The organism is Photobacterium ganghwense (assembly GCF_017329545.1).
GTDB lineage: Bacteria > Pseudomonadota > Gammaproteobacteria > Enterobacterales > Vibrionaceae > Photobacterium > Photobacterium ganghwense.
In genome coordinates this window covers 692,059-749,729 of the sequence record NZ_CP071326.1, presented here as the reverse complement: position 1 = coordinate 749,729, position 57,671 = coordinate 692,059, and the positions used below count along the sequence as shown (strand labels likewise).

The following is a 57,671-nucleotide window of genomic DNA, read 5'->3' as shown; positions in this document are numbered from 1 at the left end:
TTTGTCAGCCAACGGATGTGAGTGACAAAATAGTTTATGACTAGTTTGGCTGTGTTAGCCATCGGTCTTTTCAGGCACTTCGTGGTATTCATTCAGTGCATTAGAGACTTCAATCGGCAGCTTCTGGCGAACATAGTCACCCGGAGCTTCACCACGTACCGGATAGTTTGCACTTCCGGCAACACGCGGTGCGACCGGTTCACCCTCTTCAAACCCAGCCAGCCATTCATTCCAGTGTCCCCACCAGGAACCGTCATGGCGTTTAGCGCCGTCCAGCCAAGCTTCCGGATCATTCACAACCTTACCGCTGGTCCAGTAACCGTACTTGCCTTTAGCAGGATGGTTAACAATGCCAGCAATATGGCCGGATTCACCGAGAACAAACGTCATCTTGCCGCCTAGGTTACGTGCCCCACGGTAAGTTCCCTGCCAAAGCGCAATGTGGTCTTCCTGTGTCGAAATAAAGTAAGTCGGGATCTTGATCTTCGACAGATCAATATACACACCACGTACTTTAAATCCTTTAGGGTCGACCAGTTTGTTCTCCAGATAGAACTGACGCAACAATGTGCTGTGACATGCTACGGCGATATTGGTACTGTCACCGTTCCAGTACAGCAAATCAAAATCGATTGGGCTGTTGCCTTTCAGGTAGTTATTGACGTAGTAGTTCCAGTAAAGGCTGTTTTCACGCAGCAGACTGAACGTTACGCTCAATGAACGACCATCCATGTAACCTTTCGCTTCGTTCTGTGCCTCAATGGCCGAAATGATCGGGTCATTGATGTACGCACCGATTTCTCCCGGTTGAGAGAAATCCAGCAACGTTGTGAAGAACGTCGCGGATTTGATGCGGCTACGCATGCGCTTACCAGCGTAGTACGCCAATGCAGTTGCCAGCAATGTACCACCAATGCAGTAACCTGCGGCGTTCATTTCGCTGACACCAGTAATATCTTCAACAACATCGACCGCTTTAACGACACCGTCAACGACATAATCGTCAAAGTCGACATCAAACATGCTGGCATCCGGGTTACGCCACGACATCATAAATACCGTGTGTCCCTGCTCTACCAGCCAACGCGCCATCGAGTTTTTCTCACGCAGGTCGAGAATGTAGTACTTGTTGATGAAAGGCGGTACTACCAGTAATGGCGTGGCATTCACTTTTTCTGTCAGCGGCTTGTACTGAATCAGCTCAAACAGGTGGTTTTTATAAACCACTTCACCCGGTGTATTTGCAACGTCTTTACCCAGCTCGAACGCAGAATCATCAGTCATACGGATTTTAAGCACATCCGCACTGGATTGAATATCCTGTTGCAGCAGCTCCATGCCTTTCACGAGGTTCGCACCATTTGTTTCAACGGTCAGCTTTACCAGTTCCGGGTTGGTGGTAATGAAGTTCGTTGGTGACAGGGCATTAATGGCCTGACGCGAGAAGAAACCCAGGCGCTCTTTTGCTTTTTCATCCAGCCCGTCGATCGAATCGATCGTCTCTTTCATCTTGTTGCTGAACAACAAATATGACTGCTTGATGAAATTATAAAACGCCTCATTTTCCCACGCAGGGTCAACAAAACGTTTGTCATCTTTTTCCGGCTGGACAATATCCGGCTCATTGTCACTTTTCATCGTGACGTTTTGCCAGATCTGCATCTGATTTTCCCACCACTCCATTTGAAGCTGTGCGAGCACTGCCGGTTGCGCAGCGGCCTTTTCCATAAACTTGGCCGTGTCATCGAGGCTGACTTCATTGAGGGCTTTATTTAAAGGCGTATTCATGGCTGCCTTGCCTGAATCCATCTCCTTCCACCATGCCTGGTTGAGTTCCTGGAGCTTGGCAAAGTAGTCCGTAAAGAAGTTCTGGTTCATTACAATGACCTCTATATCGGGACTAATAAAGCCGCTCCCGAACGGGAGCGGCTGAGTGGTCATTTGAATTACGCTGGGTTGACTTGCTTTACATTTTCAGCAACTAGCTCATCAACTTCTGTCTTGAAAGACTGAGCGATAGAAGCAAACTTGTTGCTGTCGTCGATCAGCTGTTGAGACAGCTTAGTCAGCGTTTCCAGCTGCTGGCTGTTGAAAGCAGCGAAAGACTGAACATCTTTCACTTCGCTCACAGCTTTAAGCTGAGACAGGCCCAGATCGCTATAAGCACGAACGGCTGCCAGTTGAAGTTCAGTCAGTTCTTCAACGTTCTTCGTGAACACTTTGTTGAACTTAACGTATGGTGCAAGAGTTTTCTCAGTCTGCTCAGAGAAAGATTTGAACATTTCCGTATACATAGCTTGTTTCCTTCATGCCAAGTAATGAATGTTGTGCCCGGGCCATGGTTCAAACCGGGCACTAGTTTGAATGCCTATCTAATTAAACGTTTTTGAGTACGATTGCCGTACCCATGCCGCCACCAACACAGAGGGTGGCAAGGCCATGCTCTGTACCACGACGGCGCATTTCATGAAGAAGGCTGACAATAATACGGTTGCCGGATGCGCCCAGAGGGTGACCCAGTGCAATCGCACCACCATTTACGTTTGAACGTTCCGCCAAATCTTCCACTTGAACGTCCAGATCATCAGCCAGCTGATGCAGGACACCCAGCGCCTGACCGGCAAACGCTTCGTTGAATTCGAACAGACCGATGTCATTAATAGACAACTCTGCTTTCACCAGGGCTTTTTGTACCGCCGGCACAGGGCCAAGACCCATGATTTCCGGGGCAATACCTGCTTGTGCGTAGCTTTCAATTTCAGCCAGCGGGGTCAGACCGTATTTAGCAACGGCAGCTTCAGAAGCGACGATAATCGCACTTGCGCCGTCATTGATGCCTGATGCGTTACCCGCTGTGACAGAACCGCCTTCAGCCTTAAATGCAGGACGTAGTTTGGCCAGCCCTTCAATGCTTGCATCCGCTTTTGGATACTCATCCGTATCGACAACAGTGGTCTGGCGACGTACTGTCACTTCAACCGGAACGATTTCCTGAACAAATTTACCTTGCTCAATGGCCGCTACGGCTTTCTGCTGGCTGGCCAGTGCGAAGTTATCCTGCTGCTCACGCGTCAGGCCAACTTTCTCCACCACGTTTTCAGCCGTTACGCCCATGTGGTAGTTGTTAAATACATCTGTCAGACCATCAGCAATCAGCAGGTCAGACAATTGCAGGTTACCCATCTTCTGACCATCACGGATGGAAGAGCCCGGCACACAGAAAGGAATCTGAGACATGTTCTCGGCACCCGCCGCAACAACCAGATCCGCATCGCCAGCTTTGATATGCGCCGCCGCATCCATGACTGCTTTCATCCCGGAGCCACAAACCATATTCAAAGTATAAGCAGGGACCTCATTTGGCACGCCTGCATACAGGGCTGCCTGACGACCAGGACCCATGCCCTGACCTGCACCAACTACGTTACCCAGAATCACTTCATCCAGGTGCTCTGGTGCAACTTTCGCTTCTTCCAGAGCGGCTTTGATTGCTGTAGCAGCCAGTTGTGCCGCTGAAACAGATTTCAGCGCGCCGTTAAAACTGCCAATAGGCGTACGTTTAGCTGCAACAATATAAACTTTTGACATAGTGCTTAGCGTCCTTACTCAATCGAATGTGTCAATTAGTGCATGTACAGACCGCCGTTTACCGACAGTGTCTCGCCGGTAATGTAGGCAGCGGCATCACTTGCCAGGAATGCAACCGCTGCGGCAACTTCTGCCGGTGCAGCCAGACGTTTCATCGGAATTTCTGCTTTGATGCTGTCCAGCACTTCAGGCTTGATGGCTTCAACCATTGGAGTGCCTGTGTACCCAGGAGCAATTGCGTTGACGGTAACACCAAAGCGCGCGCCTTCTGCTGCCAGTGCCTTAGTAAAACCAATCATGCCTGCTTTTGCCGCAGAATAGTTTGTCTGGCCAAACTGGCCTTTAAGACCGTTCACCGAAGAGATATTGATAATGCGAGCATTACCATGATCACACATTGAAGCGAACAGAGGATGGGTGACGTTGTAGAGACTGTTCAGGTTAGTGGTGATCACTTCGTCCCATTGCTCTTTGGTCATACGCTTAAATGTGGTGTCGCGAGTGATTCCGGCGTTGTTAACAAGTACATCAATCTTGCCTTCCTCTTGCAACAAAGTTGTTAAAGCTTCTTTACAATACGCCGTATCCGTCACATCCAGAGGGAATAAACGAACCTGTTCCTCTGAATAATTATTTTCCTTAAACCACTCTTTGGCTTTTGCTTCACCATTAGGGAAATAAGTTGCAATAACACGATAGCCCGCTTCGACCAATCCTTGTGTGATAGAAGAACCAATACCGCCTTTAGCGCCAGTTACTAATGCTGTTTTACTCATTACAGAAGACTCCATTTCCATCATGATGATGATAAAAAACCCTTAACTACAATTACTTGCCTATCATTGTTATTAAGGGCCACTAACCAACGTGAACCGAATGTCAGTTCAGTTTCTAATCTTTGTTGCATCCTAGCGAGCTAAAAAGACACTTGGGTGACTTTTCTATTGCATAAATATTATAAGAACACAGGCACATAGATATATCAACCAGGGGAATTAATGGTCGTACCAAATATTCCTGCATAGAATCACACTTATAAAATGCAACGACCTTAACCATCAAATGTGTCAGTATTGTTATATTTTGATAAGCATATTAAATGCCAACTTTAGAACACCCTGAATAATTATTTAAATTCAGCGTTTATAGTGGTGGGAGACTGAATAAAGATTAAATTTATCCAGCCTTTTCAACGAAACTTGCACAAAAATAATGCATTAAGCTCACTAAAAATGCGCAACCAGTAAGTGGTTTAAAAAGAAAAAAAGCAGATAGGAATAATTCGTATCTGCTTTCTGTTTATATTAATGCGCTTTATTTCATAAGAAAATTAACTAAGCATTCCCTTAGTAATAATAAAATCAATTATCTCTGGTAGACCTTCCCCTTGTTTCAAATTTGTAAAAACATAAGGTTTATTTGGCCGCATTCTCGCGGTGTCCTGATCCATCACGGTCAAAGATGCACCAACATAGGGCGCGAGGTCGATTTTATTAATCACCAACAGATCTGATCGGGTAATACCCGGCCCGCCTTTACGTGGAATTTTCTCTCCTTCCGCGACATCGATCACGTAAATCATCAAATCCGCCAGCTCAGGGCTAAAAGTCGCACTGAGGTTATCACCGCCGCTTTCGATAAAGACGATATCCAGGTTTTCATGCAGGGCACACAGTTCCTCAACAGCAGCCAGGTTCATAGATGCATCTTCACGAATTGCGGTATGCGGACACCCTCCGGTTTCCACTCCGATAATTCTGTCTGCGGCCAGCGCTTGCGCCCGGGTCAGAATTTTTGCATCTTCCTGGGTATAAATATCGTTGGTCACGACAGCAATGTTGTACCGGTCCCTGATTGCCTTGCACAACACTTCAAGCAAAGCCGTTTTTCCGGAGCCAACAGGCCCCCTACACCGATTCGTAACGGTGAATGTGATTGATTCATGATCGCTTCCTTAAGATCGATATAGTCGGGTGTACTGGGTTTCGTGACGAGCGCTGGCAATGACCTGAGCCGGAGTAAAACTCCCTATCTCATGGTCAGCCACATACTGTGATGCGGCCACAGCATCCGATAAATGCTCGGATACCGTCATCAGAATCTGCTGTCCCGCGGTCTGCCCAAGCGGGATCAGCTTCACTCCCGCCATCGTAGCATTTTCCAGCCAACTCCAGAGATAACCGGCACATAACGCTTCTGTGCTGATGCCCCACCGGGTGGCAGCCAGTGCAAATCCAGCCAGTTGAGAAGCTCTTACGAGCTGAATCTGTTCCTGAGTTAATGCGGGTTCCAGTTGCTCCAGTAAGCGGGCGGTTGCCCGCCCTCGCTGTAACTCTTCCTGCCGAAGTTCCATCGTTTCCCTGCTGGCTAATAACCATTCATTCCATCGCCTGGCTTGCTCGTCATCCTGAACAGTAACAGCCTTATATAACCGCCTGAGAATTGGCAGCTCAAGGGTCACCAGGCTGTGATGCAAAACATCCAACAGCCAACCTTCGAAAGTGACACTGTCACTTACCCATCCAGCTTCGATTGCCCACTCTAACCCTTGCGAATAAGTAAACGCACCAATAGGTAGTGACGGACTAATCAGCTGATACAAGCGAAAATTTGAAAGTGTTTGCGGGCACTCTGTCATCGCGTGATTCCGTCAATTAACCGGCCAGGACAAGTACCACGCCACTGACGGCTACCATTGCACTCTGCCATTTCGGGCTCACTTTACGGCCAAGCAGATAGCCGGTGCTGATTAGTAACGAGGCACTGCCGATCATGCCTGTGGCAAATCCTGCCAGCGCATTACCACTGGCTTCAAGGCCATGAGCCCAGCCATGAAACAGCACCAGTGATACCGCCAGTGTTGATAGCAAGGTAGATGCAGCTCCCTGGCGGCGATACAACGCCACGGCTGCAACGCCGACAGACGCAAGGATCATCGCTTCTATGCCTGTCGCAAACCCGCTCAAGGCTCCCATCGCCATGCCAGCGAGCAGCAGGACAATGGCTGACACCATCACCCGAACGGCATGTGAACGCTGTGCCATCTGAGATGCGATAAAGCCAACCCCGATCAGCATGACCAGATGATCAAATCCGGTCAGCGGGTGCAGCAATCCCGCCATCAGGCTGCTGTTTTCCAATAATTCATCATGTCCGGGATGCGCCCAGACGGATCCAGAGCTCAGTAATGCCAACCCAGTCAGAAGAGGGGTCGTGAGTGCGTGAGACAGTTGCTTGAGATGTGTCATCATTATTTCCTTATTTTTTTGTTAGTCAGGCTTCCCGCCAATAAAGGATGAAGTCATCCACTTTTGTCGTTCTTTACCAATTTAGTGATGGTGGTGGCTGTTCTGGCTGCTTTCGTGGACACTTTCGCGGTTAGTTCCGTGATTGCTATTGTCGCTATTTTCTTGATGACGCTGGTGGTTACGGCTACTACCATGGTGACCGCCATGAGTCCCGCCATACGCCCCGTCTTCCGGTTCAAAAGGGGCAGACTCAGCAGTCACCTTTGCACCAAGACCTTCCACCATGGCATCAAGCACATGATCGGTCTGATAGCGCACCCACTCCGGACTGATTTGCAGCGGAACGTGGCGGTTTCCCAGGTGATAGGCCACTCGGGCCAGCAAATGCAGATCCTGACAGTAAACCGTCGATACAGGCTCAGCAGCCGCTTCTACTCTCACCCGCTCGCCAAACTCGCTTTCAAGCACGTCACCGTGTCGCAGAATCCGGCCTCTTGGCAGAAACAAGCGCACTTCCGTTCCGTTTGCCAGCTGCGTCAGGAATCGGCTTTTAACCCGATCATCAATAGAGAGACTTAATGGGTGCAGAGACTCTACGTCCGCCACCTCTGAGGCATCAGCTGCCTGAATGTGTTTCGTTAAAACCAACATGGCATCCCCTTAAAATAAAAAATACCGCTGAGCCATTGGCAATACCGCCGCAGGCTCGCAAACCAGTAGTTCACCATTGGCGCGAACCTGGTAAGTTTGTGAGTCCACTTCAATCTGTGGCTGCCAACTGTTGTGCACCATATCGGCCTTGCGGACCGTCCGACAATTTTTCGCGGTACCAATCAGACTCTGCAGACCGAGTTCCGCGGGTATGCCGTCATCTACAGCCTGACGGGACAAAAAGAGCATGGAGGTATTCGCCGCTGCACGGCCAAAACTGCCGAACATCGGCCGATAATGTACGGGCTGTGGCGTCGGAATAGACGCGTTGGGATCCCCCATTGGTGCAGCTGCAATCATGCCACCTTTCAGAATGACACTGGGTTTAACGCCGAAAAAAGCCGGTTTCCACAGCACCAGATCGGCCAATTTTCCCACTTCCACAGAGCCAACCTCATGGCCGATCCCATGTGTAATGGCAGGGTTGATCGTGTACTTGGCAATGTAGCGTTTAAGGCGGAAGTTATCACTGTAGGCAGAATCTTCCGGCAAGCTCCCACGCTGAACTTTCATCTTATGCGCCGTCTGCCAGGTACGGGTGATCACTTCCCCCACTCGCCCCATTGCCTGAGAATCCGATGCGATCATCGAAAATGCACCAAGATCATGCAAAATATCTTCTGCGGCAATGGTTTCACGGCGTATACGGGATTCCGCAAAGGCGACATCTTCCGCAATTGACGGAGAAAGATGGTGGCATACCATTAGCATATCCAGATGCTCATCCACGGTGTTGACCGTATAAGGGCGGGTCGGATTAGTCGATGACGGCAGCACATTGGATTCGCCACAGGCGCGGATAATATCCGGCGCATGCCCACCACCGGCTCCTTCGGTATGGTAGGTATGAATGACCCGGTCGCCGATAGCCGCCAGTGTTGATTCAACAAAACCCGATTCATTCAGAGTGTCCGTATGAATGGCAACCTGAACGTCCGTTTCCTCGGCGACACTCATGCAGTTATCAATCGACGCGGGTGTGGTTCCCCAATCTTCATGCAGTTTCAGGCCAATCGCTCCGGCGGCTACCTGCTCTCTGAGCGGTTCCGGTAAACTGGCGTTGCCTTTGCCCAACAGCCCGAAATTCATCGGAAAACCGTCAAGCGCTTCAAGCATCCGGTGGATATTCCAGGGGCCAGGAGTACACGTCGTGGCATTCGTGCCTGTGGCTGGCCCCGTCCCACCGCCAATCATGGTGGTGACCCCTGAGCACAGCGCTTCTTCAATTTGCTGCGGGCATATGTAGTGGATGTGTGAGTCAATACCACCGGCGGTCAGAATAGAGCCCTCACCGGCCAGAATCTCCGTCCCCGGCCCGATCACTATGTCTACCCCTCGCTGCACATCAGGATTCCCGGCCTTTCCGATTCCCGCGATACGGCCATTTTTCACCGCAACATCGGCTTTCACGATGCCCCAATGATCAAGGATGACGGCATTGGTGATCACCAGATCCGGCACCTCTGCACACAGGGCCTGACTTTGTCCCATCCCATCACGGATCACTTTTCCGCCGCCAAACTTCACTTCATCGCCGTAGCTGGTGAAGTCTTTTTCGACTTCTAGCCAGAGCTTGGTGTCAGCAAGCCGTAATCGATCGCCGACCGTCGGGCCAAACATTTCCCCATAAGCTTGCCTTGATATTTTTGCCATTCAGCACTCCGATTGCATTGTTCTTTTCCGCTGTTCCTCAGCAGCATGGCGTGTACAAAAACACGGCGCCCATGCAGTGTTTTTCTTTAATTTTCAAATCAATAGTTGCTTTATGTTTAGTTCAGCGTTCTAACACGACCGTTTTGCAGAAACCGGTCCCATCACCTTGCCCTGAAAGCCATAAACTACCCGCTTCCCCGAATAGCTGACCAGTTCAACGGTGCGGGTCTGTCCCGGTTCAAAACGCATTGCTGTTCCGGCAGCGATGTTCAGCCTGAAGCCCAGGGTAGGTTCCCGTTCAAACCTCAATGCGTCATTAACTTCATAAAAGTGATAGTGAGAACCGATCTGAATGGGTCTGTCACCGACATTGGCAACGGCAATCGTCAGAGTGGGCAATCCAATATTCAGCTCAATGTCACCTTGAGCCACTTGCAGTTCGCCAGGGATCAAAGCACCAGATAGGATCCCAGCTTTATCTTCGGGCAGAGTAGACATAGCAGCCCCCTACACAATCGGATCGTGCACGGTCACCAGCTTGGTTCCGTCTGGAAACGTTGCTTCAACCTGAACGTCATGGATCATTGAAGGCACCCCTTCCATGACATCCTCGACAGTCAGGATCGTGCGTCCGTGATCCATCAGTTCCGCGACACTTTTTCCTTCGCGTGCACCTTCAAGGATCGCCGCACTGATCAACGCGACAGACTCCGGGTAATTGAGCTTTAAGCCTTTTTCTTTGCGCCTTTCGGCCAACAGTGCTGCTGTAAAAAGCAGCAACTTATCCTTTTCTCTTGGGGTCAGTTCCATCTATAGCCCTATGATTTATATAGTCAGTTTGTCACGTATTGTTGATAGCTCAGGTCGCCCAGATTCTGGGAATTGCCGGTGACTCCCCGAGCCAATGGGTTCTGACCTGTAGCCAGATACGGGTGAACAGTCGTGTCATTGACTCGCTACTCTGCCCCATGGCCCTAACCACCAACACGGATTGGTCATCAGATCTGGAGCTTCGGATATCACCCGACAAGGCGGTTACTGCTGCCACCATGTTGTTTTTATTCAAATAATCCGAATGTTCATTAAGCAAGGTCTGTACCACTTTGAGTAGTTTCTCATCAGCATGCACCACAAACAGGCTTCCCATCATGGCATAACCCCGTAACCCCGCATTCTGCTGGTGCATGTCGCCGCCCTGAACGTTAATTTGTTCCGCTAACACCAGACGCTGATTCACTGTTAAACGGGTACAGCCCACGACATTGCCAGAATCGAAGCCCTCTTTTAGTGCAGGCCGTCCAAAGCAGTGCAATTCCCAACCCACAAAACGTCCGCCTTCAGCGATCGTGATCTCGGTATCCAGCCGAACTTTTGCCTGAGGGAAATAAATATTCTCCTGCGGGAACCACTCGAGAATCCCACCCGTTTCAACCCTGAGTTCCTGACGCTGATACGCATACGCACCAGCCGAGCGGTAAAATTTGGTCGCCCCGGGTGTGGTAACCAGCGCGTGCGCTCTACTGTCTGACTGCGCCTGAATCCGAAGCTGATCGCCGCCGACCACACCACCCGGCGGGTGCAGCAGATAGACATGACAAGGTGATCCTTCAGGGTATAGCGGCCGTTGGATTGCCAGTGGGCCAGACTGTCGGCGATGACGCACGACCGTTTTGGGCGTCTCAGCAGCCATGGTACGAGCCGGAGAGAAGCCCAGCTGGATCTCCGCTTTCCAGCCTGACTGTTCAGCAAGATTATCCGGCGTGGGTTTAGTTGAAATAGCAGGAAAACGCTGAGTTAAACGGATATGACTCGCGTCAGGGTTCCCATCCAAAGGCGTTTCCTGGTTGACTTTATCCGCAATGATACGGGCTGTTGGAGTGAGATTGGACAGTGCCTGTTGCGTACTCATACTGTCAGATACTCCTGGATCAGTGCCTTACTTAAGTCAGGCATTCGTCCGTCAGCCACCATCCTGCCTCGATCCATCAGGCAGAAATGGTCACCGACTTTTCGGGCAAACGGCAGTTTCTGCTCCACCAGCAGTACCGTCAGCCCCAGTTCCTGATTCAGCCGTCGAATGATGTCGCCGATTTCCTGCACAATGTTGGGCTGAATCCCTTCCGTCGGTTCATCCAGTATCAGCAGTGACGGATTCACGACCAGCGCACGGCCAATCGCCAACTGCTGCTGTTGACCGCCCGAAAGGTCGCCGCCTCGACGATGGCGCATGTCTTTCAGCACCGGAAACAGCGCGTAAATGAGATCTGGAATCCGCCTGTCACCCCGCGGTCTGACGGGCAGACCGATCTGCAGGTTCTCTTCCACTGTTAAAAGCGGAAATATCTGACGCCCCTGAGGGACATAACCGATACCGTGACGGGGGCGACTTTCTGCCGACAAACGACTCATCTCTTTATCTCCGATCCGCAACGAGCCACTTTTCACAGGCTCAAGCCCCATGATGCATTGCAGTAAGGTGCTTTTTCCGACTCCGTTACGCCCCATCAAAACCGTGCATTTCCCCGCAGTCAGCGTCAGGTCAATATCCCAGAGGGTGTGGCTTTCGCCGTAAAAGTGATTCAGTCCATTGATTGCGAGCATGTTCATTCTCCGAGATACACTTCTTTGACTTTCGGGTTAGCCTGAATATCGGCCATGTTACCTTCTGCAAGGACATGCCCCTGATGAAGCACGGTCACCGTTGTTGCAATCGAACGGACAAAGTCCATATCATGCTCGACCACCACGACGGCGTGTTCACCTGCCAGCGAGCGCAGCAATTCTGCTGTTTTATCCATTTCCTGATGGGTCATTCCCGCAACTGGTTCATCAACCAACAGTAATTTCGGTTTTTGCATCAGCAACATGCCGATTTCCAGCCACTGCTTCTGGCCATGGGACAAACTGCCAGCTAACTTACCGGCTTGTTCTGCCAGCCCGATCAATTCCAGCACTTGTGCAATCCGATCCCGCTGTTCACCGCTCAGACGCGCCCGAAGAACAGCAAAGACTCCTCTGGCACCGGCCATCGCCAGTTCCAGGTTGTGAAATACGGACAGGCACTCAAACACGGTGGGTTTCTGAAACTTACGGCCAATACCGGCATTGGCAATTTGTGCTTCATCCATCTGCAGCAGATTAATATTGCTGCCCAGCCACACCGCACCGCTGTCCGGCCGGGTTTTACCGGTGATGATGTCCATCATGGTGGTTTTTCCTGCACCATTCGGTCCGATAATGCAGCGCAATTCCCCTTCACGAATGTAAAGATTGAGATCCCGGATAGCCTGAAATCCGTCAAAGGATTTCGACACCCCTTCGAGATACAGAAGCATGTTATGGCGGGTATCAATAAGCGGATGTTGATTAGGCATCAGAAATTCAAACACCTGATCACGACGCACCAGATCCCGCATTTTTCCGCTCCACCCAGTGCGGTTTTCAGTCATGCCTCCCTGACGCTCAGGGCTGCCCTCGAGAGAAGTGGTTTCATGACCGATTTCAGTTGCTGCATCAGTCAGTCCGAGGGAAGCCGAAAAGGATGCGACTTGGTGTGATACCGTTGGCGTGTTCCCGGTTACAGATAAATGTACAGTCATAGCAACGCCTCCTTTTCTTCTTGCTGGCCAGTCAGCGGCCTCTTTGCAAGCTCAGTCTGGCGGCTACTGGGAAACGTTTTTTCCATCACCCGGCAGCGAATAGACTGAAGCCAGGCGAAACATGACGTCAGCAAACCGGTCACGCCTTTGGGCAGAAACAGGGTTGCCAGAACGAACATGCCCCCCAGTACAAACAGCCAGATTTCAGGAAACTCAATGGTGAACCAGCTTTTGAGGTAATTAATCAGCACCGCCCCGATCACCGCACCGTACAGAGTCGCCCTTCCGCCCAGAGCAACCCACACCACCACTTCAATAGAGTTCAGGGGGGCAAATTCGCCAGGATTGATGATACCGACCTGAGGGACATACAAAGCGCCCGCCACACCGGCGATGACCGCCGACAGCACAAACAGACATAACTTATAGTGGTCAACCTGATAGCCGATGAAACGGGCCCGCGATTCAGCATCCCTGACAGCAATGGCCACCTTCCCGACACGGCTGGCAATGACGGCTCTGCATACCAAATAACCTGAAATCAAGGCTAAAATCGTCGCAATAAATAGTGCCAAGCGAGTTTCTGTCGCCTGCAGGCTGAAACCAAGAATGTCTTTGAAATCTGTCAGACCATTGTTACCGCCAAACCCCATTTCGTTACGGAAAAACGCCAGCATCAGGGCGAAAGTCAGTGCCTGTGTCATGATCGACAGATAGACACCTGAAACCCGGGACCGAAATGCCAGATAACCAAATCCCCACGCCAGAAGACCGGGCACCAGCACGACCATCAGACAGGCAAACCAGAACATATCAACCCCCAGCCAGAACCACGGCAGCGCGTCCCAGTTAAGAAACACCATGAAATCAGGTAATTCCGGATTTCCATACACGCCTCGGTCGCCAATCTGACGCATCAGGTACATCCCCATGACATAACCGCCAAGAGCAAAAAATGCGCCATGCCCCAGACTCAGAATACCGAGATACCCCCATACCAGATCCACCGCCAGCGCCAGTAAGGCGTAACTCAGGTATTTGCCCATCAGGGTGATCGTGTACGTATCAACATGCAGCGGATGATCCGGTGCCAGTAGCAGGTTGAGTGCTGGAACCACAATAGCCAGCGCCACCAGCACGCCAAGCAGTACCTGCCCGCCTCGATCAGATTTAAGTATTGAAACCAGCATACGGTTAGCCCTCCACCGCACGACCACGTTGCGGGAACAACCCGCGAGGCCGCTTCTGGATAAACAGAATAATAAAAATCAGCACCAGAATTTTCGCCAGAACAGCGCCAGCCCAAGGCTCCAGTACTTTATTGAAAATCCCCAGGCTTATCCCGGCAACCAGTGTTCCCCACAAGTTCCCGACACCGCCAAACACCACCACCATAAAAGAGTCAATGATGTAGCTCTGCCCCATATTCGGGCCAACATTACTGAGCTGAGAAAGTGCAACCCCTGCTATCCCGGCGACGCCTGACCCTAAGCCAAAGGTCATGGCATCGACCCATTCCGAACGCACCCCCATCGCTCTTGCCATGGCACGGTTTTGCGAAACAGCACGGACCTGCAAACCCAGCGGGGTCTTTTTCAAAAGAACAACCAGTGCCCCAAACACCATCAGGCAGAACAGGATGATGTACAGTCGGTTGTACGTCAGGGCAAGTAACGGGTTAATTTCCAACATTCCGCTCATCCAGTCCGGTGTACTGACAGAGCGGTTCAGAGGAGAAAACACACTGCGGACAGCCTGTTGCAACACGAGGCTGATACCAAAGGTGGCCAGCAGGGTTTCAAGCGGGCGTCCATATAAAAAACGGATCACACCACGCTCAATTGCAATCCCCACTGCACCAGAGACCACAAACGCAGCCGGGATCGCCAGCCATATTGACAACCCGATATGATCAGGCAGCAATTGCTGGATCACGTACGTGGTATAGGCACCAATCATGATCAGTTCGCCATGCGCCATATTGATCACCCCCATCACCCCGAAAGTGATAGCAAGGCCAATACCGGCCAACACCAGCACAGATCCCAGGCTGAGGCCAAAAAAAAGGGTTTCAGCCATTTCATACACACGCTGGCTTTGCTGATAGGCATCAATTGCCCGATTCAAGGTCGGCAACGCGGTCTGATCCTCAACGGCTTTTTGCAGTTCCGTCTCTCTGGCCTTCAGCAAGGCCTGATATGCCGCCGGTTCAAGTGAGTCCGACAACACGGTTATGGCTGATTGCCGGAGATTCGCCTCCCCGGATTGGATATTCGCGATTGCCAGAACCAACGCAAGGATATCTTTGACCGGCTCTGAGGTTTCTGTCTGATAGGCCTGCTCCACCAGCATCAGCACCGTCGGTGATGTTTCTCCCAGCAAGCTCTTTGCCGCCGCCAGCCGACGCGTTTCCGATGTCGATGTAAGATCCAACTGGGCTATACCCTGGCGGATCGTTACCCGAAGCGCATTGTTGACCCGAACTTTTCGAAAATCGCGGGTCTGAACAATCTCCGTCGGAGTCAGGTAAGGGAATTCCATTGCCGTCGCACCGCGACTGAGTGACTCAATCAGATAGAGCTGCCGCGTTGATGGCTGATAATACAGGCGCCCATCCATCAGACCGGACAGAATGTCCCTTGCGAATGGGTGCTGATTTGAAACCAGCCAGTTTACCGCTTCCTGCTTAGGCGCAAACTGACGTTGGCTGAACCGCTCAGCGGCGTCTTCAAACGTATTCACTTGTGCATTCGCGACGGCACTGCCGATAAACAAGGCGAACATCATCAACAAAAAGGTCACAGAAGTGGCCAGAAAGCGTTTCGGAGCATGGCTGGATGGCCATCCCCACCAATATATTTTCATAATCTTCTTCCATGAAGGTGGTACAAGACCTGAGCGAAGCACTGAAGAATGTCACCGTTCGGTCTGAAACGGTGCCTGCCTCTGGGCAGACTGACACCGCTCCTTTTATCCAAGCGCTAGTCCATGCGCAGCCAAGCGCTACTCAGAACCTCAGCATGACTCGGTAACTCAGGCATAAGGTGACACTGCCACCTTATGCCATCACTTAGCACCATCACTTAACACCGGCACATTTCCCGGTCACCACATTGAAACTGCCGCACGAGAAAGGCTTTTGCCAACTGGCGTAGAGGTCTTTAGAGCCCGGCAGGTAGTTAGACCACGCATCCCCCGCCACCACGCCGGTTGTTTCCCACACCACTTCAAATTGGCCATCCTCCTGGATTTCTCCAAGTAACACTGGCTTAGTGATATGGTGGTTCGGCATCATAGTCGCGTATCCCCCCGTCAGGTTCGGAACGGTAATCCCGATAATGGCGTCCTGAATGGCATCCGGCTCCGTTGTTCCGGCTTTTTGTACCGCCTGAGCCCACATATTGAAGCCAATGTAACTGGCTTCCATCGGGTCATTCGCCACCCGCTTATCGTCTTTGATAAACTTCTGCCATTTTTCAATGAAATCAGCGTTGGCATCAGTATCCACACTCATGAAGTAATTCCATGCCGCCAGGTGACCAACCAACGGTGAGGTATCCATGCCGGACAGCTCTTCTTCGCCGACCGAAAACGCAACGACAGGAATCTCTTCAGCGGAAACCCCTTGCGCTCCCAATTCCTTATAGAACGGTACATTGGCATCCCCATTCACCGTAGAGATCACCGCGGTTTTCTTGCCGGTGCTGCCGAATTTTTTGATATCTGACACAATAGATTGCCAGTCAGAATGGCCAAACGGGGTATAGCTGACCATGATGTCGGCTTTATCTACCCCTTTGGCACTCAGATAGGCTTCAAGAATCTTGTTCGTTGTGCGTGGATAGACATAGTCAGTCCCCGCCAATACCCAGCGTTTGACTCCCAACTCGTTCATCATGTAGTCCACGGCAGGAATCGCCTGTTGGTTTGGCGCGGCGCCGGTGTAAAAGACGTTCTTTGAGGATTCTTCGCCTTCATACTGCACCGGATAAAACAATAAACCGTTCAGTTCTTCAAAAACCGGCAACATGGATTTTCGGGATACCGACGTCCAGCCACCGAACACCACATCCACTTTTTCTTTTTCCAAAAGTTCCCGGGCTTTTTCTGCGAACAGCGGCCAGTTTGATGCCGGATCCACCACCACGGCTTCCAGCTTTTTCCCCAGCAAACCGCCTTTGGCGTTCTGCTCGTTCACCAGCATTAAAATCGTATCTTTGAGGGTCGTTTCACTGATGGCCATCGTGCCGGACAGGGAATGCAGAACGCCGACTTTGATAGTCTCTTCAGCGGCCAATAGTTGGCTGGAGAAAAACAGGGATGCCACTGCGCCAATCAGTGCGGGATGGGTAGTCTTCGCTGACATATTTATACTCCTTGTGAATAACTTATCTTCACAAGCAGCCATCATGCCAATGTTGTTATCTTTATCAGCGAAATTTTATTTTCAATAAAGATCATTAACTTATTAACAATGCCACTTTAACCACGCCAGAAACCATTCAAATACATTCGATAAATCCGGGCATTTCTGACTTGCCAGCACTTTTTTAGTGCATAAAAGCAGGTACATATGCACTAATTTATATCAGATTATTCATACTCTGCACCTTGGCGTTGCACCAGCCTATAATGACATGCCATAAAAAAGATCGGATGCTATTGCGCCAGTGGCCCGCAGCTGAAAAGATGATTTCCGTCAGATGAGTGGTGTCACCCATTTCCCTCAATATTTTGCTGTTCACTATAGTTAGTAGTAAGTGGTGTGCCACAGCAAACTTATCTCATCCAGATTGTCCCTGTTCAGCAACATAATTTTGATGAACTTTCCTCTTTAAATTGAGTCTGAAAGTCCATATGTCTTTGTCGACTGAAGTATTAATAGGACACAAACCCACTATGTTGACTTCTACTTTCCAGCGCCTTCAAACTTACCTGAACAGCCAGGTGATTGGTCAGCCTGACCTCGTTAAACAACTGATGATTGCCCTGCTGGCAGATGGTCATATACTGGTTGAAGGCCCTCCGGGACTGGCCAAAACCCGCGCCGTCAAAGTGCTTTCAGACTGCATTGAAGGCAGTTTCCACCGCATTCAGTTTACCCCCGATTTGCTGCCGGCTGATTTGACGGGAACCGATATTTACCGCCCTGAAACCGGGGAGTTTACGTTCCAGCCCGGCCCTATTTTCAATGCCTTACTGCTGGCAGATGAGATTAACCGTGCACCTGCGAAAGTACAGGCGGCGATGCTTGAAGCCATGGCTGAAAAACAAATCACTGCCGGACGTAAAACCTATCCGCTGCCGGAACTGTTTCTGGTTATGGCAACACAAAACCCGATTGAGCAGGAAGGTACCTACCCGCTGCCTGAAGCGCAGCTTGACCGTTTTCTGCTGCAGCTAAATGTGAACTACCCGGATGACAGCAGCGAGCTGGCGATTCTGAGACTGAACCGCGGTGAGGCACTTGGCATTGAAGCGTCAGAACCGGTACATCTGACCCAGGAAGAAATCTTTGCGGCACGCAAAGCTGTGCTCAATATCCATATGGCCGAAGATGTCGAGCAGTACATCATTCGCCTGGTAATGGCAACACGTCAGCCGCACCGTTACAGCGACCAGCTTGCCGCTTGGCTGCAAATGGGCGTCAGCCCGCGTGCCACCTTGGCGTTAGATCGCTGCGCCCGTGCTCATGCCTGGCTGAGCGGGCGTGACTTTGTTACGCCAGAAGACGTTCAGCAAATGGCCTATCCGGTTCTGCGCCACCGCCTGTTACTGAGCTATGAAGCGCAAGCCGAAGCGATTTCACCAGACACCATCGTGGAACAGTTGATCACTCAGGTAGCTTGCGCATGACAGATTCCGTGACCCCAGCACTGCCCCCACACAGTGACGGCGTCAATTTGTGTCTGGCTGAGTTGCTGCATTACAAAAATAAAACTGTGCGCTGGCTGCCACCAGCGCAAAGCGTCTGGTCACAACTCAACGGTCACCATCAAAGTCGCCGTAAAGGCCGGGGGATGAATTTTTCTGAAGTCCGTCCGTATCAGCCCGGTGATGACATCCGGGCAATTGACTGGCGGGTAACCGCTCGTACCGGCAAAACGCACACTAAGCTGTTTACTGAAGAACGTGAGCAACCGGTCATGCTGTTAGTGGATATGAGCGCCAGTATGCAGTTTGGCTCGCAGCTGATGCTCAAATCCGTGCAGGCTGCCCATTTTGCCAGCCTGCTCAGCTGGTTGGCCGTCAGTGAACAAGATCGCATCGGTGCCATGATTTACACCGGTTCGACTCTAATTGAGTGCAAACCTACTGCCCGTCAACAGGGGCCATTGCGTGTCATCAACGCCTTGATCGATGCACATCGGCAACACCTGATGCTCAGCCATTCAGCAACTCAGCCGCAAACGCGCCTGCCCTTTGCTGATGCACTCAAACATTTACATCATCTTTGCCCTAAAGGCAGTGAAATCGTCATTCTCAGCGATTTTTATCAGCTTGCAATGACAGACAAGCGCCGCCTGAGCCAACTAAGGCAACACAATCGGATTCAGTTCGTGCAACTGTTTGATCCGCTGGAATCCGGACAAACGGCCTTCTCCGGTACCGCCTATGTCGCCGATCAGGAAAAAACCGCGTGGCTGGATTTTTCTTCCCAGAAGACCCGGCAAGGACTGAATGAGCAGTATCAGCAACTCCAGGCATTTTTACACAGCTTATGTAAAAGTCTGGCGATTCCTCTTCATCCGTTGTCAGCCGCCATCCCACTGATGATGCAGCTTGGCATGGCACAAAACGGACGCAACGCTGAATCTGGAAATAACGGGAGTGCATCATGAGACTCAGAGGCAATTCCCTGTTCAATACGTTTCTGACAAACATGCAACGGCTTCATAAATCCCCAAGCCAACATACACTTCGTGCTATTTCCAGTGCGAAAGTCTGGCGAAGTGCGATGCCAATGACAGTATTGGCAACGACATTTTTGACAAACACGGCTTTAGCACAGGTGCCATTAACTGCAGCCCCTGCCGCAACATTACCGGATGTATCGGCACCTGCCACATCTGGGAGTACACCAGCGATTTCTCTGGCAGGTCTCCATCTTCCTGCTGAGCCAGGTTACTGGCCGCTGGCATGGGGATGGTGGATGCTATTAGCACTGTTTGGCCTTGTGGGTGCCTGGCTGCTGATTACCCTGCGACGATATAAAAGGGCCAATCAGGCGCGTCAGGAAGCCTTACATCAGCTCAGGTCACTCCGATCTGCTGAGCACTTCAACCAACTGAATCTCTTGTTGCGCCAGATGGCCATGAGCTACCTGCCCCGCGCAGACGTCGCGGGCTTGACCGGAAGCGCATGGCTGACATTTCTTGATAGCTGCCTGCCGGAGAAACACCGCGGGTTTACTGAACTTGCATCGGTCTGGCAGCAGGGTTTGTTCTCACCAGAGCCACTCGATAACCAAACATTCAAAAAATGTTATCAGCAGGCCAAGCGGTGGATTCAGAAAGCGGAGTTCACTTCAGGCACGATGACGCAACACACCGTCCCGTCTGCATATACATCTGCAGACAGCGCGCACATAGACAACGCGTTGCCAACTCCTCTGCCGTCAAAAACTGTCCCGTCAGAGAAACTGCAGGCAGCGAGCAAGGAGTCCGGCCATGTTTGAGTTTCTCTGGCTATGGGCGCTGATCCTGCTGCCTCTGCCTTATCTGGTTTATCGGCTGATGCCATCCACTCCGCCTCCTTCAGCGATCCCGCTGCCAAAGTTGCCAGACGGATTAGGCCAGAAGCAACAACGCAGCCGCTGGCTGGCGGTGCTGATGTCGATTGGCTGGATTTTCCTGCTTCTCGCCATGGCAAGGCCAGTCTGGTATGGCGATCCGATTGAAATCAATCCTGATCACCGGGATATGCTGCTGGCTGTCGACCTTTCTGGTTCCATGTCAATGGAAGACATGATCACACCGCAAGGTGAGGCAATTGATCGACTGACCGCAGTAAAATCGGTACTGCATGATTTCATTGGTAAACGTAAAGGCGATCGCCTTGGTCTGGTGCTGTTTGCCAATCATGCTTACCTGCAAACACCGCTCACCTTTGACCGCCATACCGTTCAGCAACAGCTCGATCGTACCGTTCTGGGTTTGATTGGCCAGAGCACCGCGATCGGCGAAGGGCTGGGCGTTGCAACCCGTACCTTCATTGACGGTGATGCGCCGCAGCGGGTCATTATTCTATTAAGTGATGGTGCCAACACTGCCGGTGTGATAGATCCGATCGAAGCCGCAGAGCTGGCAGCCCGGAGTAATGTCACGATTTACACCGTCGGCGTAGGTGCTGAGGAGATGGAACAGCGTTCATTCTTCATCAGCCGTACGGTCAATCCTTCACAGGATCTGGACGAAAAAACCTTAACACAAATCGCTGAAATGACAGGCGGACAATACTTCCGCGCGCGTAATCCGCAGGAGCTGGAAAACATTTATCAGATGATCGACCAGCTTGAGCCGGTCAATCAGGCACAGCAAACCTGGCGTCCACGTCAGGAACTGTTTCGTTTCCCGCTGGCCGCTGCGCTGTTGTTGTCTGTTGTGATTGTGGTTATGAGAAAACGAAATGGCTAGTCTGACTTTTCTTTATCCGATGTGGTTTCTGGCATTGATTCCACTGGGCGTTATCTTGCCCTGGCTAATCCGCCAAAAAACTCAGCAGGGGCTGATTGCCCCTCACCTTGCTGCCCGACTAGGGCTGAATGAGCGTCAGCCTGTACAAGGGCTGCTTACCTGGTTGCCGTTCGTCTGGCTGTTGAGTGTGACAGCACTGGCAGGCCCAAGCTGGCAAAAAACCACCCTACCCGCTTACAGCCTGTCGGGAGCCCGCGTGCTGGTGATGGACATGTCCCGATCTATGTACGCCACAGACATTACCCCGAATCGTCTGACTCAGGCACGCTTTAAAGCGTTAGATCTGCTACCCGGCTGGAAAGAAGGCAGTACAGGACTGGTGACTTACGCTGCCGACGGCTACACCGTCAGCCCGTTAACCAAAGACAGTCAGACCCTGACTACCCTGATTCCTCATCTGTCGCCTGAGATCCTGCCTATACAGGGCAGTAATGCGGCCGCCGGGATCCAGGAAGCTATCACTTTGCTCAAACAGGCAGGCCATATTCAGGGGGACATTATCCTGATCACTGACGGCCTGAGTGACAAAGAGTCTGACGACAGCCTGGCATTACTTGCCAACACTGAATATCGGGTTTCGGTTCTGGCTATGGGTACCACACAAGGAGCCCCGATTGCCTTACCGGATGGTCGTCTGCAAACTGATAATTCAGGTCGTACAGTCATATCACGCGTTGATCTCAGTACCCTACTCCCACTGACAAAAGAAACTGGGGGCGTACTGCAGTTAGCAAAGCCAACGAATAGTGATGTCAACGCGTTAATCGCAGCGACAGCTAAGCCACCTCAAAGTACGGTTCAGGACAAAGACAAACAGGAACTGGAAGAACGCTTGAATAATGGCTTCTGGCTGCTGATTCCGGTCATTGTCATTGCTTTGCTGGGTTTTCGCCGGGGTGTATTACTGGCAGCCTGTCTGATTTTCATTCCTGTGGATCAAAGTTATGCCGCAGATACAGGTTTCGCTTTCAAAAACCGTGACCAACGTGCTTATCAGCTGTTTGAGGACGAACAGTACGCTGAATCGGCCAAAGTATTCTCGTCTGCAGCGTGGAAAGGTGCAGCCTATTACAAAGCCGGCGAATACGACAAAGCGATTGAAACACTGAAGCCACTTGAGAATGACGCCTCGCAATACAATCTCGGCAATGCTTATGTGCAAATCGGCCAGTATGACGACGCCATTTCAATCTATGAGCGACTGCTTGAACGTAATCCGGATAATCAGGACGCCAGACACAACCTCGAGATTGCCAGACAACTGAAAGCAAATCAGCCTGAATCACCACAAAATCAGGCAAACAGCGCGAATAAACAACCTTCCGATCAGCAACAAGATAAAAGTGGAAATCAGCGCAAGCAGCAAGACAACCCAGCTAATTCCAATGACCCGCAGTCTGAACAGCAAAACGCAGACTCCTCACAAGAGCAGTCGTCGCAACAATCATCAGAACAAGATCCGGGGCAAAATGCGGGACAGGATGGACAGTCGGGGCAACACCCAGATCAACAGTCAGGGGAACAATCCGGACAGCAACCAGGCCAGCTAAATCAGGATCAGCCGCAACAAAGTGATAATCGGCAATCAGAATCACAGAGTGATGCTGAAAATCAACAAAGTGATGCTGGCAATGCGGGTCAGAATACAAACGCTACTTCCGGAAGTACGGCTGATGCTAAACCGGATGACTCTCGCTCGGCTTCGCATGCGGGCTCTGAACAAGAGGCAGATCAACAGAGTGATTTGCAAACTGCCCAACAAACCGTCCAGCAATCAGAGCAGCAACCAACGGAGACACAGCCTGACAGCCAACAAGCCGTTTCAGCCGATGAGCAATCCGCTGACAATGGCAAGGAACAAGATTCAGATGCACCACCATCCGTTGCCACCTCCGCTGCGGAAACAGGCAGTAACAGCTCTATTTCAGCCAGCGATCCCGTACTGAAAAAACTTGAACAGGTTCAGGATGACACCAGTGGTTTGATCCGTGCCCAGTTAATTCTGCAAGCCAGACAAAAGCAAGCACCTAATGCGTCAGAAAATTCATGGTAACCCAAAGATGAACAGGTTTAATATGCTGCGACCAGGACTAAACAGCAACGCTTCGCGCACCCCCTTCAAGGTGATGCTCGGACTCGCTTTCAGTCTGTTGGCGATGTTTTCTTCTTTTTCCTATGCCGCCCTAGCGACTGCAACCGTGTCGAAAAATGTTGTCGGGGTCAATGAGGTATTTCAGCTGCAGATCAGCATTGATGACAACGTGAACACCAATGCACTCGATCTGTCGGTGCTGGACGATGATTTCAATTACGGCACGCCGTCCATCAGTAGCGGAACCAGCTACGTCAATGGCGTAGTAACCCGCCAGACAGAATGGAAAGTGGCCATTGCAACCAAAGCAGTCGGAACGTTTACCATTCCGAGCTTCAAAATCGGTTCCAGCCGAACGGAGCCAATAACAATCACCTCGATGAAGTCGGCCAGTGACGGCAACGCGGCTTCTGCACAACCAGATATTCACATCAGTGCGAATGTCGATAAAGAGGCCCTCTATCTTGGCGAAACCATTCGCTACACCGTACGGATTCGTATCGGGGAGCAAATGAGTCAGGCTAGCTTGATTGCGCCCTCGGGGGATGGCTTGGATGTACGCCAAATCGGTGATGACCACCAGGTAGAAACCGTGCTGAATGGGCGCCGCTACTTGATTATCACCCGTAATTACCAAATCACGGCGAATAAGCCCGGCGATATCCTGCTGCGCGGTGCCGCATTCAAAGGCAGCATTATTAAAGGCAGTCGTGGATTTGGCTCTACCTTGCGTGTGCCGGTCGAGAAACAAGGGGAAGATTTTTCTATTGCGGTAAAAGATAAGCCTTCAGATTATCAGGGGCTATGGCTACCGACGGAAGACCTGCAACTTGAGCAAAACTGGCAGCCGGAGTCAGCGACCGTAAAAGTCGGCGAGCCTCTGACTCGCACGATTACCCTTCGGATCAAAAATGCCGAACAAAGTCGACTGCCGAACCTGAACCTTCAGTACCCTGGCTCAGTTCGGGTGTATGACGAAAAACCGGTTTATGGCACCGATGCAAACTACACCACCATGACGCTGAAGCAAGTCATCATTCCTCGGGAGTCTGGTGAGCTCACACTGCCATCACTCGCCATTAACTGGTGGAACACTGTTGAAGGTAAGCAGCAAACCAGCCGTATCGATGGTCTGACACTACACGTAGTGCCAGGTGAAGGTTCCAGCCCGGTTAACCTGTCCGGCGCAATGAGCCAGACGGCTACGCAAACAGGCACTCAAACAAGCGGCCAACCAACTAACCCAGCAGACACCTCGATGGTTACTTCTCCGTCTGACGCATCTGCACATACCACCGCGGAATTCGGTTCCACAACCCAATCGGATTGGTGGCCTTGGGTAGCTCTGGGGTTCGCCACATTGTGGCTGTTCACGGTTAAATTGTGGCTAAATGCCCGACGTCAACTGCGTACACTGATGAAGCAACCGGAGATGCCCGCAGGTTTAACCACTTATGCGGACTCCGTGGATGGGATGATGGCGGCAGTCAAACGTAATGATGCCATTCAGTTGCAAACCTTTTTCCAGCAATGGAAAAAATACAACCCGCCGCACCCGCAACGAGAGGAACTTTCTGCCTTGGTTGCGAACATCATGGCACAACGTTTTGCCCGTGAATCTCCTGAAAGCTCACAGGTGAACACAGAAAAATTACTAACAATACTGAATAATTTACGGGCAACCCCGAGTGAAGAAGAGGCAAAAAGTCGCTCTCACCTTGCACCAATTGTACCGTAATCGTCGGATGTGTTAATGACAATCGTATCGAAAAGCCCACGTAATGTGGGCTTTTTTAACATTATCGCCCCTTAAAACCCCAAATTGTTAAGAAAACCACCATCGCCGCCCCTGATACGGCAGCACTTTGCCAATAAAGGGGAAACAAATGTTAATATTGAGTAAAGTAAAAGTTTCTTTGATTGGCTATAGAAATATGCCACAATTCCTGTTACAAAATGCGGCGGAAGCAATATTAAATGCTTCCACATATAAGTAAAAAATAAGCAGGATGTAATATGAATCAATCACAACCCTTTCTGGCACGGGTCGCCAATGGCAGCCTCGTGGTACAAATACTCTTCGGTATTATCGCCGGTATTGTTATTGCTCTATTCTCTCCGGAATCTGCTCTCAAGGTTGGTTTCCTTGGCGGTCTGTTTGTCAGCGCGCTAAAAGCAGTTGCTCCGATTCTGGTCTTTATTCTGGTCGCATCATCCATTGCCAACCAGAAGAAAGGCGCTCACACCAACATGAAACCAATTGTTGTGCTGTATCTGTTCGGTACATTCATGGCAGCGGTGACAGCAGTAGCCATGAGTTTCCTTTTCCCAACCACTCTGACTCTGGTTACCAGTGCAACAGGTGCTAACCCGCCTGAAGGGATCACTGAGGTGATTAATACCCTGCTATTCAAGATCGTTGATAATCCAGTTAACGCTCTGATGACAGGTAACTTTATCGGCATCCTTGCATGGGCGATTGCACTAGGCTTTGCACTGCATCAGGCAAGCGATGCGACTAAGCAGGTTTTCCACGATGTCTCCAACGGTATTACGCTAATCGTTCGTTTCGTGATCCGTCTGGCACCAATCGGTATCTTCGGCCTGGTTGCGAGTACCTTTGCTGAAACCGGTTTTGACGCACTATTTGGTTACGCACACCTGTTGGGTGTACTACTGGGTTCTATGGCTGTGATTGCCTTTATTGTTAACCCTGCCATCGTGTACTTCAAAACGAAAGAAAACCCATACCCGCTGGTACTGCGTTGTATCCGCGAAAGTGGTATTACCGCATTCTTCACACGTAGTTCAGCAGCTAACATCCCTGTGAACATGCAGCTGTGTAAAGACTTGGATCTGCACGAAGATACTTACTCAGTCTCTATCCCACTGGGTGCAACCATCAACATGGGTGGTGCCGCAATCACTATCACAGTGCTGACACTGGCGGCGGTACACACAATGGGTATCAATGTTGATATTGCGACAGCGATTCTACTGAGTATTGTTGCGGCGGTTTCTGCATGTGGTGCATCTGGTGTTGCGGGCGGCTCTCTGCTGCTTATTCCTCTGGCATGTAGCCTGTTTGGCATTCCAAACGAAGTGGCAATGCAGGTTGTAGCGGTTGGCTTCATTATCGGTGTGATTCAGGATTCAGCAGAGACAGCGCTGAACAGCTCAACCGACGTGATCTTTACCGCTGCAGCATGTAAGGCTGCCGAGGCAAAGTCACAAGCGGCTGAAGCTGAAGCCGCATAAATTTTTACAGGCTTTATTGGATACGCTGTGTTTCTGAGTTGTTTCTACAACGTAGTTGTTACCGGACAACAGACTAAGACAGACAGTCATCGAGACACAGCAACCAACAAGCAGAACCAAGCCCAAAATAAAAATCCAGCCCATGTGGGCTGGATTTTTTATTTGCTCTGCGTGTATCGAAAAAATCAATTACAGCAGAATCGTACCTAAACAAACAGTTGCGGTAGATATAGCTGACTTCAGATCTCGCTTACTTCGTCATTTCGAAGCCAGGAACATAGACTTCGACACGACGGTTTTGTGCACGGCCTTCATCAGTATCGTTTGATGCAACTGGCTCAAGTTCACCGCTGCCTTTCACAACAACACGGCTAGGAGAGATACCAAAGTGCTGGCCAACATAACCGGCTACTTCTTTCGCACGCTCTTCAGACAGTTTCTGGTTGTATTCCAGTGAACCACGGCTGTCTGTGTGGCCTACGACGTAAAGTTTGGTATCAGGGTAATCGACCAGTTGCTGAGCCACTGGCTGAAGTTTCTGAATGTCGTCAGGAGACAATGCTTTACTGTCAAACGCAAACGGCAGAGTTGCGCTCACTGCATCAACACGCACAACTTGCGGGACAGGTTCTGGCATTGGCTCTGGTTCAACGACAGGCGCAGGTGCTGGAGCACCCCAGTGATAAACCAGGCTCACACCGTAGAAATGCACATCACTTTCACCAGGAGATGGCTTATCGCCGATCTGGTTGTAGTACTGGTACTCAAGACGCGCAGACAGGTCATTGTTAAAGAAGTATTCCGCACCAACACCCGCTGTTCCGCTGACACCGGTATCACTTTCGTTCACAACACCATTGTCAGCATCAAACCAGTAACCACCCGCTTTCAGGTAGAGATCAAACGACTTAGAAACTTCGTAAGTGAATTTACCCACGAAATCCATACCCTGAACTTCAAAGCCGTCATTCAGATAATCAGCCTGACCCAGGTAGGTATAACCTACTTCAACGCCAAACCATTTGTTGAAGTTGTAACCAAGGAATGCACCGCCACCCCAGTCATTCTTATCAAGATCCTGACCACTGAGGACACCATCCTGATTATCGAAGGTTGTCCCACCAACTCGAGCACCGACATACCAAGGGTTATCTGTCGCTGCACTCACCGTACCTGAAATCAAAATAGCCAACGGTAGCAATTTTAAGATTTTTGCCATACGTTTTGTTCCTTTTTTTGTTTATGCCACTGCCTAAAGTTATGTGTAGAACACTCTGGATGTTTGTACAAATTTCCTTACCAAAAAAATCACCAGTTTTAGAGGTCGCTGTTTTTTGGTGAGTTTACGGCTTAGTTTACAGCCATCCTATGTGCACCCTATCACCCAAAAGCAAATACATGCTAACTGCGAACGTAAACCTCATCAATAACATAGGATAAATTTGACACAATATTGAACTTTTTTAATCAATAACACTCATTGTCTTTAATTTCTGACAGTGTCATGAGCGAGAATTCGAATGTCCCTAAAGTTTTTCGGTTTTCAATAACTCCCCTGCACAGTAGAATCGACCCAGTTTCAACAGATTATTTTTGAAAACGGCTTACTCATTTATGAAAGATCAAGGCTTCGCTGCAGATCCTCAACACAGCCCGCTGTCGGTAGGTATCATCGGTGGTGGTATTGCAGGTTCAACCATCGCACTACGTCTGGCCGAATTAGGTATTGAGGTAGAACTGTTTGAAGAAGGGAGCAGCCTGGTCAATGGGCCGCCAATCTGCCACTTGCACGCAGGGGGGAACCTCTATCGGGAGATTTCTGACGAGCAGTGTCTTACCCTGCTAAAACAGTCCATCGAGACACTCAAAGTATTTCCGCACACCACCAATATTCGCCCGACAGTGGTCGCTATACCGCAACATGATGCCGGTCAGCCAGACGCCCTGCAGCCACGTCTGACTCAGCTTCAGGCTGCTTACCGCCAGTTGGTTAATGAAGATGTCGGAAATCGTGTCCTGGGTAATCCCGAACATTACTTCAAGCTGTACGATCGTGCGGCTATGGAGCTACTACGCTGCCAGCCTAACCCTGTTACGCCAACACGGCTTGATGACTGGATGATTCCTGTTGCCAAACATCTGGAACTGGATAAGTTTAAATACCCGATGGTACTGGTACAGGAATATGGATGGAGTGTGTTCCGTCTGGCCGCCACAGCCAACCTAGCTTTGGATCGGTTACCAAGCTGCCAGGTACACACGCGTAGCCGCGTGGTAAAAGTGAATCAGGAAGCCAATTTACGTTGGAGCATCGAGTTTGAACAGTACGATTCTGCTTCGCAGCAGTCTCAACGTCTCAGCACGCAAGTGGATTATCTGGTCAATGCCTGCGGTTTCCAGACCGGTGTTATTGATGATTTGGCCAAACTGAAACGTCAGCGATTGGTGGAATTCAAAGCCGCCTATGTTACCCGTTGGCTGGAATGTGAAGGCGTTTGGCCGGAGGTCATTTTCCATGGTGAACGCGGCACTCCGGATGGCATGGCGCAGCTCACTCCTTATCCTGATGGATTTTTCCAGTTACATGGAATGACAGAAGACATCACCTTGTTCCGTGAAGGGCTGGTTGCCAGCACACCGGACAGTGCCCAACCAAAGCTGGCTGAACGCTTCATCCGTAAGCTGACTACCGGGTGGCAAACTGAAGATATTCACCTGCGCTCGCAGCGAGCTATCAGTCATATCGCCCGTTTTGTTCCGGCGTACGAGTCCGCGACGATTGGCGGTAAACCACTGTTCGGTGCTCAGCAAATTCCCGGTGATGATGCCACTCTGCGGGCTGCCGATATTTCTTTTGACGGGCACCGTTACGCTAGAACAGAAATTGTAAAAGCGTCTTCTGCACTATCCGCCGCTGACAGTATTTTGGAAAAGTTACAACGTGATGGTTTAATCACGCTGAAGTCCGGTTCAGAGAGTCAGAAAAACGCCTTCCCGGTGACATCGTCACTTTCTCATCATGAAGTGGAATCGAAGGCGATTGAGCTGGCTATAGAACGCGAATACCCGGAAGCACTGGCAAAAACATTGTCTTATCCGTTAGCTTGAGATTGTCTTCGCTCCTGAAAGATCTCAACTGTTGGCTTAAGTACAACAGTTAAAACACGCAGTGTCACTTCTCAGTGTGTGCATTAATCATGGTAAAAAATGGCAAGCCAGATGGTCTCTTCATCTGGCTTGGTCCATGAAACCTGATGGCGGACATGAGCGGGAATATTAACGTAATCCCCTTCATTCAGACTGATTTCCTTCATCCCTTCTTGAAACAGCAATCGGGCCTGTCCTTTAACCACCATAACCCATTCATGCTCATCCTGATCGTACCATTGATCTGTCGGTGTCGTATGGCCACGCGAAACAATCCGCTCAATCCTAACTTGGGACGTCGAAACCAAATCCTCCATCAATTCTTCGGGTAATGCGCCGGGAATGGCATGAAATACGTTCGGCATTTTTCGGGTTCCTTTGTTTAAAACCGATGAGTAATTTTTTCATTTCTGGTTTCTGGTTTCGGTATTGGCTTTTGAATTGGGGTTCAGGATTCCATTTCCGTGCTGCCTTTCATCAGTGCTTCTGGCTCTGGTACAAATAGACTTCAGGACCAGATCGACATACATGTCACTTGTTACTCGTAAAAACTATTCTGCTGCCACCTTAGGTTTAACAAAAAAAGACGAGGGATTTCCTCGTCTTTTTGGCGTTCTTCGTTAACTGGCTCGCAGCCTGCTCGTTGTGAGCAGAGGTTAAAGGCAATTAAGGTTTTGGGATCTCAATATCAATCTTCTGATTAAGCTCTGCCAATTCCTGCTCTAACGCAGTTTGCTGCGCCTGCGCATCATCGACAGCTTTTAGACGGGCTTCATATTTGTCACAATCGGCCTGAGATACCCAGTTCCAACTGGTGCCGGACTTAAATTCATCACAAGCCTTCTTGAACTCTTTCGCTTTACGCTTTGCCGTACTGACATCCACTTCCGCCTGAGCAACCTGCTTTTGCAATAAAAGCTGTTGCTGATAAAGCGCTTTAGAGTTATCCAAAACCTTTTTCTGTTTTTCAGCCGTTGATGCCAGTTCAACAACCTGATTTTCCAGTTTCTTCTTGGTTACCACCACCGTTTTTTTGATGGTTTGCTGTTGCTGCTTCAGCTGGGCGATTTCCTGCTCATATTTGCTTTTCTGCGCATCAAGCGCTTCTTCTTTTTGTCGCAGCAAGGTATTAATCGCTTCAAGCTCGAGTGCTTTATCCGTTTCAAACTGCTCAAATCGCGCCGTCATCGACTCTTGTTCACTTACCAACTGGGCATTTTTTTGCAACAGTTCATCATAAGCTTCCTGACTCGGACCCGGTTCACGCTGTAAAGCGGCAGTGGCTAAGATTCCGCCTAACACTAAACCAGCCACTAAAGATACTTTCCAAGATGTCATACTTTTATCCATGCTCTGTCGGTAACCAAGACCACCAGACAATAATTTTTTCTATGTTACCAGTATAGGTGAGCACGAATGTCAAAGTAATATCAAACATCCTGAAAAAACAGGGGAATAGTTCAATTGCTTACTTAGTGCCCGAAACATCCAGCGCTAGATCCCCCGGTTTAATCCACCCTTTCTTGCGCATCAGTTCTGAGAAACACAACGTCAGCACGGCAGGTAACACCAAATGCAGTAAGATAATGCTCAGGTAAATATCACTGCTTTGCCAGCCAGCGGCCTCAAGAGCAATATATGACTGAATCTGTCCGACCAAACCGGATGTCCCCATCCCCGCCCCGAGCGGTGTGTTTTCCATTGAGAACACCAGGGTCGAAATGGGCCCAAGGATAGCGGAGGTCAGAATAGTCGGATACCAGATTTTAGGGTTACGGATGATATTGGGCATTTGCAGCATCGAAGTCCCCAGTCCCTGGGCGACCAAACCCGACCAACGGTTTTCGCGAAAACTCATCACCGCAAAACCAATCATCTGCGCACAGCAACCAACGGTTGCCGCCCCTGCAGCCAGTCCGTTAAGGCTTAACATAATCGCAATCGCCGCACTGCTGATTGGCAGTGTTAATGCCATCCCCATCAATACCGCAACCACCATGCCCATCAATAGCGGCTGCAACTGAGTGGCTGACATAACCAAATCGCCTAACGAAGTCATGAGCGCACCGATGTAAGGGCCTATCCAGGCACCAACGGCCACACCACAAATCACTGTCACGGCCGGTGTGACCAGGATATCCACTTTGGTTTCACCTGCCACCAGCTTACCGGTTTCCGTCGCAACCAAAGCGGCAACAAACGCACCGACCGGCCCGCCAACTGCAGCACCTGCGGCTCCAACTGTCGTGACAGAGAACAGAACCAACGGCGGTGCTTTCAGGGCATAAGCCACAGCAACGGCAATGGCCGGCCCTGTCATTTGTTTTGCCAGCGGCCATAGGGTGTCCGTAAACAACGGAATACCGAACTTAATGCCAATAGTATTAAGAATCGAGCCAATCAGCAGAGACGAAAACAAACCCAACGCCATAAAGCTCATGGCATGAATCAAATAAGTATGCGCTGATAGTGAGATGTTTTTTCGTGCCAGAAAAGCACTTAAACGGGATGAGAATAGCTGCTGTTGTTGCATATTTTTATAATGTTGTATGAAAAATGTGGTGATTGAACAGAAAGATGGCGGATTTTATCTCACTCAAGGCTGGGTGCCAATGACGTCTGCCATCTTTATGTTGCTGCTTTTCTTATAAAATATGCACTCAATGTCATTCCTGGGTCATTATCAGGCATTTGGCATTCGCAAAGCACCTGCAAATAGCTCATTCCACCTGTCGTCTAGCACCTGGCATCTGGCATCTGGCATCTGGCATCTTCATATTTCGTACGTCCCTGGATCACAACACACGCTCCACTTTCACAGAACACTCAGGTTGCAGAGTTTATGGGAGTGCTGTAGCCAATCGGGTAAGACCTGGCGATACCAGTCGAGATATTTTCCGATAGCAGGATGCTTCCTTTGCTTTAGGATGTTGACGACTTCAACAATGAGCCAGGATTTTGCCAGTGCAATATGACGAATCAGTTCAGACCGTGATGGGACGGTGCCCGAGGAACAATGACGATGGGCTAAGTACATGTCTGCCATTGCTTCGTAGTTATCACGGCTTCCCATGCCGGGAATCATTGGTGCCAAATCTATGGCTGGATGCCCCACAGTAAATCGCTCCCAGTCGAACTGGCAGAGTTGCCCTGCCATGTTTCTGCCCCAATTTCCTTCATTGCTGTCACCGGACAAAAAGTGCAGCGGTTCAAACAAATAATCCGACTGACTTTGTAATTCCGCCATAATCCGTGCCGAGGGATGATCAAGTCTGAGAGCATCAAGTGCCTGTTCAGTGGCGGATAACGTCCAGGTGCAGGTATACATGGGTGGACGACTCATAATCCCTTTCACCTCATGTAACGCTGCAAGGTGAGCCAATGCCTGTATGAGTGATGCTTCCGTTAATTGCACTTTAGTGGGTAGATATTCAATTACTAACCGGCGGGTACTGACATCACATGCCAGTAAGTTCGGTGTTTGCACGCCGAGAGGCTGCAACTCAGGTGCAACATCGCGGTAAAAGATCATTTCCAGCAGTGAGGCGTCTGTCTTTTGAATCGCCCAATTCCCCTGCCAATGAATTTTCTTAACACTTGATGCCCCCATTTGTGCCAATTCTTCAGCCATTGACTCAACTCTCCCTGTTGCCGGACTTCAGTCGCCTGTAAATTGATTTAAGTAATCAGTTTATTAACTTAAGCGGCTCTGCACAGGCAACTTTCTCACCGCTTTTGAGCCGTCAGTCTACCCGCAATTTCAGTGTAAATGCTCCATCCATTGCATAACTGGTGATAGGTCTCCCGAAATTACGTGTATCAGGCGGCCAGAACCTGTCTTCATCACATACCACAGGTATTAGGGTAAAGATCCCGTTTCCATGAACGCAGGTAACATTATGAGCCAACCCGTGATTCAGCCTTCTCGCCTTTCCATGCTGGCCGCACTGATCGGCCTAAGTATCAGCCCTTTCGGGGTTTGTGTTTCATCCCAATCTTTGCAACTCAATCCAGATTCAGTTGCTCCAGAGCCTTTACAATCCCCACTTACTGTCATGCGATCAAGCCCTGTCAGCCTTGAAACACTGCATGCAATTATCACTGCCCAAAATGCAGTACCTCATCCTATCGCTAGTGATAGCTCTGGCACCGTTACCGAGGGATCCTTGTCACTCAATGATTATTTTGTAAGTGAAAAGCTGGATGGCATTCGTGCGATTTGGGATGGCGTTCAGCTGAAAACGCGGCAGGGAAACCCTATTTATGCCCCTGACTGGTTCACCCGTTCGTTACCCCGACAGACCATCATTGAAGGTGAATTATGGATTGGTCGTGGCCAATTTCAGACACTGGCAACCATTATCAGGGATAAAGTTCCTAATGCTCAGCAATGGCAGGCTGTCAACTTTATGCTGTTTGATGCACCTTCTGTCGCAGGCCCCTTCAAAACCCGTTTAGCGGCGCTTTCTAGTTTATCGCAGCACATTGATGAACCCTTTATTCGTGTCATTGAGCAACGCAGGCTTGAACGCTATGTGCAACTTGAAACGCTGTTAAAGCGTATTGATACCAACGGCGGTGAAGGGGTCATGCTTCATCACAAAAACAACGCCTATCAGAATGGTATCAGTAACGGACTTATCAAGCTAAAGACGCACCAAGACAGCGAAGCCATTATTGTGGGATACGAGCCGGGTAAAGGAAAATACGCGGGAAAGATGGGAGCAATCTGGGTACAAACCTCAGACAATATCCGATTCAAAATTGGAAGTGGATTCTCTGACCTTGAACGTGCTAACCCACCGCCCATAGGCAGTACTGTTCAATTCAGATTTAACGGCTATACCGACCGAGGCATCCCACGCTTTGCCCGTTTTATTCGTCTTCGTGAAAGTCCGGACATTTAACTCAGCCTGGTCGTTAATGCGCAGATTTTTAAACCACAATTTTTTAACCATAGTTTTTTAACCACCGTTTTTTAACCACACCTAAAACCCTGTATTAATAGTCTCTCATCTATAGCGCAGGAGATACGCGGGGTTCAAGGTAATAAACACCGATCAAACTGAAAAATAAACGCGCCAAAAATAAAAACGCCCTGCATGAATGACTCCATACAGGGCGTTTTCTGATGTATTAAACAGATACTCGAATTACAGCTTGACTCGAACTACAGTTTGTAGCGTCTTACCTCAAGCTCAAGCTGGTCTGCCAGGGCTTTCAGGTTCTCAGCCTGTTTCGCGGCTTCCAGCGCTTCCTGAGCCATTTGGTTAGCCACTTCCTGCACGCCTTCTGTATTTCGGCTGATTTCAGCCGTCACACTTGACTGCTCTTCGGCAGCAGACGCAATTTGTGTCGCCATATCACTTATCAGGTTTATTTCACGCGTGATGCTGCTGATGCTGACACCTGCGGCATCCACATCCTGTACGCTGGTTTCTGCCAACTGATGGCTGTCACTCATAACAGTAACCGCCTGACGAGTGGTTGACTGCAAGGTCTCAATCATCGACTGGATTTCTTCCGTTGAGGTATGAGTACGCTGGGATAATACGCGCACTTCGTCAGCCACAACCGCAAAACCACGACCTTGCTCACCGGCACGAGCAGCTTCAATGGCCGCATTCAAAGCCAGTAGATTTGTTTGCTCAGCAATAGCACGGATAGTCGACAGAATCGTGCTGATCTTCTGGGCATGCTCATTCAGCACTTCAATAATGCCAACGGCGCTGTTTACTTCGCTAGCCAGATTACCAATAGAGGACTGACTTTGGCTGACCTGCTGATGGCCTTCCCCCGCCAGGGTCACTGCCTGTTCAGCCGTCTTTGCGGTGTGCTCAGCATTGCCGGCAATTTCCTGCGTTGCACTGGCCATTTCCGTCACTGCCGTCGCCACCATGGTGATTTCATCCTGCTGCTGACGGATATTTTCGCTGCGTTGTGTCGCCGCTGCGGCCGCTTCTGCCGCATTTCGGTTCAGCTCACTGGTAATATCGCGCAGCTGACAAGCCATCACATGCTGACGTGCCACAAACTGATTAAAGTTTGATGCCAGCTTGCCCACTTCATCCTCGCTGTTGACATCAATGCGTACCGTCAGATCCCCTTCACCGTTGGCAATATCTGCCAGTGCCATCGACACATTGTTCAGCTCGCGTAACTGACGGGTCAGCATCCAGCTGACAACACCACCTACACCCAGCATCACAATCAAACCAATGATAATTTCATCAATCAGCATTTGCTGCAGCGGCGCTTCCAGTACTGCTTTATCCATGACCAAAACCAGAGCCCAGCCAGAGGCCTCAACCGTGTTCACCGCAACGGCTCGCTCTCGGCCATCAAAGTTACTGAAGAAGAAACCACCTTCTCGCATCGCATTTTGAAGTATGCCTGCAGACAAACCCAGCTCAGACAACGGCTTTAGCTGCAACTGACCGTTCGGGTGTGCCACTACAATCTGATTATTCAGATCTAACAGCATGGCATAACCGTCGCCCGGTACCGGAATATTCAGGACATCCTGTGTCAGCTTACCCAATGCCAGGTTTGCCCCGACAACCCCTTGCATCTGACCAAGCTTATTGACTGGCTCAGCCAGCGTCACGACCAGTGTCTGCATTGTGTGGCTGATATAAGGTGCAGTGATGATGGCTTTGCCCGCAGACTGCGCCTGCTTATACCAACCGCGCGTACGAGGGTCATAACCCGCCGTGTTCAGGCTCGGATCATGACGGAACATTTGCCCCTCACGACTGCCGTAGTAGCTTAGCCCGAATTCACCGGAGTCCAGCGACTGCTTCAAGTGGGCAACAACATCCGGATTGTCCTGTCGTTCCAGAACTTTAACCACAGCTGAAACTGCAGCTTGCTTCCCATAAAGCCAATCATCAATCCCCTTGGTCACCGCTATAGCCGTATGTTTACTTTCACTTTTGATCGACTGCCAGACCTGATCTTTTGCCGACAGGTACGAAAAGCTTCCAAGGGCGACAGCCGTAATAGAAATGGCGGCAAAGCTCGACAGCAAAAGCTTTGCTTTTAATGATAACTGCATCGCATCCCTTAATTGTTTGTAAATTGTTAATAAAAAAGAGGTTTTAAGTGTGACCACTATATTATATGCGACTTGTGAATAGTACTTTTTTAATCAAAACCCACTAAATTTCATGATGATATTCATTCCAGATTCATCAAGGTTTCGTTACACTCAAACTCATGAATAGTAAACGCCTTTTATTACACTCACTGATTCTGGCTGCATCACTTTCTGTCATCAGTCCGGCCGCGTTCAGTGTCGATGATGTCCCGCTGGAAGTTGATGAACGCCAAACGGATGTCATGCTTGCCGTTGAGCAGGGCTTAATTCGTCCTTATTCCGAGCTTCAGGCCAAAGTAAAACATCAGCTCAATGGCAGAATCATCAAAGTAGAGCTGGAAGAAGACGACGGTGTCTGGGTTTATGAGCTCAAGCTACTCGATCCGAAAAATAATGTCGTTAAAGTCGAGTACGAAGCCAAAACCCTCACCCTAACCGAAATAAAAGGCCGTGGTTTAGAACACATTATCAAGGATTCCGAATGAAAGTACTGGTGGTAGAAGACGAACTAGCCCTTGGGGATCAAATTGTCGCCGGACTTGAACAAAGTGGCTGGGTTGCGGAATTATCCAGTGACGGGATTGACGCGTTATACCGTGCCACATCAGAGCCATGGGATGCCATAGTGCTCGATTTGGGGTTGCCAAAACTGGACGGTCTGACCGTGTTAAAAGGCATTCGTGAAGAACACGTCTCCTGTCCAGTGATTATTCTGAGTGCCCGTAACGAGTTGACCCAGCGAGTGGAAGGGCTAAATGCCGGGGCCGATGATTATCTGACCAAGCCCTTTCAAATGGTTGAACTTATCGCCCGTTTACGTGCTCAGCTCCGACGTTCAACCGGCAATGCCTCACCGGTGATTCAGGTGGGTGGTTTAAGCCTCGATACACGTAGTTCCAAAGTCACTCACAATGGTGAAGATATTTCACTGACTGCCCTCGAATTTAAAGTGCTGTCGTATATGATGCACAACGCTGACAAAGTGATTTCCCGTACCGAGCTGGTTGAACATATCTACAAACAGGATTTCGACCGAGACTCCAATACCATTGAAGTTTTTATCGGGCGTATCCGACGTAAGATTGGCGGCGATGTGATCAAAACCGTTCGGGGCCTCGGATACCGAATCAATGCAGATTAATCCTGCATCCAGCCCTCTGCCGAGTCTACGCAGCCGACTGCTGCTGGCAGCGGCGGTATGGCTGTTGGGTATTACTGCTGCGGCAAGTTATGTGGTGCCGACTTTCATCAAAAGCTATCTCGTCGACCAAGAGAAAGAGCAACTCTATCTCTACATGGATGAACTGACAGCGATGGTGGATGTCGACAGCACCCGTAATGTCATTGCGCCCAAACGGCTTTCTAATCCTCGTTTTCAGCAGCCTTACAGTGGCCTTTACTGGAGCCTGAGCATCAACGGGCTCGAATTACGATCACGCTCGCTATGGGATACCCGTATTCAAGGTGACGAAGAAAATGGCTACACCGGCCCTAATCAGCAGTCTTTGCTGGTCGTAAAACGTCAGTTCTTCTTGCCTGAAAAAGAGGAGCCGGTAGATGTAGTCATTGCCGCGAACCAGGAACCGTTACTTCACACCCTGAAACAGCTGACTAACGGGCTGTGGATGATTCTGACGGTGATGGTCATCGGGATTCTGATCTTGATCTGGTTTCAGGTCAGCTGGTCGCTGCTGCCACTGCGTCGTCTGCAGCAGAAGCTCAAACAAGTTCGTGATGGTGAAGCTTCAGAGCTCAGCGGTCGATACCCGGCGGAAATCCACCCGGTTGTTGATGATTTGAATGCCCTGCTCTTCCACTATCAGGAAGTGCTGGAACGCGCCAGAAACCATGCCGGCAATTTGTCTCATGCCCTGAAAACCCCTATAGCCGTGCTTCACAATGAAGTCGGAAAGCTGCCGCCAGAAGAAAAAGATCGTTTGCAGCCAACACTGGCCCAACTTCAGCAACACATTGATTACCATCTGGGCCGTGCCCGTATGGCAGGTGCAGCCAATATTCTCGCAGCCAAAACCGCTCCGTCTGTGCGAGTGGATGCCATTTCAATGGCGATGGATAAAGTGTATGTAGAAAGAGATCTTATCCTGGTTAATGAGCTGGACAGTGATTTAATGGTAGCGGTCGAGAAACGGGATTTGGATGAAATTCTGGGTAACCTGATCGAAAACAGCTACAAATGGGCAACCAGCCTGATTCGCGTTCACCAGTTGCCTCCGACCCCAGGCACAAAAACGACTGAGAGCGACAGAGACACGGTGACCATCGTTATTGACGATGATGGGCCCGGTATTGATGCGCAAGCCTGTCAGGACGCCATGAAGCGCGGAGTGAGGCTGGATGAAACCACACCGGGTACCGGACTGGGGCTCAGTATTGTTGCAGAACTGACCCATACTTATCGGGGTCGCCTCGGGCTGGAGAAAAGCCCGCTAGGCGGATTACGGGCAACGGTTCAGTTGCCGAAACCACGTAACTAGTTGCACATAAGTGGCGACAAGTAACTCGCAACTCATCTAATGACCTGATAAAACTTACCTGATGTAACCAGGCGCAACAGTTCCGGTGGTTATCACCCTGAACGATGATCACCGGAAGCTAATGCGACAAGAACGGCAACAAGCCTGTTTCATCTCACTTGTACCGATGAAGCAGGCTTACATCGGCCACAGGGTCAAATTCAGAATCCGAATCACGATACCCAACATCAGTACGCCGATACCCAGGCGATACCATTTGTACTCACTGACCGTCATCCCAATGCGCTTATAAAACATTTTCACAATCCCGCCCCAGTCACTGGTACGGCGGCCATATTGCACAATGCCGGTCATTAACATGCCAATACCTGTCAGAACAAACAGGTATTCAGCTACACTCATCGCTACAGGTAACATGACCATACTCCTTTGATAATGTCTGTTTCATTAAATGACACCATCAAAAGGGCTTCAATTAGACGATGGTAGGACACCTGAGTGCCAGTTTTAAAGAATAAGCACTGAAAACCTAAAGATTATATGCGTCTCAAAAAGGTTTGGTGTAGAATCCTGCCCCCGGAATTTAAAACGAAGGTATCGAGTCGACATGCAATTACTCGAAGCAAAACTACATAAAATTGACCGTCACAATTACCGCAGCTACTCCAGCCTACGCGGAGAATACCATTTCGTTGACTTCGATTTCTTCATCGATATTACTCAGGCAGATCCCTATGCCCCGGCTTCACGAGTTCGCGCTCGCCGCAAATGGTCGCTGACCGATCTGGAATGGCTCAAAGAACAGTCTCCTGATTACCAACGGGCTGCCCGTGATTTCATTGCCCGTCAGTTTGCAGAACTGGCCCAACAGATCAACGAAATTCAGATTGATCGCCCGGGACAGTGCATTATTGACCGCACAGCCGTTGTCTTTGACGATGATGCACTTGAACTGCGTTTTCGCGTTGATCTGCCATCTGACGGTCGCACCATTATTGCAAAGAAAACCCTCAATCTGCTGACGTTTACACTACCGAAAATTATCCGTCGCGCCACCATTGCCCGAGAACTGCCAATGGAAGCGCTGAAACGTCATTGTGAAACCGTTGAAGATCAGGTTGCGCTGCGTAAACAGCTTTCTGATAAAGGGCTGATGGCTTTCGTTGCTGATGACAGCATTCTGCCGCGTCTGGCCGGTAACAGTGAACTGCCGATGCCTGATGCTATTCCGTTTGTCAGCCCGGAAAGTCTGGCGGTAGAGCTGGTTGCCCCTCACCGTGGTAAAATTCGGGGCATGGGTGTGCCAAAAGGCATTACCATGATTGTTGGTGGCGGTTTTCACGGTAAATCAACGCTGCTGAACGCGATTGAGAGCTCAGTGTACGACCATATTCCTGGTGATGGCCGCGAATATATTGTCACGGATGAATCGGCTACGAAGATCCGCGCAGAAGACGGCCGTTGTGTGCATCAGGTTGACCTAACCCCATACATCAGTAATCTGCCTATGGGTAAAGATACCAGCATGTTCTCGACCCAGAATGCTTCCGGCTCAACGTCTCAGGCGGCCTGGCTGCAGGAATCCATTGAATCGGGTGCCAATGCCCTGCTGATCGATGAAGATACTTCTGCGTCGAACTTCATGATTCGTGACGAGCGCATGCAAGCCCTGATTGCGAAAAATGATGAACCGATTACTCCACTGGTCGATCGCATTTCTCTGCTGCGTGATCAGCTAGGTATTTCTGTTCTGCTGGTTATGGGCGGTTCGGGCGACTACCTGGACGTTGCCGATACCGTGATTCAGATGCACAACTATCAAGCTCTGGATGTCACAGAAAAAGCCAAAGCCGTGATTGCCGAGCATCCTACCCGTCGTCAACTTGAAGGCAGCAGCGAGATCACACGCCCGCGTACCCGTCAGCTGAATCGTGTGGCGATGAAAGCCCTGCTTGAAGATGGTAAGTTCCGTATTCAGGTGAAAGACAAATCGTCCCTGCGCTTTGGCCGCGAGTACGTTGATTTGCAGGCACTTGAGCAAGTCGCAGATTCCAGCCAGTTGCATGCGGTTGGCTGGCTGTGGTTCCAGATTGCACAAAACAAAGGCTGGGAGAAAAACCCGAGCAAAGCGTTTGAAACCATGCTGGCAGACGACAACTGGTTCCGTACAATGCCTAACTACGGTGATATTGCTAAACCTCGCGTAATTGAGGTTATGGCAGTGCTTAACCGGATGCGTAAAGCGGAATTTAAGTAAGCCACATCTCCTGGTTAGGGAATTGATGATTCCTCAGCCAAAAAAAAAGCCCGCAAATGCGGGCTTTTTGTTGTCTTATCGATAGCGCTTTGCAAAAAATGCTCAATGTATTGGCTGAGCTCTGTCTCTATACCACTACATTTACATCACTGCTGTGTGTCCTGTTCCGCTTGAGCTTACTTCTCGGTTTTAAGGATTTGAGCGGTTTCCAGCTGTGTCATCTGACGAATTTGACGCCACATGTAGTAGAAAATACCCATCATCATCACCATCGAAGGAATCGCAATCATTGGGTAGCTGACCAACGTCAAACGCCCCAATTCTTCATTGAACGCCTGAGATCCTGACGGGCTGGTTACAATCACTTTCGCCAACACATAGTTCATCACTGATGAAAATACGAACGTGCCGGCAAACAGATAATTGGCAAAAACCAGGCTACGGTCAAAATCAGCTTTCTTATTGAATTCTTGTAACTTTTCGTTAATCAACGCCATATTCAGTACAGTGTCATTGATCAGCATTTTGCTAACCACCGGATACTTAGTGAACGTTGAGATAAAGACCCCAAGACCAATCAGACCAGGAATCAGTGCTTCTTTGACTGCCAGCCATTTAGCATCCAACTCCAGCAAGCCAATTCCGCCGGTCATTAGCACACTCACAAAACCAAGCAGAGAAATGAAATTGAATTTCTTGTATTTAATCAATTCGTAGCCACCGAACAACACCGGGAAGGCAAGCGCAACCAGCAGCGCACCAACTGACCCCAGGTATTCATCACCACTCAGTTTCATCAGTACCACTGAAGGCACAATAACATTGAAAATCAAATCATTAAGAGGACTTGCTTTTTTCTCAGCCATAATCTTTTACAGTATTTTTCCAAAAATAAACGGTCGCATTGTTTCGTGAAATGATGTTCCTGTAAAGCCTCAGGGCGTTACAAAGCATTAAAAGGCGGCGGTAAAACATGCAATCTCAGTGAAAAATATAGCAAAGCAGCCCTGCTCTGCCTGCGAATGCGACAGCAAACCTCGTTTTCCTCTTCCATACTTTACAGCTGTATAAATCTGAAATTGACGTGCTTTTCTGATTGCGTACCGGGAAGGAGATCCTTATGTCTAAGCCTGTGATTGCCAATAACCGTCCAGTGAAAGTACAGCTGGAAAAAGGGAAAGAATATCACTTCTGTGTTTGCGGACGTTCGGCAAACCAACCGTTTTGCGATGGTTCCCATAAGGGCACAGGTCTGACACCACTGGCTTTTAAGGCAGAGAAAGACGGCGAAGAGTACCTTTGTGCCTGTAAGCACACCGGTCACGCCCCATTCTGCGACGGCACCCATCAACGTTTTAATGCCGAAGACGTGGGTAAAGAGGGTCCGGGCAGAGAAAACCTCAGCACCTCGGCATCAGCAGGCGAAGACATGCCCGTTGCCCAGCCAACCAAAGAAGAACCCACCGTCGCCTTTATTCATCAACTGGCGAGAGAGGGACTGAGTAAAATGGGACACCACGGACCGATTACCGCGATGGGAGTCCCCCGTTATGACTTACCCGATTGGAATGATATTCAGATCATGACAGCACAACTTGCGACCAAACCTTTGCAGGAAGAAGCCAAGGTGGGGACTGAGCTTGTGATCGGCCCTAAAGCCAAAAAGCCGCTGGTACTGGATATTCCCATACTGGTGTCAGACATGAGCTTCGGCGCGTTGTCAGAAGAAGCCAAAATTTCCCTGGCAATGGGGGCTGAGCTGGCCGGTACCGGTATCTGCTCGGGGGAAGGCGGTATGCTGGCAGAAGAACAACAAGCCAACTCCCGTTATTTTTACGAATTAGCCAGCGCGAAATTCGGCTACCACGAAGGTTTACTGAAAAAGGTACAAGCATTTCATTTTAAAGGAGGCCAAGGGGCCAAAACCGGCACGGGTGGCCATCTGCCGGCAGCGAAGAATGTCGGCAAAATTGCGAAAACCCGTTGCCTCGAAGAAGGAACAGACGCCATTTCCCCACCGACATTCAGAGACTTGAGAACACCGCGGGACTTTGCAGCCTTTGCGGACAATGTCAGGGTAATTACCGGGGGTATCCCAATTGGCTTCAAACTCAGTGCGAACCATATTGAGCGTGACATCGGTTTTGCATTGGAGGCTGGTGCTGACTATATCATTCTGGATGGGCGCGGTGGCGGTACCGGTGCCGCGCCTCAGCTGTTCAGAGACCACATCAGCGTACCGACCATTCCGGCACTTGCCAGAGCACGTTATTTCCTCGACAAACAAGGTGCAAGTGACAGCGTCACCCTGATTATCACCGGCGGATTGAGAACCCCGGCTGATTTCATCAAAGCCCTGGCGCTGGGAGCTGATGGTATCGCCATCGCCAACAGTGCGATGCAATCCATCGGGTGCGTGGCTGCACGCATCTGCAACACTAACAATTGCCCGGCCGGTATTGCGACTCAGAAAGCGGATCTGCGGCAAAAGCTCAATCCAGACAAAGCCTCCCGCCAGCTTGCCAATTTTCTGACAGCCTCAGTGGAGCTGATGCAAGTCATGGCACGCGCCTGCGGCCACCATCACCTGAATCAATTCAATAAAGAAGACCTGGCGACCTGGCATCACGACATGGCAAGGCTGGCTGGCATTGAATATGCCGGTTTCAAATTAAGGGATTAACACACTGATATAAAACATATTAAGTGCGCCTGATATCTCGAAGTATCGATTTTTGTATTATGATTATCAGTGACCAATAACGAAAACAGATGTTACTGAGACTCTTACCCTAATACTGAAAGGATACAACCATGCTTACTGTAAACGATACAGCTCTGGTCATTGTCGATGTCCAGGGGAAGCTCGCGCAAATCATGGACAACAAGGATGCGTTATTTCATAGCCTGGAAACCATGGTGAAAGGCGCCAAAATTCTGGAATTACCGATCATCTGGGTTGAACAGCTGCCGGATAAACTAGGGCCAACCATTCCTCAGATTTCGGATCATCTGCACGAGCTGCAACCTATCGCGAAAAACAGCTTCAGTTGCTATCGTGACGAACAGTTTGTTAAAGCCCTTAAAGACACAGGCTGTAAAAATGTTCTGGTGATGGGTATTGAAGCGCACATTTGCGTTTATCAGACAGTGCGCCAGTTACTTGATGCCGGTTACCACGTTGAAATCGTGCGCGACGCAGTTTCGTCCCGAAACGGTGAAAACCGCAAGCTTGCCCTGACCAAATTACAGCAGGCTGGTGCTGTTCTCACCTGTACCGAAATGGTTCTCTTCGAGCTGCAAGAAGTCGCCCAAGGAGAGCGATTCAAACAGATTCTGAACATCATCAAGTAGTCCCTGAAAATATTGAGAATCTTAGAACGACAAAGCCGCGACTATCGCGGCTTTATTCTCTCTGAGATTTGTTATCTGTAAGCCAGGCTATTTGATGTGGCTTATAGAATGAGCATTGTCTAGATACCAGTCCCAACTAAATACGCCGCTACCGCATTGAGCCCCAACGCAAATGTCATGACTCCGGCAACCGGTTTACTGCGTGTCAGGGCAGGCATAAACCAGACGCCCAGAGCGCCAAGAAGTAATCCCACACTCATTAGTTGGGTGACAAATGGCATCACCTCACCCATCAACTCCAATTCCTCAGCAAGAATAGTGAGTTGCGGAAGTGCGGCGAGCAAACCAACCACCGCGATAGCCAGCCCGACATAAGGCAATATCCGGTTCAGAGGCTCGACTTTGTGCTCTGCTCTTATCAACATGGTGTGAGCCAGTAGCGTGCCACCACACAAGACCACGGCCAGAAAGTAACCCACCGCCAGTCGCGAATCATTCTGCATCACAAATCCGTGTCCCTGGAAGGCCAGAAGAAAAATCCCCGCCCCCACCAGCATGACCAGAACCAACAGGCTACGGCGCAATCTATCACTGCCCCAAAGTGCCTTTTCGGCAAACCAATAAATCAGAGCCAGCGCAAAAAACGTAAACACCAGAATAGCGGCAAGACTTGGCTGGTAAGCCGTTTCTGCCGCGGCAAGAATCAGTGTGGTTTCTCTGAAAAACATCGACAGAAAAATCATCAGCCACAATACCGGCATCGTACGGTGTAAGCGATCAGACTGACCAAAACACAGTTTGCCGGATAAGATAACAGCTCCATTTATCAAAAATGCGCCAATAGCCACACCGGCTAACACACTGGACAGAATCAATGGCCATTCAAACCAAGCCATGATGCACCTCTTTCACCTAATTCTCCTGCTGTATTCGTGAATCACGGGGCGTTATTCTGCCCCACTCCTAGCCGTAATGCTAATGAAATCCGGGCCTCTGCGGCTATCTGCTGGCCGTGAACCCAATACGTTTTTTTACCAGTAAAATGCTCTAAAACTTCATGCCATAGTTTCGGGTGTCATAATTCGGAATCATTGTTTCAAGGCGCTGTTTCAGAGCCTATCTTTCATCTTCCGAACGTCTAGTCCCGAGACGAACCCTGAGAAGTTACCCAACACAACTATTTCGTGCCATCGTTGCCTTTCCCTGTATCACCAGCCGCTCCTGTTGCTTCAGTTTCTGCGATGTCTTTTCTATCGGGTTTGTGATTTCCGGCTGGCAGGTTTCCTTGCTCATGTCCGGACTCAAGCGTTTGATCATGAGTGACGTGTTCTGCCAGCGATTGCGCTTTCAGGCAAGCGATAGTGGCTAGCAGCGCAATGACGGAAACTACGGCCATTCCCGCATAAGTCAGGGTAAATCCTTCGCCCAGAACCTGAGGATCAAAATGTGACAACCCATGTCCGGCGCCTTCACCGACAAGCACCGGTACTTTCATGTGGAACAACGCGCCGCAGAGCGCCACGCCAATCGCACCACCCAATTCTCGGCTGTAACCGAACATGGACAATCCAATACCACGATCTGATGCCGGCAGTACGTTCTGTACCACAACGCCCAATGCCGGTAAGGTCAACCCCAGTCCCAGGCCACCCAGCGCCAGGGCAACCTTCGTCAGCATGCCGAAATACAGCAAGCCCAGCGCCACACTGGCCATGGCAAAACCAAGGACAACCAGTGATTTATACACCCCGGTTTTAGCAATACGTTTACCGCCAAAATACGCCCCGGCCGTGATGCTCATCATAAACACCACCATAATCAAACCGGCTGTTGAGGCCGTCATCCCTTGCTGCCACTGCATTTGCAGCGGTAAATACACCAGCACCGCAAACATCAGCAGCTGCGAACACATAATAAGAGAGACACTGATCATATAACCCGGCAGACGGGTCAGCCTCGCAGGCAGAATTGGATCAGAAACCTTGCGTTCCACCAGCACCAAAGCAATCAGATTGATTGTCAGCGCAAATGCCAGGAATACCTTACTGATAGCCGCTTCCGGAGACAGTAACAGCAATAGCAGAGTTGTTGCGATCATCAGCAGACCGGCGCCCAACCAATCGAACTGACTTTCTCGCCCCTGATTCAGATGCTTCAGGTTGGTATTAATCATCCATAGCGCCAGTCCACCGAGTGGAATATTGATCCAGAACACCCAACGCCAGCTCAGGTGTTCAGCAAAGTAGCCGCCGAGCAATGGTCCAGCAATGCTGGACACCGCGTAAACCGCAGAGATATACCCCTGATATTTACCCACTTCGCGTGCAGGGATAGAGTCGGCAATCACCGTAAACGCCAGAGCGATCAGTCCACCGCCGCCAATTCCTTGCAGGACACGGGCGGCTATCAGGGTCGGCAAATCCTGTGCCAACGCACACGCAATCGAACCCAGCACAAACAAGACAATGCTGGCATTGAGCATTTTCACCCGCCCAAAAATATCACTCAGCTTACCGTATACCGGTAAGACTGCCGTGGCAGCAAGCAGGTAAGCGGTGACAACCCAGGTCAAAGCCTGACCGGCTCCCAGCTCGTCACCAATAATGGGTAACGGAGTGGTCACGATACTTTTTTCTAAAGATCCTAACGCAATAACCAGCGCGACACTGGCAAAGATGGTTTTTGGCGACATACATTCTCCTTCAATGGCATGGCAAGGATAATTCATGAAGTGAATTTCGAAAACAGGATATAATGAAGGTCAAAATTCCATTTTTGGGATCACTGTATGAAACTTGATGATCTTGCTTTATTTCTCCGGGTAGTCAAAGCAGGAAGCTTTGCTGCCGCAGCCCGTCAAATCAACATTCCGACCAGTACGCTCAGTCGCCGTATTCAACAACTTGAAAGTGACAGTGGCCGCAAGCTGCTGGTTCGCCATGCCAAAGACATGCAGCTGACCAAAGACGGACTGCTGTTCGTGAAAGAGTTTGCCGCTCTCTTTGACGACCTGCAGGCACGCGTGGCAGAAATCGATGATGAAAAAGATCAGCTGTCTGGGCTGATTGTGATCAATGCACCAATTATTCCAACCCAACACCCTCTGGGTTTAATTGCACTGGAATTTGCCAAACACCACCCAAACATTCAGTTGCGTTTTCAATTGGGTAACCAAGCCGACTACTTTATGCGAGGAGATATCGACATTGCCCTACGTTTTGGCCGGCAACCTCCGTCAGACTGGGTGTCCCGGAAAATTGCCCACAACCCGGCAATTCTCTGCGCCAGCATGGAATACCTGACGACTCATCCGGCGATCTCGCACCCAAATGAGTTGGCACGCCATCTCCTGCTAACCTCAAACCCTGATCAACGCTGGCATTTTCTTCACCCGAACGGAAATAGCGTCAGTCTTAAGCATAACGGACGGATTCAGTCTGACGAACTAGACTGTATTCATCATGCGGCTATCTCAGGGTTTGGCGTGGCAAAACTCCCCGAATGGTACGTCCGAGCATCGCTGGAGAATGGTGAATTAATACAGGTGTTACCCGAATGGCAGATTGAAGGGGCTGATGTCATGATGCTGTATCCCAGCCGCAAACACCTTCCGGAGCGAACACAGGCACTGATTGACTTCTTCCATGAAAACTGGACCGGCCTGAATTCACAGTAACCATAGAGTCCTCTTTCTCAGGCAATCATTAGCAGTAAGCCCTTTACCAAGAACCTTACCAGAAAAGCTTTTGAGAGAGCTTTTGCAAAATATACCTTGGTATTCTGCTGGGAGAAGGACACAGTTTTGGGCACAGCAGTTGACAAATAAGGATGATTGCAATAACTTATTTTTTATCAAAAAATAACAATCACTACGCAGACACACCACTGGACATAGCACTGGTCGGCTCATCAGCCCAAACAATCGCTCCATAAAAACGGTTAGGCCAGCGTAGGTGATAAACCGGTATTAATTGCTGTCGCATTGATAAATCAGTAGGAACGCCCATGTACGCTATCACAAATGTTAACGTCTTTAATGGCTCCACCATCTTGCCCAATCAGGCCATCATTGTAGATGGCGACATCATTCTCGATATTGTGCCTATGAATGAATCGGTTGTCCTGCCGAGCCAACAATACAACGGTGACGGGCTGACTGCGACAGCAGGATTTATCGACCTGCAACTCAACGGCTGCGGTGGCGTACTGTTTAATACACAAACCAGCGAAAAAACACTGGAAGTGATGAACAGGACCAATCTGCTGTCCGGCACTACACAATTTTTACCGACTTTCATCACCAGCCAGCATGACAGCATGTGTCGCGCCATTGATGTCGTCGCCGGCCTCAAGAATAAATCGGCACTGGGTGTGCTGGGATTGCATCTTGAGGGCCCCTTTATTAGCAAAGAAAAGAAAGGGGCGCACAACGAAAACCACATTCGCACTTTAGATGAACTGACGGCGCTCTATCTCGCCGATCACAAAGACCAGATATCTGTTGTGACCCTGGCTCCTGAACATACACCGCAATCTGTTATCGATATCCTGCATCAGGCCGGAATCCGGGTTTCTCTCGGCCATACCAATGCCAGCTACCATGAGCTTAATACGAAAGATCACCTCGAATTAGCAACGCACTTATACAACGCCATGAGCCCGTTGGGCTCCCGCGAACCGGGTGCTGTGGGCTATATTTTCGATCGCAAACCTTACACGGGTATCATTGTCGATGGCATACATTCTGATTTTGCTTCCGTTCGAATCGCACATGAGATCCTCAAGGATAAGCTTTTTATGGTAACCGATGCGGTAACACCCGCCGGAACCGATATGACGGAATACGATATGGCTGGCACCAAAGCGTACGTGACCGATGGGAAATGCCATTATGCAGATGGCACTATCGCAGGCGCTGCCATCACTATGATTGAAGGTGTAAAAAACCTGAATCAGCATGTAGGAATATCCCGCGAGGAAGCCTTACGGATGGCCAGTTTGTATCCAGCGCGCGCCATTGGTATCGATCACGAGTACGGCAAACTGGAGCCCGGCTACAAAGCCAATATCACGTTGTTGAACGCCAGTAATGACGTATGCAGCGTATATCAAATGGGAAATAAGCGCTTCTGACAGGCTTTCGACTCGCAGAGGGTAGAAAGAGAAAATAGAGAAGAGACTAACTATCTAAACCTCCCCATTTCATCATAACTATCCAATTTGTCAGCTGGACAGAGTCGCAGCTAAAAAAGCCCTGTACTGATGCACAGGGCTTTAAAGGTACGGCTATCAGATACAAAAATTGGGGTTGGAATGAGCGATTAGAGATCCCTCATCAAGATCTCGAATTCTTCTTCAGCCAACTCAATTAGCTTAGCCAGCTCTCTAGCGTCATCACTGGTTAAGCATAAGTGCCAGCGAATATTCTCTGGCTTTAGCTGATCTTTGCACACTAATTCTGTTTTTTTACCAGCAGAATAGAAGTACAGCTCATCAAATTCACCTTTATAGTGATTATCTTCTTCTAATATATTGACTTCCAGCTCTCCGGTGGGGATTACGGTTACTTTCGCATGTAAACCACATCCCTCTGGCAATAGATATTGCCTATGCTCAGCCAACATACACCAGCCTCCTATCTGAACTCAGCCATAAGAATGATCCCGGTAAGTGTTCAAAGTTACCCAACAGGATCAATGGTAAGTTTAGTCAACCTGGTAGGGGTTAAATAAAGATTCATCAAATCAACACAAATATTCCGGAAGTTTTTTGCCCTTCGTCAAGCACGGAACAAATAACGTTTCATCACCTTGACAGCCTGAAGGTTTCTCAACCTTAACAATTTATAGCGCATGGAATTCGGTTACATTTTCAGTCGCTATGATATATTGGCAAAAAACACTGCAAGGATGACGCAATGATTGACTTCCGTTCCGACACCGTGACACAACCTACCCCAGCCATGCGCCAGGCAATGTCTACAGCCGCTGCTGGCGACGATGTTTACCAGGACGACCCAACCGTCAATGAGCTGGAACAATGGGCAGCCGAACGCCACGGATTCGAGAGTGCTTTGTTTTGCAGCTCTGGTACTCAGGCAAACCTTTTATCACTAATGGCTCATTGTGAACGTGGTGACGAATACCTATGCGGCCAGCAGGCGCACAACTACAAGTTCGAAGGGGGCGGCGCGGCCGTTCTTGGCTCAATTCAACCTCAGCCGATTGAGAATGAGAAAGACGGGACATTGTGTTTCACCAAGCTGGCAGCAGCCATTAAGCCGAATGATCCGCACTTTGCCCGCACCCGGTTATTAAGTCTGGAAAATACCATCAATGGTAAAATTCTGCCGTTGAGCTATCTCGCTCAGGCACGGGCATTTGCTGATGAGCACCAACTCAAACTTCATCTGGATGGTGCGAGGGTGTACAACGCCGCTGTTGCATTGAACATCGATATTACTGACATCAGCCAGTACTTCGACTCCATGACCATCTGCCTGTCTAAAGGGCTGGGCGCACCGATTGGCTCACTGGTGCTGGGTGACAGCGCATTTATTCAGCGTACCCGCCGCTGGCGTAAAGTACTGGGTGGCGGGATGCGCCAGGCGGGTATTCTCGCCGCTGCCGCAAAGATCGCGTTAACAGATCATATTGAGCGTCTGGCTGATGATCATGCTAATGCCCGATATCTGGCAGAGCAACTAAATCAGGTGGCAGGATTTTCCGTCAATACCCAACATATACAGACCAATATGCTTTTTGCCAAAGTGGCCCCCTCGCTGGATCAACATCAGCTTGTGGCAACACTCAAAGAACAAGGCATTCTGATCAGTGCGGGTCAACCAATGCGTCTGGTCACACATCTGGATATTTCGCGCGCAGATATTGATACGTTTATTTCGGCACTGAAAACGACAGTCAGCAATCTTGCACCGCATCTGCAAACCGACTAACACTGGTTTCACCTGCAAAGTCCGTTTACAAAGTTTTGCTCACAAAGATACGCCAGCGACAAATAAACCAAGTAACAAACTGAGCGAAGATTAACGACAAAAGGCACCTGAGGTGCCTTTTCGTTTTTGATCTTCGATGTCTTTGATCAAAGCGCCCTATGGACCCCTCTATGGTTTTGTATGACCGGAAAAATGTTTTCTTGTCAAAGCGGCAAGACTCAGAACAAACGACTATTGAGCAACAGGTGACACAAAATACTGGCCGCGTAGCCCAAGGCGATCGCCGGTGTCCATTTCAGGTGGCCAAAAAAGGTATACTTGCCGTGCGCCGCACCCATTAGTGCTACACCCGCCGCAGAACCGATGGACAACAGGCTTCCCCCCACCCCGGCAGTCAGCGTAACAAGCAACCAGTTCCCCAGTGATAAATCGGGCTGCATTGACAATACAGCGAACATCACCGGTATGTTATCGACGATCGCTGACAACAAGCCAACCATAATGTTTGCCCAGACCGGATTCCACTCGGTGTACATCACTTCAGAAACCAGTCCCAGATATCCGAGCAGGCTCAACCCACCCACACACATCACCACACCGTAGAAAAACAGCAGGGTATCCCATTCAGCATGAGAGATTCGTTTGAACACATCAAACGGCACTACAGAACCTAATCGTCTCAGGGCTTCTTCATCATGGTTGGCTATCGCAATGGCTTTTTTCCTTTCCAGAGAGCGGTGCAAGGTTTTACGCAGGTAGAAACCAAAGAACTGAAGGTATGCAAGCCCCATCATCATCCCCATTACTGGCGGGAAATGCACCCAGCCATGGAAGCCAACCGCTGTGGCAATGGTCAGAATGAAAAGCAATACGATACGACGTGCGCCGCGTTTCATCTCCACATATTCACTTGCAGTATTCGGCTGAGTTTGAGGGACGAAAAACGACATGAGTGTCGCGGGCACCAGATAATTAACCAACGCCGGCAGAAACAAATCCAGGAATCCCATGAAGTCGACCAACCCCGCCTGCCACACCATCAGCGTTGTAATATCACCGAATGGGCTAAACGCCCCTCCGGCGTTAGCCGCAACCACAATGTTGATACACGCTAGGTTAATGAAGCGGATGTTACTGCCACCTACCTTCATCACCACAGCACACATCAGCAACGCAGTAGTTAGGTTGTCAGCAATGGGAGAAATCACAAAAGCCAACATCCCAGTTAGCCAGAACAGGCTACGGAAATTGAATCCTTTGCTAACCATCCATCCCTGCAGGGCATCAAATAAACGCCGCTCTTCCATGGCATTGATGTATGTCATGGCCACCAGCAGGAAGAGAAGAAGTTCTGCATATTCCAGCAGGTTGTGTTCAAGCGCTTCTTTGGCGACCTCCCCCATACCATGTTCCTGATAGACGTACCCAATCATCAGCCACATCACCCCCGCAGCCAGTAGCACGGGTTTAGACTTACGGAGCTTGAGATATTCCTCCCCCATCACCAGCAAGTATGCCAGCGCAAAAATCAGTAATGATGCATACCCCACCGTTGAATGGGTGAGATTCATTGCGCCTTCCACCGCCAATGCCGGAGCCGCTGCACAGACAGCCAGTACAGACATAAAGACATGACTCACTCTCATCGTTCACTCACTCCCTGAGAAATAAATGGATATTAATCAGTGTACCTCTTTCATAATGGCATTTACGTGAAGCATTCCAATAACATAACAACCTACGCAACATTAAGTTAACAGTGTGAGCGTAATTACACTCCCTGATATTAGTTTGAGAAAATCTGAAACTGTTGTGAAAAAAGTGCTATTTGGCTCGATAATTTTCAGCCCCGCAGACCCTCTTCACTTTACACCTCACCAGAATGATAATAGTTTTCATTTGCATTATTGATTTGGTTTTATGATTACTCAGAAGGGAACGACATGGAACAGGCTTATCACACTGATCCTCTAATTACAGTCCGGGAGCTGGAGGTGACGTATATCACCAATGACGGCGACTTCCAGGCCGTCAAACGGGTTAGCTTTGATATTGGCAAAGGCGAGATTTTCGGGCTGGCCGGCGAGTCGGGTTGCGGTAAAAGTACCATCGCTTTTGCCATCAACCGCTTACATAAACCACCCGCGATGATCACTCATGGCCAGATAACATTTGACGGTCGTGATTTGCTCACACTGAGCGAGCCTCAAATGGCGGCAGTTCGCTGGAAAGACATTGCCATGGTGTTCCAGAGTGCCATGAATTCGCTCAACCCTGTGCTCCCCCTTCACGAGCAATTCGCCGATGTCATGCGTCACCATCTCGGTTACAGCAACGTGCAAGCCCGGGCGCGCGCTGAAAAGCTGATGGATCTCGTCAACATTCCCCGTGAGCGCCTGAATGAATATCCACACCAATTCAGTGGGGGCATGCGCCAGCGACTGGTGATCGCGATTGCACTCAGCCTGAACCCGAAACTCATCATTATGGACGAGCCCACAACCGCACTGGATGTGGTTGTGCAGCGTGAAATTCTGCAGCAAATTTTTCAGTTGCAAAAAGAGTTTGGATTTTCAGTGCTCTTTATCACGCACGATCTTGCTCTGATGAGCCAGCTTTGTGATCGCATTGCCGTCATGCGTCACGGCGAGATAGTGGAAGTGAACATAGCCCGGCAGATCCGAAATGCCCCGCAGCATCCATACACCCGTCAACTGTGGGACTCGTTCCCTAATATTCACCAGAGCACACGCCAGATTACAATCAGTGAGGAAATCCCGGCATGACTTTACTAACCCACCATGTTGAAAACACAACGCGCACCGACATCAGCGCCGAACCTGTTATTGAGATGAAGAATGTCATTAAAGACTTTGCTGCCGGTGGTGGATTCGGTGCCACAGACACCTTTCGCGCACTCAATAATATCAGTCTGAAACTGTACCCGGGTCGGACACTGGCATTGGTGGGTGAATCAGGTTGCGGTAAGAGCACTTGCGCCCGTCTTATCACTAAAGTCCACAAGGTAACATCGGGCCAGATCCTCTTCCATGGCAAAAACATTAATGAGATTACCCGGCGGAATGACCTGCTGCACTATCGCAGCAAAGTACAAATGGTTTTTCAGGACCCATTCGGCTCCCTCAATCCTACCCATACCATCCGACATCACCTCACCAGGCCCCTGAAAATTCATCAGCAGGTTACCGATACCAGCGAACTGCATGAGCGCTTAGAAACACTGATGACACAGGTCGAGTTGCCAACCAGTGATCTGGCCAAGTATCCGCATCAACTAAGCGGCGGCCAGCGCCAACGAGTCAACTTAGCGCGAGCGCTTGCCGTCGGTGCCGAAATCATTCTTGCCGATGAGCCAACCTCTATGCTGGATGTGTCAATCCGTCTCGGGGTATTGAACCTGATGAAAGAGATGAAGGAAAAACTGAACATTGGATTTCTGTATATCACACATGATCTGGCAACCGCTCACTACATCGCGGAAGAAACAGCCGTTATGTATCGCGGCCAAATTGTCGAATGGGGGGACACTCAGTCTATTTTACGCCAGCCCACCCACCCTTACACCCGTTTGCTGATTTCAGCCGTGCCGGATCCGGATCTGCCTTTTGCCAATCTGGTGGAATCTGAACCAAACTATGCGTTAAGCGCTGACAAGATCCGTGAAATCAGCCGGGTAACCGCTAACGGTGTGTTAAAGGTCGGTGACAACCATTTTGTAAGTAACTGGAAAGGGGCAACAGCAGCATGACAGAGCTGATAAGCTGGTTGGAACAACTCAAAGCGTTCGATGAAGCAAACATCACCGACGCGGCTCCCTGTCTGGAGAAACTGATAAATCAGCCACCAGCCGAAATTTATGGACCGGTTCTGACACCGGTCCATAGTGAAGCACTGGCTTACTGGTTTCACGTTTGCCAGCGTTTAAGTGGCATGTATCTGCATGCTGACAAGCCAGACAAAGCGTACAGCTACCTGCAATTCAGTTACAGCAAACTCCAGCAGTTAGCCTGTTTACCGCAGCAAGACCCGGCAATGAAACGCTGGTGCCTGATAAAAATGGACCGAATGATTGTCAGTATGCTGGAGTTCTGTCAGCACCAGCCGTTACCAGCCTGGCAGCAGGAAAGCAATCAGCTGGTTGATTTACATGTCCGCTTCATGCAGGCCAATCGGCCGATCACCCTCACGTCTAATCCGGGGTAACCCTAAAAGACGATACCGATGCTTCGTTGGATGTTATCTTCAGGCCTTTCCATGCCGTGTAACTTCAACCTGTGCAGCGCAAAATTTTTTCATCCGGAACAGAAACGGCAATTTTTTACTAAGCTATTTTTACTAAGCTATTTTTATCGGGTCAAAACGACTTTGATCGGGTAAATCAGGTAATAGCTGCCTGAGTGTATTGCCACATGAGGTTGACCAGTGATGATGTTCAATACGTTCCGGAAACCGTTGCTGCTACTTTTATCGGCGTTTGCTGCTTCACTTCCCGTCTTATCACAGGCGGAACCCCTACCTACTCCTCCGGAAATTGCAGCCAAAGCCTGGGTGCTGATGAGCTATGAATCCGGTCAGGTGATTGCCGGTGAAAACATCCACAAGCAACATGCCCCTGCCAGCCTGGTAAAAATCATGACCTCTTATGTGGTGGGACAGGAACTGAAAGCGGGTCACATTGCCACCGATGATCTGGTGGTTATCAGTGAAAATGCCTGGGGGCAAAAATTTCCGGGTTCGTCAAAAATGTTTCTGAATGTCGGGGATCAGGTCAGTGTGGATGATCTCAACCACGGCGTCATCATTTCTTCCGGTAACGATGCCACTGTAGCACTGGCAGAACATGTCGCTGGGCATCAGTCTGCCTTTATTGAAATGATGAATCGGCATGCGGAAAAACTCGGCATGAAAGACAGTTACTTTACTAACCCCCACGGCCTGGATTCTGACGATCAATTTATCACCGCTTACGACATGGCGGTGTTAACACGTGCCTTCATCCGTGATTTACCGAATGTCTACCCTATCTTCAAACAGAAATCTTTTACCTTCGGCAAAATCAAACAGGGGAACCGAAATGGACTGTTATGGGACACCACACTGAATGTGGACGGCGTGAAAACCGGTTACACCAAAGAAGCCGGTTACAGCCTGGTTTCATCGGCTGAGCAGAACGGACAACGCCTGATTGCTGTGGTGCTCGGCACTCAAAGTTCATCTTCGCGTCAGTCTGAAAGCAAGAAATTGCTGACCTGGGGATTTCGGTTCTATCAGGATATCCAACCCCAATTCAGCGGCAAAGAACTGGCTCCATTGCGGGTCTGGTATGGCTCTCCTTCCTCCATTAATCTTGAGGTTGAAGAAGGTGGCACCATTACCGTTCCTCGCCGTGAAAGAAAAAACATCACCTATACGATTACTTACGATCACAATCTGGAAGCACCGGTCGAAGTCGGCCAGACCGTGGGCAAAGTGGAGTGGTATCTCAATGATGAGGTGAT

Annotated in this window: 47 protein-coding genes and 4 pseudogenes (1 of these 51 running past the window's edge); 22 read left to right on the top strand and 29 right to left on the bottom strand. The window is 49.8% G+C overall.

The window, feature by feature from the left end; genetic code table 11:
* Window positions 1–54 precede the first annotated feature (54 nt).
* From phaC to urtA, 17 genes and pseudogenes are all read right to left on the bottom strand, one after another.
* Entirely contained in the window at window positions 55–1,878 is a 1,824-nt protein-coding gene (phaC, locus tag FH974_RS19305) for a class I poly(R)-hydroxyalkanoic acid synthase (protein ID WP_047884437.1), read from the bottom strand.
* A 68-nt stretch (window positions 1,879–1,946) separates the two neighbouring features.
* Complete coding sequence (locus FH974_RS19300) at window positions 1,947–2,294, bottom strand: phasin family protein (protein WP_047884438.1); 348 nt, start codon at window positions 2,292–2,294, stop codon at window positions 1,947–1,949.
* An 82-nt stretch (window positions 2,295–2,376) separates the two neighbouring features.
* Entirely contained in the window at window positions 2,377–3,588 is a 1,212-nt protein-coding gene (locus FH974_RS19295; RefSeq protein ID WP_047884439.1) for an acetyl-CoA C-acetyltransferase, read from the bottom strand.
* Window positions 3,589–3,623: 35 nt separating this feature from the next.
* Complete coding sequence (locus FH974_RS19290; protein WP_047884440.1) at window positions 3,624–4,364, bottom strand: SDR family oxidoreductase; 741 nt, start codon at window positions 4,362–4,364, stop codon at window positions 3,624–3,626.
* Window positions 4,365–4,918: 554 nt separating this feature from the next.
* Window positions 4,919–5,532: pseudogene (gene ureG, locus FH974_RS19285) on the bottom strand (urease accessory protein UreG).
* A 10-nt stretch (window positions 5,533–5,542) separates the two neighbouring features.
* Window positions 5,543–6,226, bottom strand: coding sequence for an urease accessory protein UreF (locus FH974_RS19280; protein ID WP_047884442.1), 684 nt, complete (start codon window positions 6,224–6,226; stop codon window positions 5,543–5,545).
* A gap of 16 nt (window positions 6,227–6,242) precedes the next feature.
* Window positions 6,243–6,836 carry a HupE/UreJ family protein gene (locus FH974_RS19275; RefSeq protein WP_053061762.1) on the bottom strand — a complete coding sequence of 198 codons (594 nt, stop codon included), beginning with the start codon at window positions 6,834–6,836 and terminating at the stop codon, window positions 6,243–6,245.
* A 165-nt stretch (window positions 6,837–7,001) separates the two neighbouring features.
* Window positions 7,002–7,487, bottom strand: a pseudogene (gene ureE, locus FH974_RS19270) (urease accessory protein UreE); the annotation flags it as partial.
* Between the two features lie 9 nt (window positions 7,488–7,496).
* Entirely contained in the window at window positions 7,497–9,200 is a 1,704-nt protein-coding gene (gene ureC / locus FH974_RS19265; protein ID WP_207104082.1) for an urease subunit alpha, read from the bottom strand.
* 129 nt (window positions 9,201–9,329) lie between these two features.
* Window positions 9,330–9,698 (bottom strand): urease subunit beta, encoded by a 369-nt coding sequence (locus FH974_RS19260; RefSeq protein WP_207104081.1) that lies wholly within the window; start codon window positions 9,696–9,698, stop codon window positions 9,330–9,332.
* 9 nt (window positions 9,699–9,707) lie between these two features.
* Window positions 9,708–10,010 (bottom strand): urease subunit gamma, encoded by a 303-nt coding sequence (gene ureA, locus FH974_RS19255; RefSeq protein WP_047884446.1) that lies wholly within the window; start codon window positions 10,008–10,010, stop codon window positions 9,708–9,710.
* Window positions 10,011–10,059: 49 nt separating this feature from the next.
* On the bottom strand, window positions 10,060–11,109 hold the full coding sequence (locus FH974_RS19250; RefSeq protein ID WP_084712504.1) for an urease accessory protein UreD: 1,050 nt from the start codon (window positions 11,107–11,109) through the stop codon (window positions 10,060–10,062).
* The gene (gene urtE, locus FH974_RS19245; protein WP_047884447.1) at window positions 11,106–11,801 is read right to left on the bottom strand and encodes an urea ABC transporter ATP-binding subunit UrtE; all 696 of its coding nucleotides are present in this window, start codon (window positions 11,799–11,801) and stop codon (window positions 11,106–11,108) included. Before urtE ends, FH974_RS19250 begins: the two co-directional genes overlap by 4 nt.
* Window positions 11,802–11,803: 2 nt before the next feature.
* Window positions 11,804–12,649: an urea ABC transporter ATP-binding protein UrtD gene (gene urtD / locus FH974_RS19240; protein WP_047884825.1), complete on the bottom strand. Its 846-nt coding sequence runs from the start codon at window positions 12,647–12,649 to the stop codon at window positions 11,804–11,806.
* A gap of 146 nt (window positions 12,650–12,795) precedes the next feature.
* A complete protein-coding gene (urtC, locus tag FH974_RS19235; protein ID WP_107193837.1) occupies window positions 12,796–13,989 on the bottom strand; it encodes an urea ABC transporter permease subunit UrtC in 1,194 nt (397 codons plus the stop codon).
* A 4-nt stretch (window positions 13,990–13,993) separates the two neighbouring features.
* A pseudogene (urtB, locus tag FH974_RS26465) lies at window positions 13,994–14,920 on the bottom strand (urea ABC transporter permease subunit UrtB); the annotation flags it as partial.
* A gap of 958 nt (window positions 14,921–15,878) precedes the next feature.
* Window positions 15,879–17,165, bottom strand: coding sequence for an urea ABC transporter substrate-binding protein (gene urtA, locus FH974_RS19225; RefSeq protein ID WP_047884448.1), 1,287 nt, complete (start codon window positions 17,163–17,165; stop codon window positions 15,879–15,881).
* A gap of 533 nt (window positions 17,166–17,698) precedes the next feature.
* Between urtA and FH974_RS19220 the strand changes: the two genes are divergently transcribed.
* The 7 genes from FH974_RS19220 to sstT all read left to right on the top strand — a co-directional run bounded on the left by FH974_RS19220 (window position 17,699) and on the right by sstT (window position 26,845).
* Window positions 17,699–18,655, top strand: coding sequence for an AAA family ATPase (locus FH974_RS19220; protein ID WP_047884449.1), 957 nt, complete (start codon window positions 17,699–17,701; stop codon window positions 18,653–18,655).
* Window positions 18,652–19,641 carry a DUF58 domain-containing protein gene (locus FH974_RS19215; protein ID WP_047884450.1) on the top strand — a complete coding sequence of 330 codons (990 nt, stop codon included), beginning with the start codon at window positions 18,652–18,654 and terminating at the stop codon, window positions 19,639–19,641. The genes FH974_RS19220 and FH974_RS19215 overlap by 4 nt, the downstream gene beginning before the upstream one ends.
* Entirely contained in the window at window positions 19,638–20,477 is an 840-nt protein-coding gene (locus FH974_RS19210) for a DUF4381 domain-containing protein (protein ID WP_084712506.1), read from the top strand. Before FH974_RS19215 ends, FH974_RS19210 begins: the two co-directional genes overlap by 4 nt.
* Window positions 20,470–21,435 carry a vWA domain-containing protein gene (locus tag FH974_RS19205; RefSeq protein ID WP_047884451.1) on the top strand — a complete coding sequence of 322 codons (966 nt, stop codon included), beginning with the start codon at window positions 20,470–20,472 and terminating at the stop codon, window positions 21,433–21,435. Before FH974_RS19210 ends, FH974_RS19205 begins: the two co-directional genes overlap by 8 nt.
* On the top strand, window positions 21,428–23,548 hold the full coding sequence (locus FH974_RS19200) for a VWA domain-containing protein (protein ID WP_207104080.1): 2,121 nt from the start codon (window positions 21,428–21,430) through the stop codon (window positions 23,546–23,548). The genes FH974_RS19205 and FH974_RS19200 overlap by 8 nt, the downstream gene beginning before the upstream one ends.
* Window positions 23,549–23,555: 7 nt before the next feature.
* Entirely contained in the window at window positions 23,556–25,325 is a 1,770-nt protein-coding gene (locus FH974_RS19195) for a BatD family protein (RefSeq protein WP_242551965.1), read from the top strand.
* A 278-nt stretch (window positions 25,326–25,603) separates the two neighbouring features.
* Window positions 25,604–26,845, top strand: a complete 1,242-nt coding sequence (gene sstT / locus FH974_RS19190) for a serine/threonine transporter SstT (RefSeq protein ID WP_047884453.1) — start codon at window positions 25,604–25,606, stop codon at window positions 26,843–26,845.
* A gap of 250 nt (window positions 26,846–27,095) precedes the next feature.
* On the opposite strand, the gene FH974_RS19185 is transcribed toward sstT, so the two are convergent.
* Window positions 27,096–28,064, bottom strand: a complete 969-nt coding sequence (locus FH974_RS19185) for an outer membrane beta-barrel protein (RefSeq protein WP_047884454.1) — start codon at window positions 28,062–28,064, stop codon at window positions 27,096–27,098.
* Between the two features lie 395 nt (window positions 28,065–28,459).
* Here FH974_RS19185 and FH974_RS19180 point away from each other — a divergent pair, with 395 nt between their 5' ends.
* Window positions 28,460–29,953 (top strand): FAD-dependent oxidoreductase, encoded by a 1,494-nt coding sequence (locus FH974_RS19180; RefSeq protein ID WP_047884455.1) that lies wholly within the window; start codon window positions 28,460–28,462, stop codon window positions 29,951–29,953.
* Window positions 29,954–30,036: 83 nt separating this feature from the next.
* Here the strand turns inward: FH974_RS19180 and FH974_RS19175 are convergent, their stop codons facing one another.
* The 4 genes from FH974_RS19175 to FH974_RS19160 all read right to left on the bottom strand — a co-directional run bounded on the left by FH974_RS19175 (window position 30,037) and on the right by FH974_RS19160 (window position 33,623).
* Window positions 30,037–30,357 (bottom strand): cupin domain-containing protein, encoded by a 321-nt coding sequence (locus FH974_RS19175; protein ID WP_047884456.1) that lies wholly within the window; start codon window positions 30,355–30,357, stop codon window positions 30,037–30,039.
* Between the two features lie 301 nt (window positions 30,358–30,658).
* Window positions 30,659–31,330 (bottom strand): chromosome segregation ATPase, encoded by a 672-nt coding sequence (locus FH974_RS19170; RefSeq protein WP_242551964.1) that lies wholly within the window; start codon window positions 31,328–31,330, stop codon window positions 30,659–30,661.
* A gap of 130 nt (window positions 31,331–31,460) precedes the next feature.
* On the bottom strand, window positions 31,461–32,432 hold the full coding sequence (locus FH974_RS19165; protein WP_242551963.1) for a PTS sugar transporter subunit IIC: 972 nt from the start codon (window positions 32,430–32,432) through the stop codon (window positions 31,461–31,463).
* Between the two features lie 375 nt (window positions 32,433–32,807).
* Window positions 32,808–33,623, bottom strand: coding sequence for a phosphotransferase family protein (locus tag FH974_RS19160; protein ID WP_053061766.1), 816 nt, complete (start codon window positions 33,621–33,623; stop codon window positions 32,808–32,810).
* A 268-nt stretch (window positions 33,624–33,891) separates the two neighbouring features.
* Between FH974_RS19160 and FH974_RS19155 the strand changes: the two genes are divergently transcribed.
* On the top strand, window positions 33,892–34,899 hold the full coding sequence (locus FH974_RS19155) for a DNA ligase (RefSeq protein ID WP_169776016.1): 1,008 nt from the start codon (window positions 33,892–33,894) through the stop codon (window positions 34,897–34,899).
* A 263-nt stretch (window positions 34,900–35,162) separates the two neighbouring features.
* Here the strand turns inward: FH974_RS19155 and FH974_RS19150 are convergent, their stop codons facing one another.
* Window positions 35,163–37,049, bottom strand: a complete 1,887-nt coding sequence (locus FH974_RS19150; RefSeq protein WP_047884459.1) for a methyl-accepting chemotaxis protein — start codon at window positions 37,047–37,049, stop codon at window positions 35,163–35,165.
* Window positions 37,050–37,210: 161 nt separating this feature from the next.
* On the opposite strand from FH974_RS19150, the gene FH974_RS19145 reads away from it, so the two are divergent.
* Genes FH974_RS19145 through FH974_RS19135 form a run of 3 tightly spaced genes read left to right on the top strand, consistent with a single transcriptional unit; the run spans window position 37,211 to window position 39,586 of the window.
* On the top strand, window positions 37,211–37,576 hold the full coding sequence (locus FH974_RS19145) for a PepSY domain-containing protein (protein WP_047884460.1): 366 nt from the start codon (window positions 37,211–37,213) through the stop codon (window positions 37,574–37,576).
* Entirely contained in the window at window positions 37,573–38,232 is a 660-nt protein-coding gene (locus FH974_RS19140) for a response regulator transcription factor (RefSeq protein ID WP_047884461.1), read from the top strand. The genes FH974_RS19145 and FH974_RS19140 overlap by 4 nt, the downstream gene beginning before the upstream one ends.
* Window positions 38,222–39,586: an ATP-binding protein gene (locus FH974_RS19135; RefSeq protein WP_047884462.1), complete on the top strand. Its 1,365-nt coding sequence runs from the start codon at window positions 38,222–38,224 to the stop codon at window positions 39,584–39,586. Before FH974_RS19140 ends, FH974_RS19135 begins: the two co-directional genes overlap by 11 nt.
* 177 nt (window positions 39,587–39,763) lie before the next feature.
* Here FH974_RS19135 and FH974_RS19130 read toward each other — a convergent pair whose 3' ends face one another.
* The gene (locus FH974_RS19130; RefSeq protein ID WP_242551962.1) at window positions 39,764–40,003 is read right to left on the bottom strand and encodes a hypothetical protein; all 240 of its coding nucleotides are present in this window, start codon (window positions 40,001–40,003) and stop codon (window positions 39,764–39,766) included.
* A gap of 190 nt (window positions 40,004–40,193) precedes the next feature.
* Between FH974_RS19130 and FH974_RS19125 the strand changes: the two genes are divergently transcribed.
* Complete coding sequence (locus tag FH974_RS19125; RefSeq protein ID WP_047884464.1) at window positions 40,194–41,843, top strand: ABC-ATPase domain-containing protein; 1,650 nt, start codon at window positions 40,194–40,196, stop codon at window positions 41,841–41,843.
* 176 nt (window positions 41,844–42,019) lie between these two features.
* On the opposite strand, the gene FH974_RS19120 is transcribed toward FH974_RS19125, so the two are convergent.
* Window positions 42,020–42,709, bottom strand: coding sequence for a VC0807 family protein (locus tag FH974_RS19120; RefSeq protein WP_047884465.1), 690 nt, complete (start codon window positions 42,707–42,709; stop codon window positions 42,020–42,022).
* 254 nt (window positions 42,710–42,963) lie between these two features.
* Between FH974_RS19120 and FH974_RS19115 the strand changes: the two genes are divergently transcribed.
* Window positions 42,964–44,526, top strand: a complete 1,563-nt coding sequence (locus tag FH974_RS19115) for a glutamate synthase-related protein (protein WP_207104079.1) — start codon at window positions 42,964–42,966, stop codon at window positions 44,524–44,526.
* 131 nt (window positions 44,527–44,657) lie between these two features.
* Window positions 44,658–45,197 carry a hydrolase gene (locus tag FH974_RS19110; RefSeq protein ID WP_047884467.1) on the top strand — a complete coding sequence of 180 codons (540 nt, stop codon included), beginning with the start codon at window positions 44,658–44,660 and terminating at the stop codon, window positions 45,195–45,197.
* A gap of 119 nt (window positions 45,198–45,316) precedes the next feature.
* Here the strand turns inward: FH974_RS19110 and FH974_RS19105 are convergent, their stop codons facing one another.
* Both FH974_RS19105 and FH974_RS19100 read right to left on the bottom strand, forming a co-directional pair.
* Window positions 45,317–46,093 carry a DmsC/YnfH family molybdoenzyme membrane anchor subunit gene (locus FH974_RS19105; protein WP_047884468.1) on the bottom strand — a complete coding sequence of 259 codons (777 nt, stop codon included), beginning with the start codon at window positions 46,091–46,093 and terminating at the stop codon, window positions 45,317–45,319.
* Between the two features lie 428 nt (window positions 46,094–46,521).
* Window positions 46,522–47,934: pseudogene (locus FH974_RS19100) on the bottom strand (MDR family MFS transporter); the annotation flags it as partial.
* A 51-nt stretch (window positions 47,935–47,985) separates the two neighbouring features.
* On the opposite strand from FH974_RS19100, the gene FH974_RS19095 reads away from it, so the two are divergent.
* Both FH974_RS19095 and nagA read left to right on the top strand, forming a co-directional pair.
* Window positions 47,986–48,873 (top strand): LysR family transcriptional regulator, encoded by an 888-nt coding sequence (locus FH974_RS19095; RefSeq protein WP_047884469.1) that lies wholly within the window; start codon window positions 47,986–47,988, stop codon window positions 48,871–48,873.
* Between the two features lie 329 nt (window positions 48,874–49,202).
* Entirely contained in the window at window positions 49,203–50,330 is a 1,128-nt protein-coding gene (gene nagA, locus FH974_RS19090; protein ID WP_047884470.1) for an N-acetylglucosamine-6-phosphate deacetylase, read from the top strand.
* 188 nt (window positions 50,331–50,518) lie between these two features.
* On the opposite strand, the gene FH974_RS19085 is transcribed toward nagA, so the two are convergent.
* Complete coding sequence (locus FH974_RS19085) at window positions 50,519–50,821, bottom strand: hypothetical protein (RefSeq protein WP_047884471.1); 303 nt, start codon at window positions 50,819–50,821, stop codon at window positions 50,519–50,521.
* 293 nt (window positions 50,822–51,114) lie between these two features.
* Here FH974_RS19085 and ltaE point away from each other — a divergent pair, with 293 nt between their 5' ends.
* Complete coding sequence (ltaE, locus tag FH974_RS19080) at window positions 51,115–52,152, top strand: low-specificity L-threonine aldolase (RefSeq protein WP_207104078.1); 1,038 nt, start codon at window positions 51,115–51,117, stop codon at window positions 52,150–52,152.
* A gap of 218 nt (window positions 52,153–52,370) precedes the next feature.
* Here ltaE and nhaD read toward each other — a convergent pair whose 3' ends face one another.
* Window positions 52,371–53,777, bottom strand: coding sequence for a sodium:proton antiporter NhaD (gene nhaD, locus FH974_RS19075; RefSeq protein ID WP_047884473.1), 1,407 nt, complete (start codon window positions 53,775–53,777; stop codon window positions 52,371–52,373).
* Window positions 53,778–54,095: 318 nt separating this feature from the next.
* On the opposite strand from nhaD, the gene FH974_RS19070 reads away from it, so the two are divergent.
* From FH974_RS19070 to FH974_RS19055, 4 genes are all read left to right on the top strand, one after another.
* A complete protein-coding gene (locus FH974_RS19070) occupies window positions 54,096–54,938 on the top strand; it encodes an ABC transporter ATP-binding protein (RefSeq protein WP_047884474.1) in 843 nt (280 codons plus the stop codon).
* The gene (locus tag FH974_RS19065; RefSeq protein WP_047884475.1) at window positions 54,935–55,921 is read left to right on the top strand and encodes an ABC transporter ATP-binding protein; all 987 of its coding nucleotides are present in this window, start codon (window positions 54,935–54,937) and stop codon (window positions 55,919–55,921) included. Before FH974_RS19070 ends, FH974_RS19065 begins: the two co-directional genes overlap by 4 nt.
* Window positions 55,918–56,376, top strand: a complete 459-nt coding sequence (locus FH974_RS19060) for a hypothetical protein (protein WP_047884476.1) — start codon at window positions 55,918–55,920, stop codon at window positions 56,374–56,376. The genes FH974_RS19065 and FH974_RS19060 overlap by 4 nt, the downstream gene beginning before the upstream one ends.
* Window positions 56,377–56,598: 222 nt before the next feature.
* Window positions 56,599–57,671: the 5' portion of a D-alanyl-D-alanine carboxypeptidase family protein gene (locus FH974_RS19055; RefSeq protein ID WP_207104077.1), read on the top strand. It continues 139 nt past the right edge of the window; only the first 1,073 of its 1,212 coding nucleotides appear in the window; the start codon lies at window positions 56,599–56,601; its stop codon lies off the right edge, out of view.

Coding starts and splice junctions, on each gene's coding strand:
- FH974_RS19185 (WP_047884454.1), bottom strand. CDS start 28,064: ATGGCAAAAATCTTAAAATTGCTACCGTTGGCTATTTTGATTTCAGGT.
- nhaD (WP_047884473.1), bottom strand. CDS start 53,777: ATGTCTGTACTGGCTGTCTGTGCAGCGGCTCCGGCATTGGCGGTGGAA.
- FH974_RS19300 (WP_047884438.1), bottom strand. CDS start 2,294: ATGTATACGGAAATGTTCAAATCTTTCTCTGAGCAGACTGAGAAAACT.
- urtE (WP_047884447.1), bottom strand. CDS start 11,801: ATGCTCGCAATCAATGGACTGAATCACTTTTACGGCGAAAGCCACACC.
- ureC (WP_207104082.1), bottom strand. CDS start 9,200: ATGGCAAAAATATCAAGGCAAGCTTATGGGGAAATGTTTGGCCCGACG.
- FH974_RS19165 (WP_242551963.1), bottom strand. CDS start 32,432: ATGAGCTTTATGGCGTTGGGTTTGTTTTCGTCTCTGCTGATTGGCTCG.
- FH974_RS19280 (WP_047884442.1), bottom strand. CDS start 6,226: ATGACAGAGTGCCCGCAAACACTTTCAAATTTTCGCTTGTATCAGCTG.
- FH974_RS19220 (WP_047884449.1), top strand. CDS start 17,699: ATGTTGACTTCTACTTTCCAGCGCCTTCAAACTTACCTGAACAGCCAG.
- FH974_RS19115 (WP_207104079.1), top strand. CDS start 42,964: ATGTCTAAGCCTGTGATTGCCAATAACCGTCCAGTGAAAGTACAGCTG.
- FH974_RS19145 (WP_047884460.1), top strand. CDS start 37,211: ATGAATAGTAAACGCCTTTTATTACACTCACTGATTCTGGCTGCATCA.
- FH974_RS19275 (WP_053061762.1), bottom strand. CDS start 6,836: ATGACACATCTCAAGCAACTGTCTCACGCACTCACGACCCCTCTTCTG.
- FH974_RS19195 (WP_242551965.1), top strand. CDS start 23,556: ATGAACAGGTTTAATATGCTGCGACCAGGACTAAACAGCAACGCTTCG.
- FH974_RS19250 (WP_084712504.1), bottom strand. CDS start 11,109: ATGAGTACGCAACAGGCACTGTCCAATCTCACTCCAACAGCCCGTATC.
- ureA (WP_047884446.1), bottom strand. CDS start 10,010: ATGGAACTGACCCCAAGAGAAAAGGATAAGTTGCTGCTTTTTACAGCA.
- FH974_RS19155 (WP_169776016.1), top strand. CDS start 33,892: ATGAGCCAACCCGTGATTCAGCCTTCTCGCCTTTCCATGCTGGCCGCA.
- FH974_RS19095 (WP_047884469.1), top strand. CDS start 47,986: ATGAAACTTGATGATCTTGCTTTATTTCTCCGGGTAGTCAAAGCAGGA.
- FH974_RS19160 (WP_053061766.1), bottom strand. CDS start 33,623: ATGGCTGAAGAATTGGCACAAATGGGGGCATCAAGTGTTAAGAAAATT.
- FH974_RS19065 (WP_047884475.1), top strand. CDS start 54,935: ATGACTTTACTAACCCACCATGTTGAAAACACAACGCGCACCGACATC.
- FH974_RS19135 (WP_047884462.1), top strand. CDS start 38,222: ATGCAGATTAATCCTGCATCCAGCCCTCTGCCGAGTCTACGCAGCCGA.
- FH974_RS19205 (WP_047884451.1), top strand. CDS start 20,470: ATGTTTGAGTTTCTCTGGCTATGGGCGCTGATCCTGCTGCCTCTGCCT.
- nagA (WP_047884470.1), top strand. CDS start 49,203: ATGTACGCTATCACAAATGTTAACGTCTTTAATGGCTCCACCATCTTG.
- urtD (WP_047884825.1), bottom strand. CDS start 12,649: ATGACTGAAAACCGCACTGGGTGGAGCGGAAAAATGCGGGATCTGGTG.
- sstT (WP_047884453.1), top strand. CDS start 25,604: ATGAATCAATCACAACCCTTTCTGGCACGGGTCGCCAATGGCAGCCTC.
- FH974_RS19180 (WP_047884455.1), top strand. CDS start 28,460: ATGAAAGATCAAGGCTTCGCTGCAGATCCTCAACACAGCCCGCTGTCG.
- FH974_RS19125 (WP_047884464.1), top strand. CDS start 40,194: ATGCAATTACTCGAAGCAAAACTACATAAAATTGACCGTCACAATTAC.
- FH974_RS19170 (WP_242551964.1), bottom strand. CDS start 31,330: ATGACATCTTGGAAAGTATCTTTAGTGGCTGGTTTAGTGTTAGGCGGA.
- phaC (WP_047884437.1), bottom strand. CDS start 1,878: ATGAACCAGAACTTCTTTACGGACTACTTTGCCAAGCTCCAGGAACTC.
- FH974_RS19060 (WP_047884476.1), top strand. CDS start 55,918: ATGACAGAGCTGATAAGCTGGTTGGAACAACTCAAAGCGTTCGATGAA.
- FH974_RS19260 (WP_207104081.1), bottom strand. CDS start 9,698: ATGTCTACTCTGCCCGAAGATAAAGCTGGGATCCTATCTGGTGCTTTG.
- FH974_RS19140 (WP_047884461.1), top strand. CDS start 37,573: ATGAAAGTACTGGTGGTAGAAGACGAACTAGCCCTTGGGGATCAAATT.
- FH974_RS19295 (WP_047884439.1), bottom strand. CDS start 3,588: ATGTCAAAAGTTTATATTGTTGCAGCTAAACGTACGCCTATTGGCAGT.
- FH974_RS19150 (WP_047884459.1), bottom strand. CDS start 37,049: ATGCAGTTATCATTAAAAGCAAAGCTTTTGCTGTCGAGCTTTGCCGCC.
- FH974_RS19070 (WP_047884474.1), top strand. CDS start 54,096: ATGGAACAGGCTTATCACACTGATCCTCTAATTACAGTCCGGGAGCTG.
- FH974_RS19085 (WP_047884471.1), bottom strand. CDS start 50,821: ATGTTGGCTGAGCATAGGCAATATCTATTGCCAGAGGGATGTGGTTTA.
- FH974_RS19290 (WP_047884440.1), bottom strand. CDS start 4,364: ATGAGTAAAACAGCATTAGTAACTGGCGCTAAAGGCGGTATTGGTTCT.
- ltaE (WP_207104078.1), top strand. CDS start 51,115: ATGATTGACTTCCGTTCCGACACCGTGACACAACCTACCCCAGCCATG.
- FH974_RS19120 (WP_047884465.1), bottom strand. CDS start 42,709: ATGGCTGAGAAAAAAGCAAGTCCTCTTAATGATTTGATTTTCAATGTT.
- FH974_RS19175 (WP_047884456.1), bottom strand. CDS start 30,357: ATGCCGAACGTATTTCATGCCATTCCCGGCGCATTACCCGAAGAATTG.
- FH974_RS19130 (WP_242551962.1), bottom strand. CDS start 40,003: ATGTTACCTGTAGCGATGAGTGTAGCTGAATACCTGTTTGTTCTGACA.
- FH974_RS19105 (WP_047884468.1), bottom strand. CDS start 46,093: ATGGCTTGGTTTGAATGGCCATTGATTCTGTCCAGTGTGTTAGCCGGT.
- FH974_RS19200 (WP_207104080.1), top strand. CDS start 21,428: ATGGCTAGTCTGACTTTTCTTTATCCGATGTGGTTTCTGGCATTGATT.
- urtC (WP_107193837.1), bottom strand. CDS start 13,989: ATGCTGGTTTCAATACTTAAATCTGATCGAGGCGGGCAGGTACTGCTT.
- FH974_RS19210 (WP_084712506.1), top strand. CDS start 19,638: ATGAGACTCAGAGGCAATTCCCTGTTCAATACGTTTCTGACAAACATG.
- FH974_RS19110 (WP_047884467.1), top strand. CDS start 44,658: ATGCTTACTGTAAACGATACAGCTCTGGTCATTGTCGATGTCCAGGGG.
- urtA (WP_047884448.1), bottom strand. CDS start 17,165: ATGTCAGCGAAGACTACCCATCCCGCACTGATTGGCGCAGTGGCATCC.
- FH974_RS19215 (WP_047884450.1), top strand. CDS start 18,652: ATGACAGATTCCGTGACCCCAGCACTGCCCCCACACAGTGACGGCGTC.